Source organism: Stenotrophomonas sp. Steno-Z10-HUANG, assembly GCF_056393075.1.
Genome location: NZ_JBWJPA010000004.1, coordinates 1 through 56,911 on the forward strand (window position 1 = coordinate 1; position 56,911 = coordinate 56,911).

General features: G+C 70.6%; 47 protein-coding genes (1 of these 47 cut by a window edge). 18 read left to right on the forward strand and 29 right to left on the reverse strand.

What is annotated here, in order from left to right; translation table 11 throughout:
- The 6 genes from AC06E6_RS07000 to AC06E6_RS07025 all read right to left on the reverse strand — a co-directional run.
- On the reverse strand, positions 1 to 358 hold a 358-nt coding region (locus AC06E6_RS07000), incomplete at its 3' end, for a hypothetical protein (RefSeq protein ID WP_478060726.1).
- 302 nt (positions 359 to 660) lie between these two features.
- Positions 661 to 1,908, reverse strand: coding sequence for a ComEC/Rec2 family competence protein (locus AC06E6_RS07005; RefSeq protein ID WP_409476426.1), 1,248 nt, complete (start codon positions 1,906 to 1,908; stop codon positions 661 to 663).
- An 82-nt stretch (positions 1,909 to 1,990) separates the two neighbouring features.
- Positions 1,991 to 3,601, reverse strand: coding sequence for an alkaline phosphatase D family protein (locus AC06E6_RS07010; RefSeq protein ID WP_409476427.1), 1,611 nt, complete (start codon positions 3,599 to 3,601; stop codon positions 1,991 to 1,993).
- A gap of 69 nt (positions 3,602 to 3,670) precedes the next feature.
- On the reverse strand, positions 3,671 to 7,015 hold the full coding sequence (locus AC06E6_RS07015; protein ID WP_478060727.1) for a TonB-dependent receptor domain-containing protein: 3,345 nt from the start codon (positions 7,013 to 7,015) through the stop codon (positions 3,671 to 3,673).
- A gap of 125 nt (positions 7,016 to 7,140) precedes the next feature.
- Complete coding sequence (locus AC06E6_RS07020; RefSeq protein WP_313229160.1) at positions 7,141 to 8,133, reverse strand: FecR family protein; 993 nt, start codon at positions 8,131 to 8,133, stop codon at positions 7,141 to 7,143.
- Positions 8,108 to 8,737 (reverse strand): RNA polymerase sigma factor, encoded by a 630-nt coding sequence (locus AC06E6_RS07025; RefSeq protein ID WP_313229162.1) that lies wholly within the window; start codon positions 8,735 to 8,737, stop codon positions 8,108 to 8,110. Before AC06E6_RS07025 ends, AC06E6_RS07020 begins: the two co-directional genes overlap by 26 nt.
- 320 nt (positions 8,738 to 9,057) lie before the next feature.
- Here AC06E6_RS07025 and AC06E6_RS07030 point away from each other — a divergent pair, with 320 nt between their 5' ends.
- Both AC06E6_RS07030 and AC06E6_RS07035 read left to right on the forward strand, forming a co-directional pair.
- Entirely contained in the window at positions 9,058 to 10,116 is a 1,059-nt protein-coding gene (locus tag AC06E6_RS07030; protein WP_478060728.1) for an Lnb N-terminal periplasmic domain-containing protein, read from the forward strand.
- Entirely contained in the window at positions 10,113 to 12,068 is a 1,956-nt protein-coding gene (locus tag AC06E6_RS07035; protein WP_478060729.1) for an esterase/lipase family protein, read from the forward strand. Before AC06E6_RS07030 ends, AC06E6_RS07035 begins: the two co-directional genes overlap by 4 nt.
- Positions 12,069 to 12,163: 95 nt before the next feature.
- Here the strand turns inward: AC06E6_RS07035 and proC are convergent, their stop codons facing one another.
- Positions 12,164 to 13,003, reverse strand: a complete 840-nt coding sequence (gene proC, locus AC06E6_RS07040; protein ID WP_478060948.1) for a pyrroline-5-carboxylate reductase — start codon at positions 13,001 to 13,003, stop codon at positions 12,164 to 12,166.
- 268 nt (positions 13,004 to 13,271) lie between these two features.
- Here proC and AC06E6_RS07045 point away from each other — a divergent pair, with 268 nt between their 5' ends.
- From AC06E6_RS07045 to AC06E6_RS07065, 5 genes are all read left to right on the forward strand, one after another.
- On the forward strand, positions 13,272 to 14,309 hold the full coding sequence (locus AC06E6_RS07045) for a type IV pilus twitching motility protein PilT (protein ID WP_104938226.1): 1,038 nt from the start codon (positions 13,272 to 13,274) through the stop codon (positions 14,307 to 14,309).
- Positions 14,310 to 14,444: 135 nt separating this feature from the next.
- Positions 14,445 to 15,575 (forward strand): PilT/PilU family type 4a pilus ATPase, encoded by a 1,131-nt coding sequence (locus tag AC06E6_RS07050; RefSeq protein WP_104938227.1) that lies wholly within the window; start codon positions 14,445 to 14,447, stop codon positions 15,573 to 15,575.
- Between the two features lie 510 nt (positions 15,576 to 16,085).
- Positions 16,086 to 16,724 carry a DUF3617 domain-containing protein gene (locus AC06E6_RS07055; RefSeq protein ID WP_240211687.1) on the forward strand — a complete coding sequence of 213 codons (639 nt, stop codon included), beginning with the start codon at positions 16,086 to 16,088 and terminating at the stop codon, positions 16,722 to 16,724.
- Between the two features lie 108 nt (positions 16,725 to 16,832).
- A complete protein-coding gene (locus AC06E6_RS07060) occupies positions 16,833 to 23,819 on the forward strand; it encodes a DUF7507 domain-containing protein (protein WP_478060730.1) in 6,987 nt (2,328 codons plus the stop codon).
- 10 nt (positions 23,820 to 23,829) lie between these two features.
- The gene (locus AC06E6_RS07065; RefSeq protein ID WP_478060731.1) at positions 23,830 to 27,555 is read left to right on the forward strand and encodes a hypothetical protein; all 3,726 of its coding nucleotides are present in this window, start codon (positions 23,830 to 23,832) and stop codon (positions 27,553 to 27,555) included.
- A gap of 94 nt (positions 27,556 to 27,649) precedes the next feature.
- On the opposite strand, the gene AC06E6_RS07070 is transcribed toward AC06E6_RS07065, so the two are convergent.
- The gene (locus tag AC06E6_RS07070) at positions 27,650 to 28,195 is read right to left on the reverse strand and encodes a DNA-3-methyladenine glycosylase I (RefSeq protein ID WP_240211684.1); all 546 of its coding nucleotides are present in this window, start codon (positions 28,193 to 28,195) and stop codon (positions 27,650 to 27,652) included.
- 168 nt (positions 28,196 to 28,363) lie between these two features.
- Here AC06E6_RS07070 and AC06E6_RS07075 point away from each other — a divergent pair, with 168 nt between their 5' ends.
- Genes AC06E6_RS07075 through AC06E6_RS07085 form a run of 3 tightly spaced genes read left to right on the forward strand, consistent with a single transcriptional unit; the run spans position 28,364 to position 30,356 of the window.
- Positions 28,364 to 28,930, forward strand: a complete 567-nt coding sequence (locus tag AC06E6_RS07075) for a YqgE/AlgH family protein (protein ID WP_104938231.1) — start codon at positions 28,364 to 28,366, stop codon at positions 28,928 to 28,930.
- On the forward strand, positions 28,923 to 29,390 hold the full coding sequence (gene ruvX / locus AC06E6_RS07080; RefSeq protein WP_161614741.1) for a Holliday junction resolvase RuvX: 468 nt from the start codon (positions 28,923 to 28,925) through the stop codon (positions 29,388 to 29,390). Before AC06E6_RS07075 ends, ruvX begins: the two co-directional genes overlap by 8 nt.
- A gap of 15 nt (positions 29,391 to 29,405) precedes the next feature.
- Positions 29,406 to 30,356 carry an aspartate carbamoyltransferase catalytic subunit gene (locus AC06E6_RS07085; protein WP_104938233.1) on the forward strand — a complete coding sequence of 317 codons (951 nt, stop codon included), beginning with the start codon at positions 29,406 to 29,408 and terminating at the stop codon, positions 30,354 to 30,356.
- 42 nt (positions 30,357 to 30,398) lie between these two features.
- On the opposite strand, the gene AC06E6_RS07090 is transcribed toward AC06E6_RS07085, so the two are convergent.
- The 16 genes from AC06E6_RS07090 to AC06E6_RS07165 all read right to left on the reverse strand — a co-directional run bounded on the left by AC06E6_RS07090 (position 30,399) and on the right by AC06E6_RS07165 (position 43,164).
- On the reverse strand, positions 30,399 to 31,199 hold the full coding sequence (locus AC06E6_RS07090) for a carboxylesterase family protein (RefSeq protein ID WP_478060732.1): 801 nt from the start codon (positions 31,197 to 31,199) through the stop codon (positions 30,399 to 30,401).
- A gap of 67 nt (positions 31,200 to 31,266) precedes the next feature.
- Positions 31,267 to 31,533: a hypothetical protein gene (locus AC06E6_RS07095; protein WP_240211682.1), complete on the reverse strand. Its 267-nt coding sequence runs from the start codon at positions 31,531 to 31,533 to the stop codon at positions 31,267 to 31,269.
- A 43-nt stretch (positions 31,534 to 31,576) separates the two neighbouring features.
- The gene (gene mgtE / locus AC06E6_RS07100; protein WP_054663749.1) at positions 31,577 to 32,938 is read right to left on the reverse strand and encodes a magnesium transporter; all 1,362 of its coding nucleotides are present in this window, start codon (positions 32,936 to 32,938) and stop codon (positions 31,577 to 31,579) included.
- A gap of 128 nt (positions 32,939 to 33,066) precedes the next feature.
- Positions 33,067 to 34,791, reverse strand: coding sequence for a phosphoenolpyruvate--protein phosphotransferase (ptsP, locus tag AC06E6_RS07105; RefSeq protein WP_240211681.1), 1,725 nt, complete (start codon positions 34,789 to 34,791; stop codon positions 33,067 to 33,069).
- Positions 34,792 to 34,849: 58 nt separating this feature from the next.
- Positions 34,850 to 35,119 carry an HPr family phosphocarrier protein gene (locus AC06E6_RS07110; RefSeq protein WP_054663755.1) on the reverse strand — a complete coding sequence of 90 codons (270 nt, stop codon included), beginning with the start codon at positions 35,117 to 35,119 and terminating at the stop codon, positions 34,850 to 34,852.
- Positions 35,112 to 35,504 (reverse strand): PTS sugar transporter subunit IIA, encoded by a 393-nt coding sequence (locus AC06E6_RS07115; RefSeq protein ID WP_104938239.1) that lies wholly within the window; start codon positions 35,502 to 35,504, stop codon positions 35,112 to 35,114. Before AC06E6_RS07115 ends, AC06E6_RS07110 begins: the two co-directional genes overlap by 8 nt.
- A 65-nt stretch (positions 35,505 to 35,569) precedes the next feature.
- Positions 35,570 to 36,448, reverse strand: coding sequence for an RNase adapter RapZ (gene rapZ / locus AC06E6_RS07120; protein WP_161614736.1), 879 nt, complete (start codon positions 36,446 to 36,448; stop codon positions 35,570 to 35,572).
- Positions 36,445 to 37,395 carry an HPr(Ser) kinase/phosphatase gene (gene hprK, locus AC06E6_RS07125; RefSeq protein ID WP_161614735.1) on the reverse strand — a complete coding sequence of 317 codons (951 nt, stop codon included), beginning with the start codon at positions 37,393 to 37,395 and terminating at the stop codon, positions 36,445 to 36,447. Before hprK ends, rapZ begins: the two co-directional genes overlap by 4 nt.
- Complete coding sequence (locus AC06E6_RS07130) at positions 37,392 to 37,844, reverse strand: PTS sugar transporter subunit IIA (RefSeq protein WP_104938241.1); 453 nt, start codon at positions 37,842 to 37,844, stop codon at positions 37,392 to 37,394. The genes hprK and AC06E6_RS07130 overlap by 4 nt, the downstream gene beginning before the upstream one ends.
- A gap of 24 nt (positions 37,845 to 37,868) precedes the next feature.
- Entirely contained in the window at positions 37,869 to 38,183 is a 315-nt protein-coding gene (gene hpf, locus AC06E6_RS07135; RefSeq protein ID WP_054663771.1) for a ribosome hibernation-promoting factor, HPF/YfiA family, read from the reverse strand.
- A 58-nt stretch (positions 38,184 to 38,241) separates the two neighbouring features.
- Positions 38,242 to 39,708 carry an RNA polymerase factor sigma-54 gene (locus AC06E6_RS07140; protein ID WP_478060733.1) on the reverse strand — a complete coding sequence of 489 codons (1,467 nt, stop codon included), beginning with the start codon at positions 39,706 to 39,708 and terminating at the stop codon, positions 38,242 to 38,244.
- Positions 39,709 to 39,750: 42 nt separating this feature from the next.
- Positions 39,751 to 40,470: an LPS export ABC transporter ATP-binding protein gene (lptB, locus tag AC06E6_RS07145; RefSeq protein WP_104938243.1), complete on the reverse strand. Its 720-nt coding sequence runs from the start codon at positions 40,468 to 40,470 to the stop codon at positions 39,751 to 39,753.
- Positions 40,470 to 41,009: a lipopolysaccharide transport periplasmic protein LptA gene (lptA, locus tag AC06E6_RS07150; protein WP_202626436.1), complete on the reverse strand. Its 540-nt coding sequence runs from the start codon at positions 41,007 to 41,009 to the stop codon at positions 40,470 to 40,472. Before lptA ends, lptB begins: the two co-directional genes overlap by 1 nt.
- Positions 40,978 to 41,553, reverse strand: coding sequence for an LPS export ABC transporter periplasmic protein LptC (gene lptC / locus AC06E6_RS07155; protein ID WP_240211679.1), 576 nt, complete (start codon positions 41,551 to 41,553; stop codon positions 40,978 to 40,980). Before lptC ends, lptA begins: the two co-directional genes overlap by 32 nt.
- Complete coding sequence (locus AC06E6_RS07160; RefSeq protein ID WP_240211678.1) at positions 41,550 to 42,098, reverse strand: KdsC family phosphatase; 549 nt, start codon at positions 42,096 to 42,098, stop codon at positions 41,550 to 41,552. The genes lptC and AC06E6_RS07160 overlap by 4 nt, the downstream gene beginning before the upstream one ends.
- A 64-nt stretch (positions 42,099 to 42,162) precedes the next feature.
- Positions 42,163 to 43,164 carry a KpsF/GutQ family sugar-phosphate isomerase gene (locus AC06E6_RS07165; RefSeq protein ID WP_161614732.1) on the reverse strand — a complete coding sequence of 334 codons (1,002 nt, stop codon included), beginning with the start codon at positions 43,162 to 43,164 and terminating at the stop codon, positions 42,163 to 42,165.
- Between the two features lie 52 nt (positions 43,165 to 43,216).
- On the opposite strand from AC06E6_RS07165, the gene AC06E6_RS07170 reads away from it, so the two are divergent.
- Genes AC06E6_RS07170 through AC06E6_RS07180 form a run of 3 tightly spaced genes read left to right on the forward strand, consistent with a single transcriptional unit; the run spans position 43,217 to position 45,069 of the window.
- Complete coding sequence (locus AC06E6_RS07170; RefSeq protein ID WP_104938248.1) at positions 43,217 to 43,447, forward strand: BolA family protein; 231 nt, start codon at positions 43,217 to 43,219, stop codon at positions 43,445 to 43,447.
- A gap of 33 nt (positions 43,448 to 43,480) precedes the next feature.
- Positions 43,481 to 44,752 carry a UDP-N-acetylglucosamine 1-carboxyvinyltransferase gene (gene murA / locus AC06E6_RS07175; protein WP_104938249.1) on the forward strand — a complete coding sequence of 424 codons (1,272 nt, stop codon included), beginning with the start codon at positions 43,481 to 43,483 and terminating at the stop codon, positions 44,750 to 44,752.
- A complete protein-coding gene (locus AC06E6_RS07180) occupies positions 44,749 to 45,069 on the forward strand; it encodes an EF-hand domain-containing protein (protein WP_240211677.1) in 321 nt (106 codons plus the stop codon). Before murA ends, AC06E6_RS07180 begins: the two co-directional genes overlap by 4 nt.
- A 313-nt stretch (positions 45,070 to 45,382) precedes the next feature.
- Here AC06E6_RS07180 and AC06E6_RS07185 read toward each other — a convergent pair whose 3' ends face one another.
- The gene (locus tag AC06E6_RS07185; protein ID WP_104938251.1) at positions 45,383 to 46,267 is read right to left on the reverse strand and encodes an outer membrane protein assembly factor BamD; all 885 of its coding nucleotides are present in this window, start codon (positions 46,265 to 46,267) and stop codon (positions 45,383 to 45,385) included.
- A gap of 111 nt (positions 46,268 to 46,378) precedes the next feature.
- Between AC06E6_RS07185 and rluD the strand changes: the two genes are divergently transcribed.
- From rluD to AC06E6_RS07205, 4 genes are read left to right on the forward strand one after another with little or no spacing between them, the layout of a single operon-like run.
- On the forward strand, positions 46,379 to 47,362 hold the full coding sequence (gene rluD, locus AC06E6_RS07190; protein ID WP_240211676.1) for a 23S rRNA pseudouridine(1911/1915/1917) synthase RluD: 984 nt from the start codon (positions 46,379 to 46,381) through the stop codon (positions 47,360 to 47,362).
- A 3-nt stretch (positions 47,363 to 47,365) separates the two neighbouring features.
- A complete protein-coding gene (pgeF, locus tag AC06E6_RS07195; RefSeq protein WP_240211675.1) occupies positions 47,366 to 48,145 on the forward strand; it encodes a peptidoglycan editing factor PgeF in 780 nt (259 codons plus the stop codon).
- Positions 48,142 to 48,741: a DUF4166 domain-containing protein gene (locus tag AC06E6_RS07200; protein ID WP_240211674.1), complete on the forward strand. Its 600-nt coding sequence runs from the start codon at positions 48,142 to 48,144 to the stop codon at positions 48,739 to 48,741. Before pgeF ends, AC06E6_RS07200 begins: the two co-directional genes overlap by 4 nt.
- Positions 48,734 to 49,162 carry a thiol-disulfide oxidoreductase DCC family protein gene (locus AC06E6_RS07205; protein WP_240211673.1) on the forward strand — a complete coding sequence of 143 codons (429 nt, stop codon included), beginning with the start codon at positions 48,734 to 48,736 and terminating at the stop codon, positions 49,160 to 49,162. Before AC06E6_RS07200 ends, AC06E6_RS07205 begins: the two co-directional genes overlap by 8 nt.
- A gap of 661 nt (positions 49,163 to 49,823) precedes the next feature.
- On the opposite strand, the gene otsA is transcribed toward AC06E6_RS07205, so the two are convergent.
- From otsA to AC06E6_RS07225, 4 genes are all read right to left on the reverse strand, one after another.
- Positions 49,824 to 51,191 (reverse strand): alpha,alpha-trehalose-phosphate synthase (UDP-forming), encoded by a 1,368-nt coding sequence (otsA, locus tag AC06E6_RS07210; RefSeq protein WP_240211672.1) that lies wholly within the window; start codon positions 51,189 to 51,191, stop codon positions 49,824 to 49,826.
- Positions 51,188 to 52,969 (reverse strand): glycoside hydrolase family 15 protein, encoded by a 1,782-nt coding sequence (locus AC06E6_RS07215; RefSeq protein WP_240211671.1) that lies wholly within the window; start codon positions 52,967 to 52,969, stop codon positions 51,188 to 51,190. The genes otsA and AC06E6_RS07215 overlap by 4 nt, the downstream gene beginning before the upstream one ends.
- 85 nt (positions 52,970 to 53,054) lie before the next feature.
- A complete protein-coding gene (gene otsB, locus AC06E6_RS07220) occupies positions 53,055 to 53,798 on the reverse strand; it encodes a trehalose-phosphatase (RefSeq protein WP_240211670.1) in 744 nt (247 codons plus the stop codon).
- A gap of 107 nt (positions 53,799 to 53,905) precedes the next feature.
- Positions 53,906 to 56,341, reverse strand: coding sequence for a TonB-dependent receptor plug domain-containing protein (locus AC06E6_RS07225; protein WP_478060734.1), 2,436 nt, complete (start codon positions 56,339 to 56,341; stop codon positions 53,906 to 53,908).
- A gap of 196 nt (positions 56,342 to 56,537) precedes the next feature.
- Here AC06E6_RS07225 and AC06E6_RS07230 point away from each other — a divergent pair, with 196 nt between their 5' ends.
- On the forward strand, positions 56,538 to 56,911 hold the 5' portion of the coding sequence (locus AC06E6_RS07230; protein ID WP_240211668.1) for a DUF3574 domain-containing protein. Its footprint extends 100 nt past the window's final position; the window shows 374 of its 474 coding nt (coding positions 1–374); it begins with the start codon at positions 56,538 to 56,540; its stop codon lies beyond the right edge, outside the window.

Consider the following 56,911-nt stretch of genomic DNA (forward strand, 5'->3'; position numbering starts at 1 on the left):
TGATGCTCTTCTTGTCGGACTCGATCTGCGCCTGCAGCTTGCCCATTTGCAGCGCGCGCAGCTCCTCGATCTTCGCCAAGTCCTCCGCCCGGGCGCCGGACAACCCGAGCGCCTTGGCGTAGTCGTTGGCCGACTTCACCTGCTGCCGATACGTGCGCTCGATGTTCAACGCCTGCTGCTGGTAGCCCGACAGGTCCGCCGTCATCACCTGAGTGGCGATGTCCGCCATCAGGGTGCCGTAGGACTTCGCCGTGCCGGCCAGACGGGAGTAGGCCGCCACCAGCTGCTCGTCGGCCGCCTGCATGCGCTCCACGTAGTCGGTCAGGGCGGACAGCCCGATCCCGCTCCACAGGTCCAAGCCGCTCCGGGCATCCACTGCCGCGGTGACGAAGAAGTTGGCGCCCTCCTCCAGCAGCTCCGCCGACTTCCGTCAGTCCTCGGCGATCCGGCTGGCCTGCGACCGAAGCCCTTGCGGCACAAGGGCCTTTCTCGTCCTTCACACGGCAAGGGTCGCAGGTTCGAACCCTGCACCGCCCACCAAGACACTGTTGCAACGCATGAAGACCGGCCCCAGGCCGGTCTTTTGCGTTTTGCCTTCCGTGGTCTGGATCGCCCGCCGTCCGGGCTGCAGCGCGGGTTGCGCGATGCGCCCGGTTGCGCTTACTGCGCGGGGTAGGGGCCGAACACCGCCTTGACCCGCATCCGCTCGTCGCCGTCATCGAGCACGAACACGCGGTAGCTGTCGCCGCCGGGAGCGGTGCGGATCACCACGTGGCCCTGGGTGCTGCGCGCCTGCCGCTCGATGCCGTAGGTGGTGCGCGCGGTGGCCTCGGACACGTGGGTGACGAAGATGTCGCGCTCACCGGGCCACAGCGCCTTCGAGGTGAGCCGGTGCCAGGTGTTTACCGCCGGGTGGCCTTCGGCGCGCGCGGTCACCACGATCACCCGCGGGCGCAGCGCCGCCAGGAACGCGGCGCTGTTGGCGTCCCAGCTGCCGTGGTGGTTGGCCTTCATCGCATCGACCGGGCCGGCGGCTTCGGCCACAGGCCGTTCCACCTGTTGCCACGCACCGTCGCCATCGGGGAGGGCGACGCGCTCGTCGCTGAGGTCACCGCCGCTGAAATAATCGAACCTGCCATAGCGGATGACGAAGGCACTGCTGAGGATGTTCTCGATCGGCTGCTGGTCCTTGCCCAGGGTATGCAGCGGCGGGAACAGGTCGCGGGTGGCGTTGCCCTGGCCAGTCCAGACACGGCCGTTGCCATACAGGTTGCGGATCTCGAAGCCCGGGTAGTTGCCGGCCGCATGCAGCAGGGCGATCTGGTCGTTGCGGCCGGGTGCGAAGCGTTCAACTTTCAGGCCGCGGTGCCGGATCTGCCAGTCGAGGAACCGGCGGTAGTTGTCGAGCGTGGCGTTGCGGATCGGCGCCGGGAAGTCGTAGTGCGGCCAGCCGCGATCCAAGATCGTGGCGATCGGCACGGATTCGGCGACCTGGGTGATGCCGCTGAGCCGGTAGGCGCCGTTGGCGGCGAGCGGGGAGTCGGCGGTGATCGCGCCCATGTGGTCGCCATGGAAATGCGAGAGCAGCGCGTAGTCGATGCCGCCGTGGCCGGACGGCAGCATCCGCTGGACGTAGCGCGCGACCCATTCCCCCGGCGGGCGCGAGGCATCGGGCCGGCTCGGCAGCGAGAACGGCGGCGCTTCGACCGTCTTGCCGCTGGCGTCCTCCAGCAGGGTGGTGCCGTCGGGAAGGATGAAGAACAGGGCGTCGCCGCGCCCGGTGTTGATGTGGTGGATGTCCAGTTCGCCGTCGCGCCATGGCGGCAGCGGCTGGCCGATTTCCGGTGGCCGTGCGAAGGCGCTGGCGGCCAGCGCCGGCAAGGCAAGCAACAGGATGCGTGTGTTCATGGGCGTGTAGGCGGGAGCGCGGCCGACGGGCAGCCGCGGAAATGCCGATGCGGAAGTGGACGTGGAAGTACCGGCGCGGGTGTCATGCGCGGTGCAGCTTGGGCACGTGCGGTTCGACGATGAAGCTGGCGCGGGTGGAGATCCGCCCGCCCTTGCGCTGCACCTGGTCCATCACCCTGATATCGGTGCGCCATTGCGTGGCGCTGATCTCGTGGACGTGGTAACCGCGCAGGTTGTCGATCAGCTTCAGGAACGGGTTGTCGGCCTGGTCGAAGCGGCGCACGCTCGGCGAATCGACGGCGCCGTCGCCATTGGACGAGATCGAAGTGGCGAGGAACTCGGTCGCCACCGCGGGACCGTCGCGCTCGTCGTCGCGCAGCGGCACTTCGGCCACGGCATTCATGTGCGCATCGCCGGTGGCGATGACCACGTTGCCGAGCTTGCGGTCGTGGATGCCCTGGAGCAGGCGTCGCCGCGAATCCGGGAAGCCGTCCCATTTGTCCTCGTACGCGCCATGCAGGCGGCCGTCGGGGTCGCGTCCCTGCAGCGGCATCACCCATACCTGCTGGGCGATGAGGTTCCAGCGGCTGCCGCCGCCCAGGCCTGCATGAAGCCAGGCTTCCTGTTCCGCGCCGAGGATGCTCGAGTCCTGGCCCTGCTCGAAGCGGCATTTGGCCAGCGACCTGGGATTCGGGCAGATCTGGTTGCTGCGGTGGCTGCGCGTGTCCAGTACGTGCATGCGCAGCAGGTTGCCGTAGTCCAGCCGCCGGAAATACGCGGTGCCGCCATCGGCACGCGGCAGCTGCGCGCGGCGTACCGGCGAGTTCTCGTACCAGGCCTGCATCGCGTGCAGCCTGCGCAGCGCGAACAGTTCCGGCGGGGTGCGGTCCTGGTCCCAGGGGCCGTTCCAGTCGTTGTCCACTTCGTGGTCGTCGAACGAGCAGATGAAGGCGACGGCGGCATGCGCGGCCTGCAGGTCGGTATCGCTCTTGTACTGCGCGTAGCGGCGGCGGTAGTCGTCCAGGGTGTACAGCTCGTCGCCATGGTGCAGCCGCTCGACCGGGTTGCCGGCCGCGTCGCGGATCGCGTACCCGGCCTTGCGCGACGCCGCTTCGCTGCCTTCGTAGATGTAGTCGCCGTAGTGGAACAGGGCGTCGAGCTCGGGTTCCTCGCCGAGATGGCGGTAGGCATCGAACCAGCCATGGAAGTAGGCCTGGCAGCCGGCCACGGCGATGCGCAGGCGCTGCGGGATGGCGCCGGCGCGCGGCGCGGTGCGTGCGCTGCCGGTGGCGCTGGCGTCGCCGCCGTCGATCATGAAGCGGTACCAGTACGGACGTGCCGGCTGCAGCCCGGCCACTTCCACGTGCACGCTGTGGCCGAGTTCGGGCCGTGCCAGGTACTCGCCGCTCTGCACGACGCGCGCGAAGTGCGCGTCCTCGGCCACCTGCCACTTCACCGGCACCGCGACCATCGGCATGCCGCCGTGCTCGTGCAGCGGCCTGGGCGCGAGCCGGGTCCAGATCACGAAGCCGTCCGGCCAGGGGTCGCCGGCGGCGACGCCGAGGGTGAAGGGGTAGCCGTCGAGCGGCGGTGCGGCGCGTACGCCGCATGCCGGCGCCAGGCCGGCGAACAGGGCCAGCGAGCTGGCGCCGAGCAGGAACCTGCGGCGGCTGAGTTCGGGAAACGTGCGCATGGTCATCCTCGATGTGCAGGAGGCGGCGCACCGCGCGGTGCGCGCGCCGGAGGGATGTGGACGGCCCGCTCAGAAGCGGGCGCGGATGCCGATCGATGCCTTCTGCCCGCTGTAGATGTCGATCTGGCTGTGGTGGCCGCTGCTGCCGGGCCAGATCTCGTCGTTGGCGTACCAGGTGCCGCGATGGCGCCTGAGCAGGTTGTTCACCGAGAAGAACGCCTCCAGCCCCAGAACGTTGTCGCGGGTCTTGCGGATGAAGGTGTAGCTGCCCGACAGGTTGACCTCGGCGTAGGGAATGAACGGCTGCGACTGGGTGATGGTCCCGCCCGGGGTGGCGATGTTGCCGGTCTGGCCACGGTCCTTCTCGTTGGAATAGACGCTGTTGAGGCTCAGCCGCACGCGCCCGTACTTCCAGCCGACGCCGAACTGCGCCACCTGCGAGGCCACCCGCGGCAGCGGCTCGGACGGATTGGCGTACATGTACGCGCCGCGCACGGTCAGGCCACGCAGCACGCCGGGCAGGTAGTCCATGGCATGGTTGAACTCCAGCTGCCAGGCATCGACGCTGATGGCGCGGTCGGACTGGTTGGCCGACGTGCTGAAGGTGGCGTCGGCATACTGGTCGCCGCTGTAGCCGAACTCCTGCGCGGACAGGTTGCGGGCGACGATGCCGTTGCGGATGCGGTTGTGGTAGTAGTTCAGCGCGACCAGGCCCACCGGTTCCCAGTACTTCACCGCGCGCAGCGCGAAGTTGTCCGAGTACTCCGGCTTGAGGTTGACGTTGGGCGCGGTCACCACGGTGCCGTCCTCGGTCTCGGCCACCGACCACACCCCGGCGATCACGCCCACGTCCGGGCGCTGGATGGCGCGGTTGTAGCCGGCGATCAGGTCCAGGCCGTTGTCGAAGGAGTATTTCAGCGAGGCGCTGGGGAAGAAGTCGTCGTAGCGGCTGCGGCGCTCGATCCGGTCGCGGGTCAGGTACTGGTACTTCAGTCCCTCGATGGTGGTGGCGCGGCCGCTGCCGGCGTCCACGGCATGGCCGGCGGCCGCCACGTCCTGCGCGCTGAGCGGGTCGAACTCATGGGCGGTGTTGCGGGTCTGCTCCCAGCGCACGCCGAACTGGCCCTTGAGGTGGGCGCTGAAATCGGCCGTCGCCATGACGTAGGCCGAACCGATCTGCTCGTCCAGCCGGCGCGAGTTGGCGATATGGGCGTCGTACCAGTTCGCCGCGGTCAGCGTGTTGCTCCATTGTTCCGGGTTGGCCTGCATCATCTGGTACAGCCTGGTCAGGCTGGGCATGTACAGGCTGCCGCCGTTCAACGTGGTCACGGTCATGCCGCCGCGGCCGAAGGTGAACACGTTGTCGCTGCGGATGTGTTCGAGCAGTTCGGCCTTGCCCATCGGCCCGGTGTAGGTCCACTTGTGCGCGGCGGAGGTGTTCTCGTAGGCGTAGCGGGTGGTGGACAGCTTCAGCCCGGTCTTCCAGGTCACCGGCACGCTGCCGATGTCCTGGAAGATGCTCAGGTCCAGGCTGCCGCCGCTGTTGCGCGCCTCGGCGGTCTTGCCGCTGCGGGTGGTGACCGTCGCCGGGCCGCTGAAGGTGTAGCTCGAGGGCAGGCTCCAGTCCGGTCCGCTGGTCTGGACGATGTTCCAGTCCTGCGCGTACTGGCTGCTGCGCGAGGCGCTGAAGTTGCCGGTCGAGGTGACCGGGTTGAAGGTCTGCACCTGGCCCTTGCGGGTGGAGTCGTACTGGCTGTCGGAGTCGGAGTAGAACAGGTTGCCGGCCAGGCGGAACTTCTCGGTGCTCCACTCGAAGCTCGGGATCAGGTTGCGGCTGTGGCCGAACTTGTAGTTGTAGGTGCTGGCCGTGCTCAGGGTGGTGGCGGTGGCGGTGGAGCGGGTGGTGAAATCCAGCGCGGGGTCGCCCTGGACGCCCCGCGAGCGCGCATTGGTGGTGAACGTGGGCGCGGGCTGCGCCGCTTCGATGTCGCCGCGGCTGGCCGAGGCCATCAGCGACAGGATCAGCTGGTCGGTGGCCTTGAAATCCACGCCGAGCGAGGCGGCCCGGCGGTTGTACTCGCGTTCGTAGTTGGTGCCGACGATCGAGGTGACCGCATACGGCTCCGGGCTCGCCGCGGTGGGAATGTAGTTGCGGTTGGCGGTGGTCTGCACATGCTCGACCAGGCTGGTGCTGTTGCTGATGCCGGCGGCGACGCCCAGGCGCCCGTCGAGGAACACGTCGGCGTAGCTGGCCTTGAAACCGGGCAGGAACCTGCGGTCGTAGCCGCCCTCGCGCGGGCCGCTGCGGTACTTGTCCCACAGCGCGGCGTGGGTGGCGCCGCTGACATCGACGGTGATGCGCCGGCCCTTGCCGTCGAACGCCTTGCGGGTGCGGATGTCGATGGTGCCGGCCGGGGCGTTGGCGTCCATGTCGGCGCCGCTGGTGGTGTAGACGGTGATCGAATCGACGCCGGTCAGGGCCGATTGCTCGAAACTGAAGGTGCGCGAGGCGGCGGCGCCGTCGTTGGCATCCACGCCGGCCAGCTTGACGCCGTTGATGGTCACCCCGGTGTACTGCTGCGGCAGGCCGTGCAGCGAGATGTTGCGCGGCACGTCGTCGGCGGTGACGTCGAAGTCCACGCCCGGCATGTTCTTCAGGAACTCGCCCGGGTTGCCGTCGATGATCTCGCCGTAGCTGTCGGCCGAGAGCGTGTTGGTGATGTTCATCGACGCGCGCTGTTCCATGATCGCGCGGGCGTCGCCTTCGCGCGCGCCGACCACCTGCAGCGTGTCCAGGGTGGTGTCGGCGCCATCGCCGCGCCCGGCGAGCGTGCTGTAGAGCTCGATGTCCACCCGTTCGCGGCCGTCGTCGTCCAGTCGCACGGTCTTCTCGACGTCGCCGAAGCCGGCGTAGCTGACGCTGATGGTGACTTCGCCGGCCGGCACATCGGCCAGCGCGAACTCGCCACGCTCGCCCGAGTACACCGTGCGGGTGCCGGCGGCGCTGGTGATGCGCACCGCGGCATTGCGCAGGAAGCCACCGGTGGCCGGGTCGAACACACTGCCGGTGATGTAGCCGGTGCCCTGTGCGGGCGTGCCGCCGGCGGCCTGCTTCCTGCGCAGGGTGATGATGCCGCCGTCGTCCGAACGGATCTCCAGTCCGGTGCCCTGCAGCAGTCTGCGCAGCGCATCGCGGGCATCCATTTCGCCGCGGATGGCCGGCGTGTGGATGTCCTGCAGTGAGCCGGCGGGCGCCACGATCTGCACGCCGGCCTGGCTGGCGAACTCGGGGATCGCATGCGCCGCCGGCTGCGCCGGTACGTTGAAGTGGCGCTGCTGCGCCATCGCCTGGGGCGTGGACGCCAGTGCCAATACCACGGCGCTGGCCAGTAGGAGCTTCTTCGGTTGGATCATTTCGCTGCTCTTGGTGTGGGGGTGCCCGACGGGGTCCCTCCATAGAGCTGCGGCACCGGGTGCTTCCTCCATCTGTCACGAAAAATTCATGGGCGTGCCGGCGCGGCGGCAGGCGCCGGCATCGGTCACGGCCGCCGGCTGAGCACGACCACGCCGTCGCGTTGATGGGCCTGCGCCCCGAACACCGCGGCCGCGGCACGCGCGAAGCCGACCGGGTTGCTGGCGGCGAACAGGCCGGTAATGGGTTCACCCGCGAGGTCCGGGTCGGCGATGACGATGCGCACGTCGCTGTAGCGCGAGAAGCTGTGCGCCGCGTCCGCCAGCGACTCGCCGCGGAAGGCGATCTTGCCGTCGCGCCATGCCAGCTCCTGCTGCAGGTCGGTGGCCGACAGCGGCGTGGGCGCGGCCGCCGCGCGCCCGGCCGGGAGCGACAGCCGCATGTTGGCGCCGATGCCGGCGCGCACCGCGCCGTTGTCCACCGCATCGAGCCAGCCGGTCTGCACCACGATCTGCGCCGGCTGGCCGGCCAGCCGGCGCACGGCGAACGCCGCCGTGCCCGCGTCGAAGCGGCGGCCATCGACCTCCACCCGCAATGGCGTGGCATTGGCCGCGGCCTCGAAGAACACTTCGCCGCACTCGACCTCCACCCGCAGGCGGCCGTCGTCGTCGTGGATGCTGACCCGGCTCTGGGTGTTGAGGGTGAGCGTGGAGCCACCGGCCAGCGGTACCCGGCGCATCTCGCCCTTGGCGGTGGCATAGGCGGTGGGTACCGGGACGCTGACGAACAACAGCGCGGCCAGCACCAGCGAGGCGGCCACCGCGCCGGACCAGCGCAGCAGTGCACGGTAGCGGCCATCGCCGCGGCGGTGGCGGGCGGGCGCCGTGGCGGTGGCGCTGGTGGCGGCCTGCAGGTGCGCGCGGTGCAGCGTGTTGCCGGCAGCGTGGGCCTGCTGCCACAGCGCCTGCGCGCGTACCAGCGCGCCGCGGCGGCGGATATCGCCCGCCAGCCACAGCCGCAGCCGCTGCTGGTCGGCCGCGTCCAGCGGCGCCCGGTCCATGCGTGCCACCCAGGCCGCGGCGGCCCGTGCGATCTCAGCGCTGCTTTCGGGTCCGTCCATGGGGCGATCTCGTGTCCGCATGTTGCGTGGAAGGGGAAGGGGCATGGGCCAGGCCGGCGCTGATCCAGTCGCCGAGCCAGCGGATGCCACGTGAGATGTGTTTTTCCACCGTGCTTTCGGACAGCCGCATGCGCCGGGCGATTTCCCGCTGCGGCAGGTCGTGCACCCGACGCAGCACGAACGCTTCGCGGGTCTGGCCGGGCATCGCGGCGATGGCCTGCGCCAGCTGCCGCAGTTCGTCGCGGTCGATGGCGCGCTCTTCCGGGGTGGCGGCGGCGTCGGCGAATTCGACGTGGCCGAAGTCCTCCATCGCCTGGATCGACACGATCCGCGCGCGGCGCAGGTTGCGTATCACCAGCGACTGCGCGACCTGGAACAGATAGGCGCGTGGATTGAGGATGTCGTCCAGCCGCGTGCGCTCGGCCAGCAGCGCGTAGCTTTCCTGCACGATGTCGTCGACATCGAAGCCGGCGCCGTGGCGGCGCCCGAGCCAGGCCCGCAGCGCCGGCTCGTGCGGCAGGATGTGGCGCACGAACCAGCGTGTCCTTGCGCCGTCGTCGAGCAGGGCATCGACGGCCCCGGTCTCTTCAATTGAAAGCGACAAGCGTTGTTCCCCGGCCCCGGCACCGCGCATGCAAGGGCGGGATCATGCCGTCGCCGCGGTTGCAGTCTGGTTACAGCCACCGTGGCCGCAGCTGCCGCGACGGACCACGCGGCGCACCCGGGCCGCCGCCACCGGGCGTCGATTGCCGCCGGTGCCACGCGTGCGCCGCGGTGCCAGTCGCGTTGCCGTTGCGGGCACATGTTTCACTCGGCTTTGCGCGGCCCGCACGCTATCGTTGCGCCGCCGGAGGATGGAACAGGATGGAGCGATCGTGGCGGCGGACGAAGGGACGGCCCGGCGGTGCGCAAGGCGTTGCGGGCATGGGGGCGTGGGTGGTCACAGGTAGGGCGACGGCCGCGGGCCGGGCATCGCACGTGCTGGGAGCGGCCGGGCTGGCGCTCGCCTGCCTGGTGGCAGGCGCATGGGGCGCGCTGGCGCTGTGGTTCCAGTTCCCCGGCGGTGCGCTGGCACGGGGCGTGGCCGTCGCGGCCTGGTGCGTTCCCTGGGCCTGGGCGCTGCGTGCCAGCTTCGCCCCCGGGCGGCGTTGGCGGTCACTGGCGGTATTCGCCGCGGGGCTGGTGCTGCTGCTCGGCTGGTGGACGACGATCCAGCCGCGGCAGGACCGGGCGTGGGCCGACGACGTCGCGCAGCCGCTGCGTGCGCGGATCGAGGGCGGGCGCCTGCTGCTGGACAACGTGCGTGATTTCCACTGGCGCACAGAGGACGACTACGACATCCGTTGGGAGCGGCGCGAGTACGACCTGGCGCAGGTGCGTTCGGTCGACCTGATCCTGTCCTACTGGATGGGGCCGGCGATCGCGCACACGCTGGTCTCGTTCGGCTTCGCCGATGGCCGGCAACTGGTGTTCTCGCTGGAGATCCGCAAGGAGCGCGGCGAATCGTTCTCGGCACTGGGCGGCTTCTTCCGCCGCTTCGAGGCGGTGCTGGTGGCCGCCGACGAGCGCGATATCGTGCAGGTGCGTACCAGCGTGCGCGGCGAGGACGTCTATCTCTACCGCCTGCACGGCCTGGACCCGGACGCGATGCGCGCGCTGCTGCGCGATTACGTGGCGCTGGCGCAGGCGCTGCAACGGACCCCGGTGTTCTACAACTCGCTGACCAGCAACTGCACCACCATCGTGTACGAACTGATGCGGCGGGTGGTGCCGACGCTGCCACTGGACTATCGGCTGCTGCTCTCGGGTTACCTGGCCGAGTATGCCGCCGACGTGGGCGGGCTGACCCCGGGCGTGCCCTACGCGACGCTGCGCGCGCGCGGCCGCATCACCCTGCGCGCCCGCGAGGCGGGCGACGCGGCCGATTTTTCCCGTCGGATCCGCGAAGGCGTCCCCGGCATTGCCGAGGAACATGTTCCATGACGCACGGGCTGCAGGCGCGCATGCGCCGCTGGCTGTTCCCGCTGTTCGCCGCGGCGATGCTGCTGTGCAGTGGCTGCGCGATGGTGAAGGTCAAGCCGGTCACGCCGGCCGACTATACGATGCTCAAGCGCGACGACATCCTCAACAGCGGGCGGTTGAGCGCGCTGTCACAGGAAGCGCTGAGCGTGATCGGCCTGACCGCCGCGCAATGCGCCCGGGATCTGCCCGCCTGCCGGCAGACGGTGGCCACCACCGATGGGCTGCAGACCGAGCAGCGCCTGTCCACGCTCGCCGAGCTGTGGATGCAGCAGGCGCTGGCGCTGACGCCCAAGGCCAGGGCGGGCGAAGCGGCCACGCTGTCCGACGCCGCGCTCGACGCCTGGCTGGAAACCGCACGCTACGCCTATGCGTACCTGTTCTTCAGCGGGCGGACGCCGGCCGAGCGCGCGCTGGAGGACCGGCTCACCCAGGTGCGCGACTACTACAACTACGCCGCCGAACAGACCGCCGCGGTGGTGTTCCAGCAGACCCGCGCCCGTGCGCTGGAGGGCGCCGATTACCGCAGCCCGGTGCAGGTGGACCGCTGGACGATCCGCGCCGATTTCGACCGGCTGCGGCTCAATGGCGTCCCCCGGCAGCTGGTGCCGGCCGCGTCGCTGAGCTTCGCCGGCCTGCGCAGCACCTACCGCCGCGATGGCTTCGGCGCCGAGCTGGTGGTGGTGATGGAGGCGCCGCCACTGGCGGTTCCGGTGGACGGCGCCGGCCCGGTCGCGGCACCGGTGTTCAGCGAGATGCCGGCGATCAACGCCACCGCGCTGCTGCGGTTCGGCGGCGGCACCCTGGACGAGGTGCTGGCCACGCGCGAGATTCGCTTGGAGGCGTGGTCGCCGGACACCACCAGCAGCTTCCGCCTGGAGGGCCAGGAGGTTCCGCTGGCGGCCAATTTCACTGCTGCCTACGGGCTGTGGATGGCGCAGTCCGGGTTCGCCACCGAGTCGCTGCGCACCCTGTTCGGCCGGGGCGAAGGTATCCGCGAACCGCATATCTACCTGATGCAGCCGTACGATCCGGACCGCCGCATCATCTTCATGCTGCATGGCCTGGCCAGCAGCCCGGAGGCATGGGTGAATCTGGCCAACGAGATCATGGGCGATCCGGAAATGCGCCGGCACTACCAGATCTGGTCGGTCTACTACCCGACCAATGCGCCGATCGCGTTGAACCGCTACACCATCAGCAACGCGTTCAACCGCACGCTTGACCACTTCGACCCGGGGCGCACCGCCGCGGCCAGCCACGACATGGTGTTCATCGGCCACAGCATGGGGGGGGTGATCGCGCGGCTGATGCTCAGCGAATCGGGCGACACGCTGTGGAACGGTGCGGTGGAGCGCTTCAACCTGCGCGGCGAGCGCCTGCGCCGGGTGGAGGCCCGGCTGCGGCCGCTGGCGCGCTTCTCACCCCAACCCGATGTCGGGCGCGCGATCTTCATCGCCTCGCCGCACCGTGGCACCGATATCGCCGGCAACCGGCTGGGGCGGCTGATCGGCAAGCTGGTGCGGCTGCCACTGACCATCCTGGGCAAGTTCGAGGATGTGTTCCTGGCCATGCAGGATGGCGGGCCGTCCGCGGACACGTCCAAGCCGCCGCGCGTGGGCAACAGCATCGACAACCTCAAGGCGAGCGACCCGTTCATCAGCGCTTCGTCCGCGCTGCCGATGGCGCCGGGGCTGAAGTACCACTCGCTCATCGCCCGGCGCAAGGCGGACGTGCCGCTGGAGGCATCCGACGACGGGCTGGTGCCGTACTGGAGCGCGCACCTGGACGGGGCGTTGTCGGAAAAGGTGATCCTGTCCGGGCACAGCGTGCAGGAAACCCCGGAGGCGGTGCTCGAGGTGCGCCACATCCTGCGCCAGGACCTGCGCCTGCACGACGGCGGCACCGGCCGCTGAGCGGTTCCGCGCCGGTGGACGGCGGCCGTCGGCGCCAGCGGGCCGAGCGGTCCGCGGTGATGCGCCGCGGCCGTGCCGCCGGCGGGCGGCCGGCGTTAGCCGGCCCCGGCCAGCTCCCGGCCGCGCCGCGCCGCCGCGGCCACCGCGTCGCCCACCAGCGCGTGGAAGCCGCCGCCGGCCAGGGTTTCCAGCGCGGCCTGGGTGGTGCCGTTGGGCGAGGTGACGGCCTGGCGCAGGGATGCGGGGCTCTGCCCGCCCTCGGCGAGCATGCGCGCCGCGCCGAGGATGGTCTGCACCACCATCTGCCGCGCGGCGTCATCGGCCAGCCCCTGCGCGCGGGCCGCGTCCTCCATCGCTTCGGCGAGCGCGAACACATAGGCCGGGCCACTGCCGGACACGGCGGTGACCGCATCCATCAGCGCCTCGCGTTCGATCCAGCGGATCTGCCCGGCCCCGGCGAGGATGGCCTGGGCGAGCTGGCGTTCGGCATCGCCGACCTCGGCGCCGGCGTACAGCCCGGTCATGCCGGCGCCCAGCAGCGCCGGGGTGTTGGGCATGGCGCGCACCAGCACCGCGGCGTCCCCCAGCCACCCGCGCAGGGCGGCCAGGGGGATGCCGGCGGCGATCGACACCACCAGGGTGCCGGCGCGCAGCCGTGGCGCCAGTTCGGTGCAGACCGCGGCCATGACCTGCGGCTTGACCGCCAGCACCACCACCTGGCCGTCCAGCGCCGCCGAGGCGACGGCGGCAGCGGTGCGCACCCCATGCTCGCGCTGCAGCGCCTGGCGCAGGGCGTCCTGGGGTTCCACCACCTCGATCGCGGCGGCCGGCACGCCGGCCCGGGTCACGCCCGCGATCAGGCTGCGGGCCATGTTGCCGCCGCCGACGAAGCTGATGCCGGTGGGAAGGGGAGACGTCGGGTGGTTGCCGCGCATGCAGGCCTCGTAACGATCGGGGGCGGGACTCACCGGCCGCCGCCGCATGGCAGCGCCCGGGCGCACAGTGTAGCCAGCCACGCGGCGCGGGGTGCCCGGGCGACCGGCCGCACCCGGGCCGGGCGGCCCGGCGCCGGCGGTCGCGGCGGCGGTTGTGACGCGCTGCCTGCAATCGGCCGCCATGGATCGACCTCTTACGCCGGAGGGCTATACTGGACGGCAGGGGAAACACCTTCCAGCCATCCGCAACCTTGGGGAAACACAGCGCATGGACATCGCTGAACTTCTGGCGTTCTCGGTCAAGAACAAGGCCTCGGACCTGCACCTGTCCGCCGGCCTGCCACCGATGATCCGCGTCGACGGCGACGTGCGCCGCATCAACATCCCGGCACTGGACCACAAGCAGGTCCACGCGCTGGTGTACGACATCATGTCGGACAAGCAGCGCCGCGACTACGAGGAGTTCCTCGAGGTCGACTTCTCCTTCGAGATTCCCTCGCTGGCACGCTTCCGCGTCAACGCGTTCAACCAGAACCGCGGTGCCGGCGCGGTGTTCCGTACCATTCCCTCGGAAGTGCTGACCCTGGAAGACCTGGCGTGCCCGCCGGTGTTCCGGCAGCTGATCGAGCAGCCGCAGGGGCTGATCCTGGTCACCGGCCCGACCGGTTCGGGCAAGTCGACCACGCTGGCGGCGATGGTGGACCACATCAACAAGAACGAGTACGGCCACATCCTCACCGTCGAGGATCCGATCGAATTCGTGCACACCCCGCAGAAGTGCCTGATCAACCAGCGCGAAGTGCACCGCGACACCCACGGCTTCAACGAAGCGCTGCGTTCGGCGCTGCGCGAGGACCCGGACTACATCCTGGTGGGCGAACTGCGTGACCTGGAAACCATCCGCCTGGCGCTGACCGCCGCGGAGACCGGCCACCTGGTGTTCGGTACCCTGCATACCAGTTCGGCGGCCAAGACCATCGACCGCATCATCGACGTGTTCCCGGCCGGCGAGAAGCCGATGGTGCGCTCGATGCTGTCCGAATCGCTGCGCGCGGTGATCTCGCAGGCGCTGCTGAAGAAGGTCGGCGGCGGCCGCATCGCCTCGCACGAGATCATGGTGGCCACCCCGGCGATCCGCAACCTGATCCGCGAGGACAAGGTCGCGCAGATGTACTCGGCCATCCAGACCGGCCAGCAGGCGGGCATGCAGACCCTCGACCAGAACCTGCAGGACCTGGTCAAGCGCAGCCTGATCACCCGCAACCAGGCCCGTGAATACGCCAAGGACCGGCGCCTGTTCGAATAAGGCGCAAGGTGACGGCGCGGCACGCCGCGTCGCCGTTGCGCCGTGCAAGGCGTACAGTCGGTACCGGCAACGCCGTCGGCCCCGGGGGAGGGCGCCGGCGCCGGCCTGCAGATCAAGGTTCCACAGGAGCCCGTTATGAGCACCATTGATTTCACTTCGTTCCTCAAGCTGATGGCGCACCAGAAGGCGTCGGACCTGTTCATCACCGCCGGCATGCCGCCGTCGATGAAGGTGCACGGCCGGATCAGCCCGATCACGCAGACGCCGCTGACCCCGCAGCAGAGCCGCGACATGGTGCTCAACGTGATGACGCCGGCGCAGCGCGAGGAGTTCGAGAAGACCCACGAGTGCAACTTCGCCATCGGCCTGTCCGGCGTGGGCCGCTTCCGCGTCAGCTGTTTCTACCAGCGCAACCAGGTGGGCATGGTGCTGCGCCGGATCGAGACGCGGATCCCGACGGTGGAAGAGCTGAACCTGCCGCCGGTGATCAAGACGCTGGCGATGACCAAGCGCGGCATCATCCTGTTCGTCGGCGCCACCGGTACCGGCAAGTCGACCTCGCTGGCGGCGATGATCGGCTACCGCAACCAGAACTCGACCGGGCACATCATCACCATCGAGGACCCGATCGAGTTCGTGCACAAGCACGAGGGCTGCATCATCACCCAGCGCGAGGTCGGCATCGATACCGACAGCTGGGACGCGGCGCTGAAGAACACCCTGCGCCAGGCGCCGGACGTGATCATGATCGGCGAGGTCCGCACCCGCGAGGGCATGGACCATGCCATCGCCTTCGCCGAGACCGGCCACCTGGTGCTGGCGACGCTGCATGCCAACAACGCCAACCAGGCGATGGACCGCATCATCAACTTCTTCCCCGAGGACCGCCGCAGCCAGCTGCTGATGGACCTGTCGCTCAACCTCAAGGGCGTGGTCGCGCAGCAGCTGGTGCCGACGCCCGATGGCAAGGGGCGCCGGGTGGCGATGGAGATCCTGCTGGGCACGCCGCTGGTGCAGGACTACATCCGCGACGGCGAGATCCACAAGCTCAAGGAAGTGATGAAGGAATCGGTGCAGCTGGGCATGAAGACCTTCGACCAGAGCCTGTTCGAGCTGTACCAGGCCGGCGAGATCAGCTACGACGACGCGCTGCGCTACGCCGACTCGCAGAACGAAGTACGCCTGCGCATCAAGCTCTCGCAGGGCGGCGATGCCAAGACCCTGTCGCAGGGGCTCGATGGCGTGGAGATCGCGGGTACGCGCTGAGCGATCGCCCGCTTGACCGCCCTGCCCGCACGGGCAGGGCGCGGGCCCGCCGTGCAGGCGCGGCCGCTCCCTGGCTTTTTGCCACCCCGGCGCAATGCGCCGCATCCGTCCGCGTGGCGCCGCCCGCGGGCACCTGTCTGCAGTGACCTTCCCGGGACTGTCGCCCGCGCCCGTGCGTGCCCGTCCGCGGTGGACGCATGCGCGCTGCATGCCCTCGCTGCCCGGCCCGCGGCGCCGCCGGCAGCGGCCGCGGCGCCGTCTGCGGAGTGGGGGCCGGGTCCGTAAGCAGTTGTTGTAATTTTGTGAAGTAAACGTGAAAATGTGACCCGTGTGGGAATTGTTCTGCGGTCTGCGGCCCAATTCCAGATCAGGGGGCTTCTGTCTTACATGCAACGCGTTGCTGCTGAATGGCGGCGACGGTGGATGCGTGCGCGGGTAGGGATGTCATCCCCTCCCGGCGGCGGATGGGGCACAGGGCAGTGCTTTGCAGATGGGGGCTGGATGGTTCAAGTGCTTGAAGATGCTGCCCGGGCCGCGTTCGCGTGCCTGCCGGGCATGCCGTTGCCGCGCCTGGCGCGCCGCTGGCCCAGGGTGGCCAGTCTGCTGCTGCTCCTGCTGCCGTGCGTGGTGTCCGCCGCACCGGTTGCCGGGGGCGCTTCGCCCGCCGCCGGGGCGACCCTGCCGGCCCGCAAGCCGGGACTGTGGGAAGTGACCCTGGCCGCGCACGCGGCGCAGGGTCCGGGGAGCGCGATGCAGCCCGAGGTGACGGTGCGCCAATGCACCAGCGCCGCCGTCGAGCCGGTCATGCTGCTGGCACTGTTGCCGGCGCACGAGAACTGCAGCCGTACCCAGGTCACCCGGCGCAGCGGGCAGGGCGGCGGCCATGAGATCGCCACGACCTGCAGCACCCACCAGAGCCCTGTGCAGGGACGCATGGAACTGTGGGGCGACCTGCGGTCGGTCTATGCCGGCACCTTCAGCGTCCGCTTCCCGCAGGCACCGCAGAACAACGTCGGCCCGGTGCGGTTCCAGGGGCGCTGGCTCGGGCCCTGCGGTGCCGGGCAGCGCGCCGGCGACATGCGCCTGCCCAACGGCATCACGGTGAACGTGGCCGACGATGCCGCGCGCGTCCAGGGCCATGCCCACTGAATGACCCCGCCTGTTCCGGCCCCGCGTCCCGCGGGCACCGCGAGCCGCGGCCACCGGGTGGCCGCTCTTCCAAATCTACATGCCGCATTCGAATCACGGGTACCGCCCATGAAGGCTTCAGCTCACCCCTTCGACACCACCGCACCCACCCTGCGCGAGGCAGGCGGCCTGCAAAGCCGGCGCGCCGGTGTCCTGCACTGGCGGCCGCGCATCGGCGCGGCACTGGCGGCACTGGGCCTGTTCTCGCTGCTGGCGCTGGCGCCCGCGGTGCAGGCGCAGATCAGGAACGGCGGTTTCGAGACCGGCAGCTTTTCCGACTGGACGCTGCGCGATTACAACCGCCCGAATGTCCTGGCCACGGATGCGCCGACCACTTCCGCGCAACTGGGGCTGGTAGCCACCGGGGCCACGACCACCGGCGGCAATGGCAGCGGCTACCGCGCGCAGATCCTCACCTCGCCGGGTACCGCGGCCAATACCAACGGCATCCTGCGGTTCCCGTTCTCGGGAACCGCATCGGCCCTGGTCGGCGGCAACGACGGGCAGGCGAGGAAGGCCACCTCGATCGAGCAGCAGGCCACGATGACGCTGGCCGATGTCGACCCCGTGGACGGCAAGGTGCATATCCGCTTCGCGATGGCGCCCGTGCTCTACGACGCCGGGCATACCGCGGTGCAACAGCCGTTCTTCTTCGTGGAAGTGGTCAACAAGACCAAGGGCGACACCCAGCTTTTCCAGACGTTCAACTTTGCCGGACAGGCCGGCATCCCGTGGACCCGGGTCGGCAACTACCGCTCCACCAACTGGCAGGGCTTCGACATCGCCCCCGGCAACGGCCGCCTGGATCCGGGTGACGTGGTGGTGCTGAAGGTGTTCGTCTCCAACTGCCAGCCAGGCGCCGCCGATCACACCGCGCAGGTCTACATGGACGTGTTCGGCTCGAAGATGCCGGGCCTGAGCGTGGCCGCGTCGGGGCCGTCCACCACCAAGCCCGGCGAACAGGTCACCTATACCTACAACTACATCAACAACAGCGGCGTGTATGCGCTGGGCTCGATGGTGCGCCTGGCCGCGCCGGTCACCGCGGACGGCAAGTACCTGGCCTTCGTTCCCGGCAGCTACCCCAACACCTGCACCGGCATCCACGATGGCATCCCGCCGCGCGCGGACTACATCGATTGTCCGGTGGGCGACCTGGTGAACGGCGCCGGCGGCAGTTTCCCGGTCACCTTCACGGTACCGGCCGACGCCGCGACCTCGGGCAGCGGTGCGGTCATCAACAATGGCGACTACGACGTCCGCGCCAACACCGTCAGTCCGTTCATCGGACCGCTGGTGAAGACCCGCATCGCCGGCGGCGCGACGGCGCTGGTGGACCTGGGCATCGCGATCAGCAACGGCAACGTGCCGTCCTACCTGGTGGGTGACGCGGTCACCTACGAAGTGACGGTGACCAACCACGGCCCGGTCGACGTGGCCGGCGCGCTCATCCGCCAGACCACGCTGAGCGGCGTGGCCAACACCGCCGCGGCCGCCTGGACCTGCAGCGCGCCGGGTACGGCCAGCTGCGGCGCGGCCAGCGGCAGCGGGCCGCTGGATACCACCGGCAACCTGCCGGTGGGGCAGAGCCTGGTCTATACGATCACCCAGCTCAATGCCGTGGTGGCCGGTGCGCCGGTCGTCACCGTGGTTGCGGTGACGCCGCCGTCGGGCATGACCGACAGCGTCTCCGCCAACGACTCCGCCGGCCTGAGCACCCCGGTCAGCGCGGACCAGTACACCCTGACCGTGAATACCGCCGGCACGGGCTCGGGCCGGGTCGATGCCGTGCCGGCCGCGCTGGCCTGCCCGGTGGCGTCGGTGCCCGCGGCGGCCTGCAGCCAGCAGCGGCTGGGCCAGGACGAAGACGCCTACCTGACCGCCGTCGCCGGCGCCGGCAGCATCTTCAAGCAGTGGGATGCGGCCGGCGACTGCGTGGCGGTCAACGGCAGCGAGTGCCACGTGAACATGGGCTCGGCCGACCGCAGCGTCACCGCCGTCTTCGCGCGTGCCTGGGTGGTATCGCCCACCGTCATCGGCGGCACCTGGACCGGTGAACCTTCGGTGGAGGAAGGGACGACCGGCACCTTCACGGTCACGCCCAACGTGGCCGGCAGCGCGCCCACCGTCGTTTCCGATACCTGTGCGGTCACCCAGAGCGGCCCGGCCGGCGGCAAGTACACCTACACGACGGGGTCGGTAACGGCGGACTGCGCGTTCCGCGTCGAGTTCCCCAGCCCGGTGCTGGCGGTCAGCAAGAGCGCCTCGGTAGCCAGCGCGGCGGTGGGCGCGACGTTCGACTATGTCATCGAGGTGCGCAACACCGGCGCCGTGGCTACCACCGCCGCGGTCCAGGTGAGCGATTCGATCCCCAACGGGCTGACGGTCGTGCCCGCATCGCTGCCCGCCGGCTGCGCGCAGAACCTGCAGGTGGTGTCCTGCACCATTGCCTCGCTCGCGCCCGCCGACACGGTGACCCGCACCATCAGCGTCACCGCCACGGCGGCCGCCACCGGCAGCACCAGCAATACCGCGACCGTGAGTGGCGGCGGTGATACCGCGTGCCCGGTGGCGACCCCCTGCCGCAGCAACACGGTGGTCGTGACGGTCGGCAACCGCCCGGACCTGGCCATCAGCAAGAGCGCCTCGGTGGCGACGGCGGTGGTTGGCACGGCGTTCGACTACACCCTCACCGTGACCAATACCGGTACCGGGGCCACGACCGCCGCCGCGACGGTGACCGACGTGATCCCGACGGGCCTGGCGATCGGCAGCCTGCCGACCGGCTGCGTGCTCGACCCGGCCGGCAGCCAGACCGTGGCCTGCACGATCGCCGCCGGCCTGTCCAACGTGGCGCCCGGCAACACCGCGACCTACGTGATCCCGGTGACGCCGATGGCCGCGGCCGCAGGCAGCGTGAGCAACACGGCCAGCGTGAGCGGCGGCGGCGATCCCGACTGCACCGCCGGCTGCGCCAGCAACGCGGTGACGACCACCATCACCACGCCGGCGCTGGCCATTGCCAAGCGCGCCTCGGTGGCGACCGCGGTGGTCGGCGTGGCGTTCGACTACACCCTCACCGTCAGCAACACCGGCACGGCGGACACGACGGCCGTGGCCACGGTCGTGGATGACGTGCCGGCGGGGCTGACCATCAACGCCGCCCCGGGCTGCGGGATCGCCGGACAGACCGTGACCTGTACGGTCGCGGCGGGGCTGACGGCCGCCACCCCGGTGGACTTCACCATCAACGTCACCCCGACGGCGGCCGCGGCCAGCAGCGTCGGCAACACCGCGCGGGTCAGCGGCGGCGGCGATCCGCTCTGCACCGCGCTGGCGCCGTGCGACAGCAATACCACGACCACCACGATCACCGCGCCGGCACTGGCGATCACCAAGAGCGGCCCGGCGAGCGCGATCGTGGGCGTGCCGTTCGACTACGTCATCACCGTGAGCAACACCGGCACGGCCGATGCGACCGCGGACGCCACGGTCACCGACGAGGTGCCGGCGGGCCTGCTGATCAACAGCGCCACCGGCTGTACCGTCAGCGGCCAGACGGTGACCTGCACCGTGCCCCGCGCCAGTCTCGCGATCAACGCCACGGCGACGATCACGATCAACGTGTCGCCGATCCTCCATGGCAGCAATGCGGTGAACAGCGCCCGCGTGGCGGGTGCTGGCGACCCGGCATGCCCGGCGGGCACGCCCTGCGCCAGTGCCGCGGTCACCACCGCGCTGATCGCGCAGAACCCGGTGCTGGACCTGGTCAAGAGTGCGGGCGTGCCGAGCGGCTACGCCGCTGGCGAGATCCTTGCCTATACCTTCGTGCTGACCAACGCCGGCAACGTGGCGCTGAGCGGCATCACGTTGAACGATCCGCTGCTGGGCGGTGCGGTGCCCTGCCCGGGCAGCACGCTGGCCGTGGGCGCCTCGATGACCTGCGGCCCGCGCCTGTACCTGCTGACCCAGGCGGACGTGGATGCCGGCGTTGTGGTCAATACCGCCACTGCCCGTGGCCTGCCGCCTGCGCCCGCGCCCGGTGTGGCACCGACGGCGGCCACCGGCAGCAGCAGCACCCGCACGCCGATCACCCATGCGCTGGACCAGGAGCTGAGCAAGGCCGTGACCGCGGACAGCAGCGGCGGCGATGCGGCCGTGGGCGACGTGCTGACCTACACGGTGACGCTCACCAACCGGAGCAACGCGACGCTGGCCAACGTGGAGCTCAGCGATGCCCTGATCACGCCGCGCAGCATCGTCTGCGCCAGCGTGGCGCCGGGCGCGGTCTGCCAGCTGGTGGGCACCTACACCGTCACCCAGGCCGACGCCGACGCCGGCATGGTCCGCAACACCGCGCAGGCCGGCGGCCCGTTGTGCCCGGCCGGCACCGGCGACCCGCGCTGCACGACGACCCTCAGCACCCCGGTGGTGTCCATCCGCGCCAATGACGATGGCGCCACGACCAAGGCCGGCATGCCGGTGACCACTCCGGTGCTGGACAACGACACCCATGTCGGCGGCGCGATCGATCCGGCCAGCGTGACGCTGACGGCGACCTCGGCGGACGGCACCGTGAGCGTCGATCCGGCAACCGGCGCGATCACCTTCGTTCCCGCCCCCGGTTTCGCCGGCACCACCACCTATTCCTACCGGGTGTGCCTGGCCGCGCCCAACGCGACGGTGTGCGACACCGCCACGGTGACGGTGGTGGTGGCGTTGCGGGTGATCGTCGCGGTGGATGACCTGCCGCCGGCAACCGATGGCAGCACCGGCGCACCCTCGCTGGGCAATGCCTACGACAACGACACCCTCGACGGGGCACCGGTCGACCCGGCAAAGATCACCGGCCGCGTGACCGCGCCGGCCACCTCGCCCAAGGGCGGCCCGGTGCCGGTGCTGGATCCGGCCACCGGCGAGGTCAGCGTGCCGCCGGCAACGCCGGCGGGCACGTACACCATCGGTTACCGCATCTGCGAGGTGCTGCATCCGGGCAACTGCGCCGATGCAGGCGTGACGGTGACGGTCACCGCGCCGGCGATCGAGCCGGTGGGCGACAGCGGCGAACCGCTGTCCGGCGATGGCGGCGGCACCACCCCGAGCGTGCTGGAAAAGCACACGCTCGGCGGGCGCCCGATCCGTCCCGGCGAGGTCACCGTGGTCCCCGGCGTGCCGTCGCACCCGGGCCTGAAGATGAACCCGGACGGCACCATCCGCATCGGTACCGCGATCCCGACCGGCACGTACACCTACCCGTACACGATCTGCGAGGTGCTGAACCCGGGCAACTGCGTCACCGCCACCGTGACCGTGGTCGTCGCCGGCCAGGTGCAGCTGCGGGTGAGCAAGGTTGCCGGCATGCGCGAGGTGCGCCTGGGCGACCTGGTGCGCTACACGCTGACCGTCGAGAACAGCGGCAATGTCGGCCTGGTGGCGGGCAGCGTCATCGACACCCCGCCGGCGGGCTTCAGCTACGTGGAAGGTTCGCTGCGGGTCGAGGATGGCGACAATGCCGCCACTGTGGCCGGCCAGCACCCGCTGCGCTTCGACGGGCTGGACGTGCGCGCCGGCGGCAAGGCGCGGCTGGTGTACCTGATGCGGGTGGGTGCGGGCGTACGCGCCGGGACCCTGGTCAACCAGGCGCAGGCGCGCTCGCTGGAGGGCGAACCGCTGTCCAACGTGGCCACCGCCGAGGTGACCCTGGCGGGCGATCCGCTGCTGGACGACAGCCTGGTGTTCGGCACGGTGTTCAACGACCGCGATGGCGATGGCTGGCAGGACAGTGCCGCGCTGACCGGCGTCACCGTGCAGGGCGGGTTCGCGCCGGATGCGTACGTGGCCCATTCCACCACGCTGGATCGTGGCGACGGCATGCAGCCGCAGGCCGATGCCAGCGCACCGCTGCTGCATGGCATCGTCGTGGGCGCGATCGGCGGACGCCAATCCGAAGCCGATCCCGCCGATGCGCGCCAGGTGGTGGTGCGCCAGCGCCTGCGGGCACTGGATTTCAGCGACGACTTCGTGCTGACCAGCGACCAGGGCGTGAGCGTGCGCATGGACCGCGCGGGCGTGACCACGGTCCATCGCGACGGCGAGGCGGCCAAGGGCATGAACGCGGCGGCACCGACCGTGGAGCGGCGCATCGCCCGCGGTGCGGACGACTACGTGGTCGACTACGTGATCGGCAATGCCGGCATCGACGAGCGCGGCATTCCCGGCGTGCGCATCGCCTCGGTGGAAGGGCTGCTGGTCGAAACCGACCAGTACGGCCGCTACCACCTGGCCGGCATTCCCGGTGGCGCGTGGGAGCGCGGTCGCAACTTCATCCTGAAGGTCGATCCGTCCACCCTGCCGACCGGTGCGGCGTTCACCACCGACAATCCGCTGCTGCGCCGGGTCACCCCCGGCATGCCGGTCCGCTTCGACTGGGGCGTGAAGCTGCCGGAACGCGCGGTCGAGGGCGGCGCGCGCCAGGTCGAGATGGAAATGGGCGAAGTGTTCTTCGCGCCCGGCAGCGCCCAGGTACAGCCGCGCTACCAGCCGGCGGTGGAGGCCATGGCCGCGAAGGTGCGCGAGCACCCGGGCATGGAGGTGGTGATCCAGGCCGAGGCCAGCAACGAAGCGCTGGCATTCGAACGCGCGGCGGCGGTCAAGGCCGCCCTGCTGGCGCAGCTCGACGAGGCCACGGCCAGGACCTTGCGCGTGGTCGCGCGGGCCAAGGTGGGCGACACCGCGCCGCTGGTGGCCGGCATCGATGGCCAGGGCGTGCTGCTGGGCACGCTGCTGTTCGATACCGGCAAATCGGCCATCCGGCCGGGCTTCGACGCGTTGCTGGACACGGTGGCCGCCGCGCTGGAACGGCTGGGCAGCGGCCGCGTCTCCATCGTCGGCCACGCCGATGTGCGCGGTTCCGACGCCTACAACACGGCGCTGGGCCTGGCGCGCGCCAGGGCGGTGTCCGATGCATTGGGCAAACGCCTGGGCGCCGAAGCGCGAAGCAGGCTGCGGGTGGACATCGCGGACGTGCCGGCGGTGCCGGCTGGCGTGCGCAAGTAAGGGGCCGGTCATGGACAAGCGTATGAAGATGAAGGTGCTGGACTACACCCTGCTGTGCCTGCTGGCCGGCGCGACCACCCCGCTGGCCACGGCCGCGGCGACGCCGGACGGCGTCGCATCCGCCGAGCCGGCCGAACCCCGCGCGGGCGCGCCGGAACCGGCGCCTGCGGCGCTGGGCTGCGGCGCGGACGCCTGCACCGGCGACGACGGCCTGCTGTTCCAGCTGCGCACGCGCAGCCATGCCGCGCCGGTGACCCGGGGCACCCATGCCGGTTCGTCGTCCGACGCCCTGCAGCCCGATCGCCGGGTCGAGGTGTCGGTCGAACCGCAGGGCCGGGCGGTGGCGATGGGCAAGTACTCCATCGACCTGCCCGGTGGCGGGGTGGTGTGGGCGACCGAGGATCCGACCCTGGGGTCACCGGAGCTGTCGGTATCGGCGCCGTCGATGGTGGCCTTCGACGGCGAGCGCCTGCTCAAGCCGGTGCAGTTCTATGCGCGTGGCAACTATCCGGCCTTCATCGAACGCATGGAGGTGCGCCTGTACCGCGCCAGCGACGCCGACCTGATCGAACCGCTGGCGAGCGTGCCGCTGGACGTGGCGGCGGTCAGCCATGGCGAGTGGGACGGCGCGTTGCCGGGCAAGTACCGCTTCCGCAAGGGCGATGAGCTGGTCTACGTGTTGCGCGCCACCGGCGCCAACGGCCAGTTCGACGAGACCTCGCCGCGCGTGCTGCAGCTGGTGTCGCCGGAAGATGCCGAGCGCGGCGCCAATGCGCTGCGCAACAGCACAGAGAAGCGGCTGGGCAATGCCCTGAGCGCCGAGCAGGCGCAGACCCAGAGCCTGATCGACGATGTCTTCGCGGGCAGCGGCCTGCGCCAGCAGAACATCCCGCTGTACGGTTCGCGCATCCGCATCCAGGGCCGCAACATCCCCGCGGGCATGGCGCTGAGCATCAACGGCGAAAGCTATCCGGTGGACCTGGAGCGCAAGTTCGTCGCCGAGTACCTGATGCCGGTCGGCACGCACCGCTTCGACATCGGCGTGGGCGGCGAGGGCGGTCCTGCCCGCCACCTGGACGTGGACGTCACCGGTCGCTACTTCTTCGGCGTCGCGCTGGCCGACGTGACCATCGCGCAGAACAAGGTCAGCGGTTCCAACGAGCCGTTCCGCGGCGACGCCAACTACCGGGACGATGTCATCAGCGACGGCCGCCTGGCGTTCTACGGCAAGGCCAAGCTGCGCGGCCGCTACCTGGTGACCGCGCAGGCCGATACCACCGAGCGCGACCTGGACCGGCTGTTCAACGGTTTCGGCAAGGCCGACCCGCAGGACATCTTCCGCCGGCTCGATCCGGACCTGTACTACCCGGTCTACGGCGACGATTCCAACACCCGTCGCGACGTGGACACGATGGGCCGGTTCTACCTGCGCATGGACTGGGACAAGAACCAGGCGCTGTGGGGCAACTACGCCACCGGCCTGACCGGGACCGAGTTCGGCCAGTACCAGCGCGCGCTGTATGGCGCGGCGCTCAACTGGCGCTCGAACGCCAGCAACCGCTGGGGCGATGCCGGCAGCGAACTGCGCGTGTTCGGTTCGCAGGCCGAAACCGCGCCGGGCCACAATGAATTCATCGGCACCGGCGGCAGCCTGTACTACCTGCGGCATACCGACCTGCTGCCGGGTTCGGACGTGGTGACCCTGGAGATCCGCGACCGCAGCAGCGGCCGTACCGAGAACCGGGTGGTGCTGCAGCGCGGGGCCGACTACGAGATCGACGAACTGCAGGGCCGCCTCCTGCTGACCCGCCCGTTGGCGCAGATCACCCGCGACAACAGCCCGACCCTGACCCGCGATGCGCCGCTGGACGGCTTCGAACAGCGCCTGCTGGTGGACTACGAGTGGGTGCCGGCCGGCTTCGATGCGGACGACGTGACCGTGGGCTTCCGCGGCAAGCACTGGATCGGCGACCACGTCGGCCTCGGCGCGACCTGGGTCGACGAGAACCGGGCCGGCGAGGACTACACGCTCAAGGGCGCCGACCTCACCCTGCAGGCCGGCAAGGGCACCTACCTGAAGGCCGAGTACGCGCATACCGAATCCTTCGGCGTGCCGGCGTTCTTCTCCGACAACGGCGGCCTGAGCTTCATCCAGCAGAACGACACCGCGTTGAACCGCAAGGGCGATGCCCGCTCGCTGGAAGCCCGCGCCAATTTCAGGGAGCTGGGCTGGACCGAACAGGACTGGGCCGCCGGAGCATGGTGGCGCCAGACCGACGCCGGCTATTCGGTGTCCCGCTACGACACGGGCCTGCCGGTGACCGAGTACGGTGCCGAGCTGCTGGGCCAGTTCACCCCGGACCTGGGCCTGTACACCCGCTACACCCGCGCCGAGCGCGGTGCCGACACCCTGGCCCAGGCCCAGGCCACGCTGCAGTGGCAGGCCAGCGAGGCGGGGACCCTCAGCGCCGAACTGCGCCGGGTCGACCAGCAGGGCAGCTACCTCGATGCCATCGGCACGCTGGCGGCGGTCAAGTACCTGCAACGCTTCGGCGCCACGATGGAGCTGTACGGCGTGGCCCAGCTGACCGTGGACGATGACGGTGGCAGGTATGCCGACAACGATGCCCTGACCCTCGGTGCCAAGCACCTGTTCGGCAACAACTCGTCGGTGGGCGCGGAAGTGACCGACGGCGACCGTGGCAACGCCGCCACCGTCAATGCCGAGTACCGCATCAGCCCGGAACACGCCTTCTACGGTGGCTACACCTATTCGGCCGACACCACCGAACGCGACCCGCTGTTCAATCCGGGCGGGCAGAACGGCTGGACCCTGGGGCAGCGCTGGCGGGTGTCCAGCCAGGTCAACGTGTTCAACGAAAGCCAGTTCCTCAAGGAGCGTGGCGAGGCCGGGCTGGCGCATACCTTCGGCATGGACTTTTACCCGGCGCAGGGCTGGAACACCGGTTTCACCCTGTCCAACGGCGAACTGGAAAGCACCGGTGGCGGCGTGGTCGAGCGGCGCGCGGCCAGCATTTCCGGCGGCCGCACCTCGCCCGATACCGATTGGCAGAGCAAGCTGGAATGGCGCCGCGACAGCGGTGCCGAGCGCCGCGAGCAGTGGGTCAGCACCACCCGCATGACCCACCGCATCAACGACAGTTGGCGCATCGCCGCGCGCTTCAACTACGCCGATACCGACGACCGGCTGGATCCTGCCGAGGGCGCCCGTTTCGTCGAAGGCAACTTCGGCTTCGCCTACCGCCCGTGGAACAGCACCCGCTGGGGCCTGTTCGGCCGCTACACCTACCTCTACGACCTGGCGTCGATGGGCCAGCTGGGCGGCGCGCAGTACGACCAGCGTTCGCAGATCGTTTCGTTCGAGGGCGTCTACCGCCACGACCAGCACTGGGAATTCGCCGGCAAGCTGGCCCGCCGCGAAGGCGAAGTGCGCATGGGCCGCGGCGGCGGTACGTGGCTGGATTCGGCCACCACCTTCGGTGCCCTCCAGGCGCGCTACGAACTGCGCGCGCAATGGCATGCGCTGGGCGAATACCGCCAGCTGCAGGTCAAGGACGGGGGCACCCGGCAGGGCTTCCTGGTGGGCGTGGACCGCGACCTGAGCGGGAACTTCCGCATCGGCGCCGGTTACAACTTCACCGAGTTCAGCGACGACCTGACCGACTTCGACTACGACCACAAGGGCTGGTTCGTGAACCTGAGCGGTCGCTACTGACCCCGTCGCGGCGCCAGCGCCGCAGGTTGGCGCCAGGCACCCGCAGCGGGGCCTGGCGCGCCGCTGCAGCGGCGCCGGCCGGTGCCGCGCGCGATCAGCCGCCGACGCCGCCCAGCCACGGTGGCGCCGCCGCGCGGATGTCGGCCATCACCGGGCAATCATCGCGGTGCGCGCCGGGCAGGTAGCCCAGGCTCATCAGGAACTCGCCGGTGATCTCGCCGCCGGTGAAGCGGAACGTCTTCTTGAACAGCTTCACCCAGTCGGCTTTGGGCCGCGGGTGGTGCGCGTCGAGCCACTGCGCGAAGCCGCCGTGCGAATCGCGCAGGCCGCGGATCACCCCGGCGTTGTGGATGGCGGCCAGGACCTTGAGCCGGTTGCGGATGATGCCGGCGTCACCCAGCAGGCGGGCGATGTCGGCCTCGCCGTAGGCGGCCACGGCATCCACGTCGAAGCCGTGGTAGGCGCGGCGGAAGCCCTCGCGCTTGCGCAGGATGGTTTCCCAGCTCAGCCCGGCCTGGTTGATCTCCAGCAGCAGGCGCTCGAACAGGTCCTGCTCCGCACGCTGCGGGAATCCGTATTCGCGGGCGTGGTAATGGGCGTGGACCGGATGACCGGGCGCGATATCGCAATAGGCGCTCATGGACGGTGATGGACCCAGGGCTGGCCAGTATAGGCGCGCTGCCGGTGCGGCCGCGGCCGCGCATGGAGGCGCGCGCCGCGCCGCGGCTTCGACGCGGTGGGCCGGTACCGGGCATGGGCGGTGCGTGCGCGCCGGGCGCGGCTGCGTGGCTGGCGGTAGAATGCGGCCATGTCCACGCATTTCGACAATCTGGCCAATCACCTGCTGGTCGCCTTGCCCTCGCTGACCGATTCGGGATTCGCGCGCAGCGTCGCGCTGATCTGCCAGCACGACGACAACGGCGCCATGGGCGTGGTGGTCAACCAGCCTTCGGAATACACCCTGGGCGAAGTGCTCTCGCAGATGGAGATCGACACCGGCGACGAGCGCCTGCGCGCGCTGCCGGTGCTCAATGGCGGCCCGGTGCATACCGGGCGCGGCTTCGTCATCCACGACGATGCACGCGACTGGGATTCCAGCCTGGCCGTGGGCCAGGGCCTGTACCTGACCACCTCTCGCGACATCCTCGAAGCCATGGCCCGGGGCGACGGCCCGCGCAACGCGCTGGTCACCCTGGGCTGCGCCGGCTGGGGCGCCGGCCAGCTGGAGCAGGAACTGGCCGAGGACAGCTGGCTGACCGTGCCGGCCGACCCGGTGGTGCTGTTCGAGGCGCCGCTGGACGAGCGCTGGCAGCTGGCCGCCTCGCGCATCGGCGTGGACCTGTTCCGCCTGGCCGGGTACAGCGGCCATGCCTGATCCGGCGGCGCTTTCGCCCGACAGCACGGTGTTGGGGTTCGACGTCGGCTCGCGCCGCATCGGCGTGGCCATCGGCAGTGCCTTCAGCGTCGGCGCGCGCGCGCTGGCGGTGGTCGAGGTGCGCGGCGACGGCCCCGACTGGGCCGCGCTCGACCGGCTGCAGCGCGAGTGGCGCCCGCACGGCCTGATCGTCGGCGACCCGCTGACCCTGGACGGCGACGACCAGCCCAACCGCAAGCGCGCGCAGGCCTTCGCCCGGCAACTGCTGCAGCGCTACCAGGTCCCCGTGCTGCTGGTGGACGAACGTTCCAGCTCGGTGGAAGCGGCGCGGCGTTTCGCCGTCGACCGCGCCGAGGGCCGCAAGCGCCGTCGCGACGCCGCCAACCTGGACGCGGTCGCCGCCGCGGTCATCATCGAACGCTGGCTGTCCGCCCCCGGCGACGCCACCCCCGTTTCCTGACCCCCAAGACCTGCCATGACCGCCTCCCAACTCGATGCCGACGGACGCCTGCGCCACCTGCTGACCCTGGAGGGCCTGCCGCGCGAACACCTGCTGCAGCTGCTGGACCGCGCCGGGCAGATCCGCGACGCGGCGGTGGGCCGTGTCGGCAACAAGCGCGGGGTGCTGGCCGGCACCGCGGTGTGCACGCTGTTCTTCGAACCGTCCACCCGCACCCGCAGTTCGTTCCAGCTGGCCGCGCAGCGGCTGGGCGCGGACGTGCTGAATTTCGACGCGTCCACCTCGTCCACGCGCAAGGGCGAGACCGCCTGCGACACGCTGCGCAACCTGGAAGCGATGGGCGTGCGCGGCTTCGTGGTACGCCACCCCGACGACGGCGCGGTGGCCGAGCTGGCTGCCGCCGCGGGCGAGGGCACCGCGCTGATCAACGCCGGTGACGGCCGCAGCGCGCACCCGACCCAGGGCCTGCTGGACATGCTGACCCTGCGCCAGGCCAAGGGCCCGGACTTCTCGAAACTGAAGGTGCTGATCGTCGGCGACGTGAAGCACTCGCGCGTGGCGCGCACCGACCTGCATGCGCTGCGCACGCTGGGCGTTGGTGAAATCCGCGTCTGCGGCCCGCAGTCGCTGTTGCCGGACGCAGACACGCTGCGCGGCTGCGTGGTCGGGCAGGATTTCGACGCCATGCTCGAAGGCGCCGACGCGCTGATGATGCTGCGCCTGCAGCGCGAGCGCATGGAAGAAGGCCTGGTGCCGTCGCTGGAGCAGTACCACGCCGAATACGGTCTCACCGCCGCGCGCCTGCGGCGTGCCGCCAGCGACGCGGCGGTGCTGCATCCGGGCCCGATCAACCGCGGCGTGGAAGTCACCGACGAGGTGGCCGACGGCCCGCAGTCGTGGGTATTGCGCCAGGTCGCCAACGGCGTGGCCGTGCGCATGGCGGTGCTGGAAACGCTGCTGGGCTGAGCCCGACCGTGGCGCCGGCGCCGTGCCGGTGCACTGGCGGCGTCAGCGTTCCTGCGCGAACAGCCAGCGCCACATCGCCGGGTCGGCGTAGGTGGCGTCCCAGGCGTTGTGGTTGCCCTGCGGGTATTCGGTGTAACGCGCGTCGCGGGCAGCCACCGCCTGGAAGGCGGCATGCAGCCGGCGGTCGTCGTCCGGGCGCACCACGTCGTCGCGCGCGCCGTGGAAGATCCAGACCGGCGTGTCCTTCAGGCGCAGGGCCATGGCCTGGTAGGGGTCGGATTCCGCGGCGACGGCCTCCACCCGCAGGCCCGGCCGTTCGGCGCGCGGAGGGCGTACCGCGCCGCACACCGGCACCAGCGCGGCGAAGCGCCCCGGGTCGGCCAGGGCGATGTTCCAGCTGCCGTAGCCGCCCATCGACATGCCGGTCAGGTACTGGCGCCGCGGATCGGCGTCGAACTCGCGCATCGCCGCATCCAGCGCGGCGACCGCCAGGCGCGCGTTGCGCCCGCTCCATTCCCCGCCCCTGGCCACCTGCGGCAGCACCACCAGCGCCGGGAAGTCCGCCGCATGGGCGCGCAGGTAGGGTCCCAGCCCGGCCTCGGTCTGGCGCCTGCCGTCGTCGCCGCGCTCGCCCGAGCCGTGCAGGAACAGCACCACCGGCAGCGCGCCGGCGGCGCGCGCGGACGTCGCGGGCACGAACACCTGGTAGGGCATGCGCACGCCATCGAACTCGATGCTGCGGGCGACGAACCGCCCTTCGTCGCTCGCGGGGAGCGAGGCACAGCCGCCGAGCACGGCCATCAGCACGAGCAGGGGCAGGTGATGCAGACGGGGCCAGGCCATGGGACGCTCCGCGCCGGGGGTGTGGCCATCGTAGCGGCGCTGGCGGCCTGCTGCCCGGTGCGGCGCATCATCGGTGGCGTGGCACGCTGGCGAGGATGGCCAGCTGTTCGCCGGCCTCGGCATTGCCGGCCGCGGCGGCGGCCTGGACCTGCGCCAGGTCCGGGTGCAGCACCACCAGCAGCGGGAACTCGCATTGCGGACAGGCGTACTCGCTCTGCTCGTCGTGCAGTTCCAGCTCCATCTGCCGGGAACCGCCCTGCCATCCGCAGGCCGGGCAGGTATGCGGCTGGTCGCGCCAGCCGGGCTGGTAGTAGTCGGTAATGGTGGTGGTCATGGGGCGGTCGGGCGTGAGGGGCGCGAGGGCGTGGCCGCGCCGCTCAGCGCAGCAGTACCAGGGTCGCCAGTCCGAGGAAGGTGAAGAAACCCATCGAGTCGGTGATGGCGGTCAGGAAGATGCCGCTGGCCAGCGCCGGGTCGAACCCCAGCCGCTTGAGCGTCATCGGGATCAGCACGCCGGCCGACGCCGCCAGCAGCAGATTGCAGGTCAGGGCGATGAAGATCACCAGCGACAGCCCGGGGTTGTGGAACCAGACCAGCACGATCAACCCCAGCACCGCGCCCATCAGCAGGCCGTTGAGCAGGGCCACGCGCAGTTCCTTCCACAGCAGCGCCTTCACGTTGGAGGCGCCCACCTGGCCCAGCGCCAGGCCGCGCACCATCAGCGCCAGCACCTGGGTGCCGGCGTTGCCGCCGAGGCCGGCGACCATCGGCATCAGCACGGCCAGCGCCACCAGCTTGTCGATGGTGCCTTCGAACTGGCCGACCACGTTGGCGGCGACGAATGCGGTGCACAGGTTGACGAACAGCCACACCAGGCGCCGCCGCATGGCGCGCCAGACCGGGCTGAACAGGTCCTCGTCCTCGTCCAGGCCGGCGGCGCCCAGCGCCTGGTGCTCGGCCTGGGCGCGGATGATGTCCACCACGTCGTCGATGGTGATGCGCCCGATCAGGATGTTGTTGTCGTCCACCACCGGCGCCGACACCCAGTCGTGGTCGGAGAATTGCCGCGCGACCTCGTCGGCGCTCTCGCCCACGTCGATCGCCGGCTGCTCGTCGTCGACCAGGCGGTTGATCGGGGTGCTGTCCTCGTGGGTGACCAGCGAGGCCAGCGACACCCGGCCCAGGTACTGGTGGCGGCGGCTGACCACGTACAGGTAGTCGGTGTGGTCGGGCAGTTCGCCGCGCAGGCGCAGGTAGCGCAGCACCACGTCGATGTTGACGTCGGCGCGCACGGTGACCACGTCCGGGTTCATCAGGCGCCCGGCGGTGTCCTCCGGATAGGACAGCACCTGCTCCAGCCGCTCGCGGTTCTCCCGGTCCATCGACTTGAGCACTTCGTCGATGACCGTGTCGGGCAGGTCCTCGACCAGGTCGGCCAGGTCGTCGATGTCCAGGTCTTCGACCGCGGCGATGATCTCGTCCGGGTCCATGTCGGCCAGCAGGCTTTCGCGCACTTCCTCGCCGACGTGGACCAGTACCTCGCCGTCGTCCTCCTGGTCGACCAGGCCCCACACCACCTCGCGCTTGCCCGGCGGCAGCGATTCGAGCAGGTTGCCGATCTCCGCCGGCGCCAGCGTGTTGACCAGCCGCCGCACCGGCCCCAGCCGGCCACTGTCCAGCGCGTCGGAAAGCATGCGCAGCTGGCGCGCGGTCTTGTCGTGGCGTACGGCTTCGGCCATCGGGACTCCGGGAACGGGAGGGCCGCGATGCAGGATGCGGCAGGGAAGGTGTCGGGCGCGTCATTATCACGCGCCGGTGTTTCGGTGCACACCCTCCGCGCCGGTGCGTGGTGCCCGGGCGCCGGCGCTCAGGGCGGGCAGCTGCCGGCGAGCCAGCGCTCGATGCCGCGGCGGTCGCGCGCCTGCAGCAGCTTGCCGGCGCGTGCGCGCAGTTCGCCATGGTTGCAGTCGCGGATCGCCCGGCGTACTTCCAGCAGCGTCGCCGGGTGCAGGCTGAACTCGGTCAGGCCCAGGGCCAGCAGCAGCGGCGTCATGCGCGGGTCGCCGGCGATCTCGCCGCACACCGCCAGCGGCGTGCCGTGCGCGCGCGCGGTGCCGATCACCTGTGCCAGCAGCTGCAGCACCGCCGGATGCAGCGGCGAATACAGCTCGCCCACCGCTTCGTTGTTGCGGTCGGCCGCCAACAGGTACTGCACCAGGTCGTTGGTGCCGACGGACAGGAAATCGATCTGGTCGATGAAGGTCGGCAGGGCGATGGCCGCGGCCGGCACCTCGATCATCGCGCCGACCGGCACGTGCTCGGCCAGCACGTGGCCTTCCTCGCGCAGCGCCGCCGCCTGCCGGGTCATGCGCCGCTTGAGCGCGAGGATTTCCTCGCGGGTGCTGACCATCGGTACCAGCACGCGCACCGGCCCGTAGCCGGAGGCGCGCAGCAGCGCGCGCAGCTGGGTGTCGGCGACCCTGGGATTCGCCAGCAGCAGGCGGATGCCGCGCAGGCCCAGCGCCGGGTTGTCCTCGCGGCCCAGCACCAGCCCGCTGCGATCGGCCTTGTCCGCGCCCAGGTCGAGGATGCGGATGGTCACCGGCCGCCCGCTCATGCCGAGTACGGCGTCGCGGTAGTGATGGAACTGTTCTTCCTCGTCGGGCAGGCCGTTGCGCTGCAGGAACAGGAATTCGGTGCGGTACAGGCCCAGCCCATGCGCGCCCAGGGCGTGCGCGTGGGCCACGTCCTCGCGCGATTCGGCGTTGGCCAGCAGGGTGATGTCCACCCCGTCCACGGTGCGGCTGGGCTTGGAGCGCAGGTGGCCGAGCTCGCGCTGTTCGCGCGCCAGTTCGCGCAGGCGCTGGCGGTACTGGCGCAGGTCGTCGGCGGCCGGCTCCAGCACCACCTCGCCGCTGCCGCCGTCCAGGATCAGCACGTCGCCGTCGTTGATCCGGTTCAGCACGCCGCTGGCGCCGACCACCAGCGGCAGGTGCAGGCTGCGGGCGAGGATGGCGCTGTGCGACAGCGGACTGCCGGCACTGGTGACGATGCCGACCACGCCCTGCGACTGCAGTTGCGCCAGCTCCGAGGGGGCGACGTTCTCGCACACCAGGATTTCGCCCGCCAGGCCCTTCATGCCGGCCGGGCGCTTGTGCAGGAAGGCGTTGATGCGGCCGATGACGTGGTCCAGGTCATCCAGGCGGGCGCGCAGGTAGTCGTCCTCCATGCCCTCGAACACCTGCGCCAGGGTGTCGCGCTGCAGGCGCAGCGCATAGGCCGCGCTGTAGCGCTGGCTGCGGATGCGTTCGTCCAGCGCCAGCAGCAGCTCCGGGTCGTCCAGCAGCATGGCGTGCAGATCGAGGAACTCGCCGACCTCGGCCGGCAGCGCGCCCTGCAGGCGCTGGCGCAGTTCGCGCATCTCGGCGCGGGCCGACTCGATGGCCTGGTGCAGGCGCTGCAGTTCGGCGTCGACCGCGCTGGCGGGGATGCGCTTTTCGGTGACGTCCTGCGCATGCGGCAGGCGCACGCGGGCGCGGCCAAGCGCGCTGCCGCGCGATGCGCCATGGCCATGCAGGCGCAGCGCGGTCATGCCGCCACGCCTCCCGGCGTGGTGCGGGCAGGAACCGCCGCCGCGTCCGCCGCCGCCATCAGCTGTCCTCGTCGAAACGGCGCTCGAACAGATCCACGACCGCCGCCATGGCGTCGGCCTCGTCCTCGCCCTGTACCCGCACCGTGACCGGCGTGCCCTGGCCGGCGGCCAGCAGCATCACGCCCATGATGCTCTTGGCGTTGACCTCGCGGCCCTTGGCCACCAGCGTGGCATTGGCGCGGAAGCCGGACAGCAGCTGCACCAGCTTGGCGGTCGCGCGGGCATGCAGGCCCAGGCGGTTGGATACGGTGAGTTCGCGTTCAAGCATCGTCGATGATGGCTCCATTTCGGGCGCCCGCCGCGGCGGTGGCGGGCAGTTGGTCCAGTCCCTGTTCCGGATAGTTCATCACCCGCAGCAGCATCGGCAGGCTCAGTGCCGATACCCGCCGCACCGGCGTGCCCAGCCGCGCCAGCCGCGCCGCCAGGTTGCTGGGGCTGGCCCCGTACAGGTCGGTCAGCACCAGCACGCCGTCCTCGCCTTCCACCCGGCGCATGGCCGCCGAGGCCAGTGGCAGCTGCGCGTCCAGGTCCGCGTCGAACGGAACCTCGAAGGCCTCGGCATTGAGTGGCAGCTGGCGCAGCAGGCGGGTGGCCACTTCCAGCAGGGAAGAGCCGACGCCGGGATGGGTCACGAGAAGGATGCCGCAGGTCATTACTGAACGTTAACAGGTCGGATGCAGTCCGCGATAGCGCCTGGATCGCGCTTTGCGCGCACCATTCAGTCCTGTTCGCGGTGGAAGGTGGCCACGTCCGGCCAGCCCTGCGCGCGCGCATGCCGGGCCAGGCGCTCGGCCAGGTACACCGAGCGGTGCTTGCCGCCGGTACAACCGAAGGCCACGGTCACGTAACTGCGGGTGTCGTTGCCCAGCCTGGGCAGCCAGGTGTCGAGCAGGTCCTCGAGCTGGGCCGCGTAGCGCACGACTTCCGGCTGCGCGTCCAGGTACTCGCGGACCTCACGGTCGCGGCCGCTCAGCGAGCGCAGTTCCGGGTCCCAGTGCGGGTTGGGCAGCACCCGCGCGTCGAACACGAAATCGGCCTCGGCCGGCACCCCGCGCTTGTAGGCGAAGGACTCGAACAGCAGCGACAGGCCGCTGCCGTGGCCGAGCGCGTATTCGGTGATCAGCTTGCGCCGCAGCTGGTGCACGTTGAGCCGGCTGGTGTCGATCACCGCGTTGGCCTCGCGGCGCAGCGGCGCGGTCAGTTCGCGCTCGCGCACGATCGCCTCGGGCAGGGACAGGCCGAGCTGGCTCAGCGGATGCCGCCGCCGGGTATCGGCGAAGCGCGCCAGCAGGGTGTCGTCGTCGGCCTCGAAGAACAGCAGGGTGGCATCGATGTCGTGGTCGCGCGCCCGCTGCCGCCAGCTGGCGAGCTGGCTCAGGTCGCTGCGGCCGCGCACGTCGATGCCCAGCGCCAGGCGCCGCGGCCGGTCGTCGGTGCGTTCGCCGAGCACGCCACGCACGAACTCCGGCAGCAGGTTGACCGGGATGTTGTCCGAACAGTAGTAGTCCAGGTCCTCGAAGGTCTTCAGCGCCACCGACTTGCCCGAACCGGACAGGCCGCTGACGATGACCAGCACCGGGGCCGGCGTGGCGTTCATGGGATGCGTTGCTCCAGCAGGTTGCTGTGGCGGGCGATGAACATCGCCGCCGGGTCGATGCCCTTGGTGCGCAGGATGTGCAGGCGCGTGGCCGCCTCGGTCAGCACCGCCAGGTTGCGCCCGGGCATCACCGGCAGGGTGATCAGCGGCACGTCCAGGTCGAGCACGTGGCGCTTGCCGGAGTCGCCGGTCAGGCGTTCGTAGCCGTAGCTGCCGGGTTCGGTCATCGGTTTGGTCAGGTGCACGATCAGCCGAAGGTACTTGTTCTTCTTTACAGATGTGTCACCGAACATCTGGCGCACGTTGAGCACGCCCAGGCCGCGCACCTCCAGCAGGTCCTGCAGCAGCTCGGGGCAGGTGCCGTCGAGCACGTCCGGGGCGATCTGGGTGAACTCGGGGGCATCGTCGGCCACCAGCCGGTGGCCGCGGCTGAGCAGTTCCAGCGCCAGCTCGCTCTTGCCCGAGCCGGCCTCGCCGGTGATCAGCACGCCGATGGAGTAGATCTCCATGAATACGCCATGCAGGATGATCCGCGGCGCCAGCGTGCGCGCCAGGTGGTAGGACAGGTGGTTGAGCAGTTCGTGGCCGCGCCGCGGCGACACCCACAGCGGGGTCTGCGATTCGTCGGCGGCCGCGCGCAGGTCCTCCGGGCAGCCGTGGCTCTTGGTGATGACCAGCGCCAGCGGCCGCGCCTGGATGATGCGCTCGATCACTTCCCAGCGCTGGCGCGAATCCAGCGAGTCCAGCCAGGCCAGCTCCTCGGTGCCGAGGATCTGCACCTTGTTCGGGTAGATGGTGTTGAGGTAGCCGGCCAGCGACGGGCGCCGCGCGACGGTGTCGCCGGCATCCAGCTCGCGGTTGCCGCCGGCCTGGCCCGCGGCCCAGCGCAGGTCCAGTTTCTCGCGCTGCTGGTCGAACAGTTCGCGGGCGGTGATGCGGGTGTTCATGAGGGACGGATCCGCTGCGGATGGTCGAGGATCTGCTTCAGCGCGCTGCCGTCGTTGGCCGCGCGCAGGGCGTCGCGGACGTGGGCGTCGGAGAAGATCTCCGCCAGCTCGGACAGCAGCATCAGGTGCTGGTGGGTGTAGTGCTCGGGCACCGCCATGGCGAACACCAGGTCGACCGGTTCGGCGCCGCCGAAATCGATGGGTTGCAGCAGCCGCAGGAAGGCGCCGCGCGGGTGTTGCAGGGTGGGGGAGCGGCCATGCGGGATGGCGATGCCGTGGCCGATGGCGGTACTGCCGACGTTCTCGCGGTCGCACAGGCTGCGGAAGATGCTCTCGGCGCCGGCTTCGCGGCAGGCGAGCAGGCCGGCGGCGGCGCGCAGGGCGCTGTCGCGGTCGGCGGCCGCGAGTACCCGGGTACTCACGGCCGCCATCAGGTCATTCAGGGGCATGACTGCAACGGACGGTGACGGATGTCAGCCATTGTCGCGCAGTGCATGGGAGGCGTGGGGCAGATGCTTTTCCTTGTGCTTGATCACCAGCCGGTCGAGCTTGTCGGCCAGCACGTCGATCGCCGCGTACATGGTCTGTCCGCCGGCCTCGGCGTGCAGGGTCTGGCCGGGGAGATTGGCGCTGGCATCGACATGGTGCTCGTTCTTCTGCAGCGACAGGGTCACCCTGACTTCACAGTGCTGGTCGAAGTGCTTGCCCAGCCGTTGCAGCTTGGTCTCCACGTACTCCTTCAGGGCGGGGGTGACTTCCACGTCTTTGCCAAACGTTTCGATACGCATCGGATGCCTCCTGTGGTTCTTCGGTTGCCAATGAACCCTGCCGCCGGCCGCGAACGTTTCAGACAAGGCGTACGCGTTCGTGGGAGGCGGAGATGTTCATGGCTTCACGATACTTCGCCACGGTGCGGCGCGCCACCGGTATTCCGCTGCCCTTGAGCATGTCGGCCAGCTTGGCGTCAGAAAGCGGCTTGCGCGGGTTTTCGGCCTCGATCAGGCGCCGGATCATCGACTGGATGGCGGTGCTGGAGGCCTCGCCGCCGCCGTCGGTGTCGATGCCCGAGGCGAAGAACGCGCGCAGCGGCAGGGTGCCGCGCGGCGTGCGCACGTGCTTGCCGGCGATGGCGCGGGAGATGGTGGATTCGTGCAGCTCCAGCTCCGCGGCGATCTCGCGCAGGGTCAGTGGCCGCAGCGCCTGCGCGCCGAACTCCAGGAACCCGGCCTGGTGGCGCAGCAGGCTGTTGACCACGCGCAGCAGGGTCTCGCCGCGCGCCTCCAGGCCCTTGAGCAGCCAGCGCGCTTCCTGCAGCTGGCCGCGCAGGTAACTGGCGTCGGCGTCGCCGCAGCGGCGGATCAGCTGCTCGTAGCCACGGTGGATCACCACCCGCGGGCCGGCATGGCCGGCGAGGGCGGCCTTCCACACGCCGCGCTGGCGCCAGACCACGCAGTCGGGCACCACATAGGCGTCCGCGGACACGTCGCCCAGCTGCCGGCCCGGGCGCGGGTCCAGCGTGCGCAGCAGCTGCACGGCCTGCTCGACGGCCTCGGCCGGTTGCCGCAGTTCGGCGGCGATACCGGGAATGCCGGCCCGCGGCAGGCGTTCCAGCGGCCCCGCGGCGATCTGCCGGGCCAGGTCCAGGCCCGGGGTGGCGGCGGGCAGGGCGTCGAGCTGCAGCCCCAGGCATTCGCCCAGGGTACGGGCGCCGACGCCGGGCGGGTCGAAGCGCTGGATCCGGTGCAGCATGGTGAGGATCTCGTCCTCGCCGGCGGCGATGTCCGGGCGCAGCGTCTGGGCGATGGACAGAAGCGGTTCGCGCAGGTAACCGTCCTCGTCCAGCGCATCGACCAGGGCGACGCCGATGGCGCGGTCGCGTGCGCTCAGGTGGGACAGATGCAGCTGCCACAGCAGGTGGTCGGCGAGGGTGTCGGCCCCGGCGACACAGTCGCGGGCATCGCTGTCGTCGTCATCGAACGAGCCGCCCTGGCCGCCGCTCCACTGCTCGCCCTCGCCGGGCCAGTCCATGCCCGCGTCGGCGTGGCCGTCGCCGGCATCGGCCGCGGCGCTGGCGTCCCCCGGGTCGGGGCCCGGTTCGGGGCCCGGTTCGGGGCCCGGTTCGGGGCCCGGTTCGGGGCCCGGCTCGCCGGGCGCGGCTTCGTCGGCCCATTCCAGCAGCGGGTTGCTCTCCACCGCCCCGGCCAGTTCCAGCTCCAGCTCGGTGCTGGACATCTGCAGCAGGCGGATGGCCTGGCGCAGCTGCGGCGTCATGACCAGCTGCTGTCCCAGCGATGTCTGCAGCCGTGCTTTCATCCCGGTTCCAGGCAGAAGGGGGAACGGCCTGCCGCGGCTGGATCAGAGCGTGAAGCTGTCTCCAAGGTAGACACGGCGGACGTCGGGGTTGGACAGCAGCGCTTCCGGTGCGCCCTGCGCCAGCACGCTGCCCTCGTTGAGGATATACGCGCGGTCGCAGATTCCCAAGGTCTCGCGGACGTTGTGGTCGGTGATCAGCACGCCGATGCCGCGCTGCTTGAGGTGGGTGACGATGCGCTGGATCTCGCCGACCGAGATCGGGTCGACGCCGGCGAACGGTTCGTCGAGCAGGATCAGGCGCGGCTTGGCGGCCAGCGCGCGGGCGATCTCGCAGCGGCGGCGTTCGCCGCCGGACAGGCTGGCGCCGGCCTGGTCGGCGACGTGGCTGATCTGCAGTTCGTCCAGCAGCGCCGACAGTTCGCGTTCGCGGCCGTCGGCGTCCAGGTCCTCGCGCAGTTCCAGCACCAGGCGGATGTTGTCGGCCACGCTGAGCTTGCGGAACACCGACGGCTCCTGCGGCAGGTAGCCGACCCCCAGCCTGGCGCGCGCGTACATCGGCTCGCCGGTGATGTCGCGGCCGTCCAGCACGATGCGGCCGGCGTCGCTCTCGACCAGGCCAACGATCATGTAGAAGCAGGTGGTCTTGCCGGCGCCGTTGGGACCGAGCAGGCCGACCACCTCGCCGGCATCCAGCGACAGGCCGAACTCGCGCACGACCTCGCGGTTTTTGTAGCGCTTGCGCAGGCCTTCGGCGACGAGCATTACTTCTTCTCTCCCGCCGCGGCCGGCGCCTTGTTCCTGGGCTGGATCACGGTGCGCACGCGGGTGCCGTCGCCGCCGCTCTGCATGTCGCCGCTGCGGGTGTTGTAGACCATGCGCTGGCCGGCGTTGGAGCCCCGCTCGGAGTCGACCTTGTAATTGCCGGTCAGCACGATCACCTCGCTGTTGACGTTGTAGTCCATGTTGTCGGCGCGGGCGTTCATCCAGGTGCCGTCGTCCATCTGCTGCTTGAGCGTGGCCTGCTTGCCGGTAAGCACGACGCGTTCGGTCTCGCCGTTCTTCTGGATCACGTCGGCGGTGTCGGCATGGATCTCCAGCGTGCCCTGGACGATGACCACGTTGCCGCTGAAACGGTACTTGCCGTTGCCGCCGGCCAGGTTGCCGCCGCTGTTGTCGGCGACGATGTCCATGGGCTGGTTGCGGTCCGATTCCCTGGCCGTGGCCACGCCGGGAACGAGCGTGGCGGCGAGCAGGACGGCCGGCGCGAGCTTAGCGAGCCTGGCGGGCAGCATTGGGTTCATAACGGGTCTTGACCTGGGAAAGAAGGGAATACTGCCGGGATTTCAGGTCGGCCTCGAAGCCGACGCCGCTCTGCCGCAGGCCCGGGCGGGCCATGGTGACGGGCTCGGCGGTACGGGCCAGGCTGCGTTCGGGGAACACGTCCAGCGCGGTGGTGCGGAAGGTCGTCGGCGGGGTGCCGCCCTGCTCGGGGCTGTCGCCGGCGACGTTGCCGCGCAGGCGCAGTTCGTCGCCCTTGGCGCTGACCCAGCCGGTGTCGGCGCGCAGCTGCCAGTGCCGGCCCTCGGCGTCGGGCAGCAGGAACAGCGGCCGCGCGATGACCGAGGTCTGGTCGGACGCATTGCGCTCCATGGACGGCGCGCGCAGCGTGGCTGCCTCCTTGCCGTCCTTGTCCAGGGTGACGATCTCGAAATCGCCCAGCACGTAATCGGCACGGACCTGCGAGGCGCCGGCCGGCGCCAGGGTCGCGCGGTGCCGCCAGGCCGACCAGCCGCTGGCCAGTGCCGCCAGCAGCAGGCCGGTGCCGATGAGCATGCGCCAGTTCATCGCGCGTACTCCGCCACGACCGCGTCCAGCCGGCCCTGCAGCGCCAGCAGCACGTCGCACAGCTCGCGCGCGGCGCCGCGGCCGCCCTCGGCGCGGGTCTGCCAGTGCACGCGCCCGGCGATCAGCGGGTGCGCGTTGGCCGGCGCCACCGCCAGCCCGACCGCGCACAGCGGGGCCAGGTCCGGCAGGTCGTCGCCCATGAACGCCACTTGCGCCAGGCCGATGCCGAAGCGCTCGCACAGCGCGCGCACGCTGGCCAGCTTGTCGCCGACCGCGATCTGGGTGTCGATGCCCAGGTCGGCGCCGCGGCGCTGCGCCGACAGGCTGTTGCGCGCGGTGATCAGCACCGGGTGGATGCCGTGCTTCTGCAGCAGTTTCAGGCCCAGCCCGTCCTGCACGAAGAACGCCTTGCTCTCGTTGCCGGCGTGGTCGTAGTACAGGCGCCCGTCGGTCAGGGTCCCGTCCACGTCGAAGCACGCCAGCCGGATGGTGGCGGCGACGGCATGCAGCTCGGCGGGAAAGTGGGCCAGGGGAGACCAGGACATGGTGCGGGCGATCCGTTGCGGCGGGGGCGGGCCATCGGGCCCGGAAGCGTGATTGTGCGGGCTTTTAAACCACTTTTGCCCGCAACAGGTCATGAATGTTCAGGGCGCCGACGGCGCGGCCTTCGCCGTCGACGACGATCAGGCCGTTGATCTGGTACTGCTCCAGCATGCGCGCTGCCTCCACCGCCAGCTGGTCGGCGCCGATGGTGCGCGGCGCGCGGGTCATCACCTGGGCGATGCCGGCGGTGCGCACGTCCAGGTCGGTGTCCAGCGCGCGGCGCAGGTCGCCGTCGGTGAACAGCCCGACCAGGCGGCCATGCGCGTCGACCACGGCGGTCATGCCCAGGCGCTTGCGGCTCATCTCCACCAGCGCTTCGCTGAGGCTGGCGTCCTCGCGCACGCTGGGCAGGTCGGCACCGCCGTGCATCACGTCGGTGATGTGCAGCAGCAGGCGCCGGCCGAGGCTGCCGGCCGGGTGCGAGCGGGCGAAGTCGTCGGCGGTGAAGCCGCGCGCGTCCAGCAGGGCCACGGCCAGGGCGTCGCCCATGGCCAGCGAGGTGGTGGTGCTGGAGGTCGGCGCCAGCGCCAGCGGGCAGGCCTCGTGGTCCACGTTCACGTCCAGGTGGATGTCGGCGGCGCTGGCCAGGCTGGACTGCGGGCGGCCGGTCATGGCGATCAGCGGGTTGCCCTGGCGCTTGAGCACCGGCAGCAGCATCAGCACCTCGTCCGATTCGCCGGAGTAGGACAGCGCCAGCACCACGTCGTCGGCGGTGATCATGCCCAGGTCGCCATGTCCGGCCTCGCCCGGGTGCACGTAGAACGCGGGGGTGCCGGTGGAGGCCAGGGTGGCGGCGATCTTGCGCGCGATGTGCCCGGATTTGCCCATGCCGGTGGCCACCACGCGGCCGCGCGAGCCCAGGATCAGCCGGCAGGCGGCGGCGAACGCGTCGCCGATGCGGCCGCCGACCCGTTCCAGTTCGGCGCGTTCGATCTCGAACACGCGGCGGCCGCTGGCGATCAGGTCGGCGTCGTGCAGCGAGTCCGGCGAAAGGGGGGAAGCAGCCATGCGGGCGCCACTCGGGGAGTAGAATGGGCGTTCATTTTATTAGGAAAGCGACTTGGACGCCGAGACCATCCAGAACCTGATCGAAGCCGGCCTGCCGGGCGCCCGCGCCCAGGTGAGTGGCGAGGACGGCGTGCACTTCGAGGCCACCGTGGTCTGCGAGGCCTTCGCCGGCAAGCTGCCGCTGGCCCGCCACCGCATGGTCTATGCGACGCTGGGCGAGCTGATGGGCGGCGCGATCCACGCGCTGGCCCTGAAAACCGTCACCCCCGGCGAAGCCGGCTGAGCCGGCCCCCTCCAACCTACTGGCCTCACACACATGGCGAAAATCGTGGTCACCGGCGGCAATGCGCTGAACGGTGAAGTCAATGTCTCCGGCGCCAAGAACGCCGTCCTGCCGATCCTCTGCGCGACCCTGCTGGCCGATGCGCCGGTGGAGATCACCAACGTGCCGCACCTGCACGACGTGATCACCACGGTGAAGCTGCTCGGCGAACTGGGCGCCAAGGTCACCATCGACCAGGGCACCCTGTCGCGCGGCAGCGCGATCGTGGTCGACCCGCGCAGCGTCAACCAGCACGTGGCGCCGTACGAGCTGGTCAAGACCATGCGCGCCTCGATCCTGGTGCTCGGCCCGCTGCTGGCCAAGTACGGCGCGGCGGAAGTGTCGTTGCCCGGCGGCTGCGCGATCGGCTCGCGCCCGGTGGACCAGCACATCAAGGGCCTGCAGGCGCTGGGCGCGGAAATCACCGTGGAGAACGGCTTCATCAAGGCGCGCGCGGAGCGCCTGAAGGGCGGTCGCTTCACCTTCGACATGGTCAGCGTCACCGGCACCGAGAACGTGCTGATGGCCGCGGTGCTGGCCGAAGGCACCACCGTGCTGGAAAACGCGGCGATGGAGCCGGAAGTCACCGACCTGGCGCACTGCCTGATCGCGCTGGGCGCGAAGATCGAGGGGCTGGGCACCGCGCGGCTGGTGATCGAGGGCGTCGAGCGCCTGGCCGGCGGCCGCCACGCGGTGCTGCCGGACCGCATCGAGACCGGCACCTTCCTGGTCGCCGCGGCAATGACCGGCGGCCGCGTGGTGATGCGCAACGCCCGCCCGGACACGCTCGACGCGGTGCTGGCCAAGCTGGCCGAGGCCGGCGCGACGATCGAGACCACGCAGGACACCATCACCCTGGACATGCACGGCCGACGGCCGAAGGCGGTCAACCTGACCACCGCGCCGTACCCGGCGTTCCCGACCGACATGCAGGCGCAGTTCATGGCGCTCAACTGCATCGCCGACGGCGTGGGCGTGGTCAACGAGACGATCTTCGAAAACCGTTTCATGCACGTCAACGAGCTGCTGCGCCTGGGCGCGGACATCCAGGTCGAGGGCCATACCGCCATCTGCCGCGGTGTCGAACGGCTCAGCGGGGCGCCGGTGATGGCCACCGACCTGCGCGCGTCGGCCAGCCTGATCCTGGCCGGGCTGGTGGCCGATGGCGATACCACCATCGACCGCATCTACCACCTGGACCGCGGCTACGAGAACATCGAGGAAAAGCTCGGTGCGCTCGGTGCCCGCATCCGGCGCGTGTCATGATCCTGCGCGGCCGATTCACTCCGCGCCGCCGCGCGCTGCTGGTACTGGTGCTGCTGGCGCTGGGCTGGCTGGGCTGGGCCTGGTACGCCGGCATCGCCATCACCCGTGGCGTGGAGAAGGAGCAGATGGACTGGAACGGCGACGGCCAGGTCAGCCGCGACGAGTTCTTCCAGGCGTTCTACGCGGTGAAGGTGGCCGATACCCAGGAGGGTAACCGCCACTGCCGCAGCTTCGCCTGGCGCCGCACCGGCGAGGAATTCCGCCGCGACTGCCGGACCGTGTTCAAGGCCGACGACGCGGCCGCCGCCAAGCCGTAACCGCCCGGTCGCGGCGCACTGCGCCGCGACGCGGCGTGCCCGCCCAGGCCTGGCGCCGCCCCGCGAACGCTGCGCGGGGCACCCGCCGCAGCCCGTGCCGGCCGCGCCCGGGCACCCGTGGCGCAGATGCCGGGGCTGTCCCGGCCGCTTCCCCGACCCTGCAACCGGGCACCGCGCCGGTGTCCGGCGTGCCCCTGACTGCCTGTGCGCCCGGGACTGTCGTGGCCGCCGGGGCGGGGCTTTGCCCTTCCCATGAACGCAAAACGCCCCTTGCGGGGCGTCGTACGTGCGACCCGGCCGTGGCCGGCGCGGATTACTTGCGGTTCATCCGCGCGTTGCGCTGGCCGGTGGCGGCGGATTTCTCGCCGGCGAACGGGTTGAGCTTGCGCGCGATCCACGGGTACTTCGGCCATTCGCCCTGCAGCCACGGGTGGCTGGGCTCGTTGAGCTCGAGCACGCGCCGGGCGTCGTCGGCCAGGGTCTTGTTACCCAGGTGGACGTAGGACTCGCCGAGCAGCGCCACCGCGTCGTTCTGGAAGGCGCTCTGCGGGTAGGTTTCCAGCAGGTAGGTGGCGCGGCCGGCGGCCGAGACCCAGGCGCCGCGGCGGGCGTAGTACAGGGCGTTGTCCATCTCGTGCTGGGCGAACACGTCGCGCAGCTCGATCATGCGCTGGCGCGCGTCGGCGGCGTAGCGGCTGTTGGGGTAGCGCTCGGTGACGATGTTGAAGTCGGCGTAGGCCTGGCGCGGCGTGGACAGGTCGCGGCGGCTGGAGTCCAGAGACCACACCCGGCGCAGGAACACGGTGTCGCTGTTGCCGTTGGCCAGCCCGCGCAGGTAGTACAGGTAGGCGATGTTGCGGTGGGTCGGGTAGGTGCGGATGAAGCGGTCGATGCTGGACACCGCGTCATCGTTCTTGCCGGCCTTGTACTGGGCGTAGGCGCTTTCGATCATCGCCTGCTCGGTGTACGGGCCATACGGGTACTGGGCGATCAGCCGCCGGAAGCTGGCCTCGGCACCGGACCAGTTGCCGCCTTCCATCAGCTTGTGGCTCTTCTCGTAGAGCCTCTCGACCGGCATGCCCTCGTCGGCGTTCTTGCCCTTGGCGCCGCGGTGGCAGCCGGTGGCGGCGAAGACCAGGACCAGCAGCAGGGCGGTGATGCGGACGGGAGCGGACAGCAGCGGGGAGCGTCGGATCATGGGTCGGGGCGGGACGCGGCAGGAATACGAAGGGGCGATGATAGCCTAGTGGCCTGTCCTGCGACTGACTCCTGTCGCCGGGACCCCCCGAATTCCGCCGATACCCCTGCCATGTCCGACAACGCTTCCCTTCCTTCCCGCCAGGCGCGGGTGCCCGACGCCGCCGCCGGCCGCCGTTTCGACGCCGTGCTGGCCGAGCTGTTCCCCGAATTCTCCCGTTCCCGCCTGAGCGAATGGATCAAGTCCGGGGCAGTGCTGCTGGACGGCGTCCCGGCGCGCCCGCGCGATCCGGTGCGGGGCGGCGAGCTGGCCACCCTGAATGCGACGCTGGACACCGAGACCAACGCCCTGCCCGAGGACATCCCGCTGTCGGTGCTGTACGAGGACGAGCACGTCTTCGTGATCGACAAGCCGGCCGGGCTGGTGGTCCACCCGGGAGCCGGCAACCCCACCGGCACCCTGGTCAACGCGCTGCTGTTCCGCGACCCGGCGCTGGCGTCGGTGCCGCGCGCCGGCGTGGTCCACCGGCTGGACAAGGACACCAGCGGGGTGATGGTCGTGGCCCGCACCCTGCAGGCGCAGACCGCGCTGGTGGAGCAGTTGTCCGCGCGCGAAGTGCACCGCCAGTACCTGGCCGTGGTGAGCGGCGCGCTGGTGTCCGGCGGCACCGCCGACGCGCCGATCGACCGCCACCCGCGCGACCGCCTGCGCATGGCCGTGCGCGAGGATGGCCGCGACGCCGTCACCCATTACCGCCTGCGCGAACGCTTCCGCGCCCACACCGCGCTGGAATGCCGCCTGGAAACCGGCCGCACCCACCAGATCCGCGTGCACATGGCGCACCTGAAGCACCCGATCATCGGCGACCCGCTGTACGGCGGCGCGCTGAAGCTGCCCAAGGGCGCCACCGACGAACTGGTCGCGCAGCTGCGCGGCTTCAGGCGCCAGGCGCTGCACGCCGAGACGCTGGAGTTCATGCATCCGATCACCGGCGAGGCGATCCGCAACAGCGCGCCGGTGCCGGCCGACATGCTGGCGCTGATGAAGGCGCTGCGCGAGGACAGCGTCCTGTTCGCCGAACGCGAGCGGCGCTGAACCATGGCCGCCGCGTTGCCACTGCTGGCGGCGGACTGGCCCGCGCCCCCCGGGGTGCGGGCGTTCACCACGCTGCGTCATGGCGCGGGCGGCTCGCTGCCGCCATTCGACCGTTTCAACCTGGGCAACCGTAGCTCGGCCGAAGGCGACGACCCACAGCAGGTGCAGCGCAACCGCGATGAACTGCAGCGGCTGGCGGGCCTGCCTTCGGCGCCGCACTGGCTGCGCCAGGTGCACGGCACCGGCGTGCTGCGCTTCGACGCACCGCCGGTGGCGCAGGGCGTGGACGCCGAACCCGTCGCCGATGCCGCGGTGACCGCGGTGCCGGGGGTGGTGCTGGCGATCCTCACCGCCGACTGCCTGCCGGTGCTGTTCGCCGCCCGCGACGGCGGCGAGGTGGCCGCCGCGCACGCCGGGTGGCGCGGACTCGCCGACGGCATGCTGGAGGCAACGCTCGCGGCCATGCGGGCGCCGGCGTCGGAGGTCATCGCCTGGCTCGGCCCCGCTGCCGGGCCGGCGCACTACGAGATCGGCGCCGACGTGCGCGACGCCTTCCTGGCACATGCGGCCGCTGCCGAAGCGGCCTTCAGCGGCACCCGGCCCGGGCACTGGCGGGTGGATCTGTACGCGCTGGCACGGCAACGGCTGCAGGCCGCTGGCATGGACCCGGCGGCGATCCATGGTGGCGACCAGTGCACCATCGCCGATCCCGCGCGCTGGTTCTCGCACCGCCGCGATCGTCGCAGCGGACGCATGGCCACGCTGGTGTGGATGGCGCGGTGACCGCGCCGCTGTTCGCGCGGGTGCTCGGCGCCGCCGCGTTCGCCCGGCTGCCGCCGACCCTGCAGGCATTGCATTCGGTGCAGGGCCGGCAGCGCTGGCGCGGCCAGGCCTGCGTGCGCCGCGGCGACCATTGGCTGGTCGCGCCCTGCGCGTGGCTGGCACGGCTGCCCGCGGCGGCGGACGCGGTGCCGGTGACGGTCGAGTTCGTGGCCGAGGGCGCCGGCGAGCGCTGGGACCGCCGTTTCGGCGACGCGCGCATGGCCTCGCGGCTGTGGTCGCGCCAGGGCCGCCTGTTCGAGCGCCTGGGCGCGGTACGCTTCCGTTTCGCGCTGGCGGCCGTGGATGGCGAAATCCACTGGCGGGTCGAGCGGGCCTGGGCGTTTGGCAGCGTACCGTTGCCGGCCGCCTGGTTCGCCCAGGTGCGTTGCCGCGAACGCGTCGATGGCGACCGCTACACGTTCCTGGTGGACGTGGCGATGCCGCTGCTCGGGCCGCTGATCCGCTACGAGGGCTGGCTGTTGCCGATCGGGAACCGGGAGGCAGAACCGGACGTCCCCGTCAGCGGCCGCATCGGCGGAGGCCGCGGCGATGGGTAAAGGGACGTTCGACTCCGCCTCCGGCCCTGCGCCGGTGATCGTGTTCGATGGCGTCTGCGCGCTTTGCAGTCGCTGGGTGCGCTTCCTGCTGCGTTTCGACCGCCACGCCCGCTATCGGTTCGCGGCGATGCAGGGCGCGCACGGGCGCCGGTTGATGCGCGCCCATGGCCTGGATCCGGATGACCCGCTGTCGTTCCTGCTGGTCGAGCAGGGCCGCGCGTATACCGATACCGACGCCATCGTGCGCGTGCTGGCTGGCCTGGGCGGCATCTGGCAGCTGGCCCGGCTGGCGCGCCTGCTGCCCCGTCCGCTGCGCGACCGCGGTTACCGCTGGCTGGCGCGCAACCGCTACCGCTGGTTCGGCCGCCACGACGCCTGCTACCTGCCGACCCCGGCGCAGGCGGCGCGTTTCCTGGATTGAGGAGCCTGTGCGGGCGTAGATGCGGGGCTTGCCCCGCATGGGGTTGTTCCGGTGAAGCTCTGTGCGGGGCGAGCCCCGCACCTACGGGAATCGTGCATTTACAGGCAGGTCCGGATGGCGTGTTTCCGGGTTCGGTCGGGACAACGCCGCAGGCGCGTGGTTCATCAGGGACAACGCAGCGCGGACGTAGATGCGGGGCTTGCCCCGCATGGGGTTTTCCCGGTGAGGCTCTGTGCGGGGCGAGCCCCGCACCTACGGGGATCGTGCATTGGCGGGCAGGTCCGGATGGCGCGTTCCCGGGTTCAACCGGGACAACGCCGCAGGCGCGTGGTTCATCCGGGACAACGCAGCGCAGGCATAGATGCGGGGCTTGCCCCGCATGGGGCTGTTCCGGTGAAGCCTGTGCGGGGCGAGCCCCGCACCTACGGGAATCGTGCGTTTGCAGGCAGGTCCGGATGGTGTGCTCCCGGGTTCGGCCGGGACACCGCCGCAGGCGCGTGGTTCATCCGGGACGACGCAGCACGGACGTAGATGCGGGGCTTGCCCCGCATGGGGCTTTCCCGGTGAGGGTCGGTGCGGGGCGAGCCCCGCACCTACGGGATCGTGCATTTGCGGGCAGGTCGGGGTGGCGCGCTCCCGGGTTTGGCTGGCACCGTGCCGCTCAGTCGCCTTCCAGCGCCTGCAGGTAGTCGCGCCGCCAGCGGTTGATGTCGTGCTCGCGCAGGTGCTGCATCATTGCCTGCCAGCGCTCGATGCGTTCGCCGCGCGGCATGTTGGCTGCGGTGGCGATGGCGTCGGCGACGCCGTCCAGGTCGTGCGGATTGACCAGCAGCGCCTGCTTCAGTTCGTCGGCGGCGCCGGCCAGCAGCGACAGCACCAGCACGCCGGGATCGTCCGGGTCCTGTGACGCCACGTACTCCTTGGCCACCAGGTTCATGCCGTCGCGCAGCGGCGTCACCAATCCCACCGCGGCCTCGCGGTAGAACCCGGTCAGGGTGCTGTGGGCGTAGTTCTGGTTGACGTAGCGCAACGGGGTCCAGTCGGCCTCGGCGTGGCCACCGTTGATGTGCCCGGCCAGCCGCTCCAGTTCGCTGCGCAGCGAACGGTACTCGGCCACGCTGCCGCGCGAGACCGGCGCGATCTGCAGGAAGGTCATGCTGCCCTTCTGCTGCGGGTAGCGGGTCAGGTAGCGCTCGAAGCCATGGAAGCGTTCGGGCAGCCCCTTGGAGTAGTCCAGCCGGTCCACGCCGATGGCCAGCTTGCGTTCCTGCAGGCTGTGCCGCAGCGCGCGCACCGCGCTGTTGCCGGTAGCCACCCGTGCCTGCCGGGCGATGTGCTCGGTATCGATGCCGATCGGGAACGCGGCGATGCGCACGCGGCGCCCGTCGGGCGACTGGATGTGCCCGCTGTCGATGGCGCTGCCACCGCCGAACAGGCGCGCCCAGGAGCGGAAGCGGTCCACGTCGCGCCGGGTCTGGAAGCCGAGCAGGTCGCAGGCGTACAGCGCCGAGAACAGCGAACGATGCTCGGGCAGCGCCTGCACCAGGTCGGCCGACGGCACCGGCACGTGCAGGAAGAAGCCGATGCGGCAACCGATGCCGCGTTCGCGCAGCAGCGCCGCCAGCGGGATCAGGTGGTAGTCGTGGATCCACACCGTGTCGTCGTCGCGCAGCAGTGGCGCGAGCCGGTCGGCGAACAGCGTGTTGACCCGCCAGTAGCCTTCACGCTTGCTGCGGTCGTAGTCCACCAGATCCAGGCGGAAGTGCAGCAGTGGCCACAGCGCGCGGTTGGAGAAGCCGTTGTAGTAGCTGTCCAGGTCGGCCCTGGACAGGTCCAGGGTGGCATAGCGGATGGCGCCGTCGCTGTGTTCGTGCAGTTCCCCGCTGGGGCCGGACACGCTGCGCCCGCTCCAGCCGAACCAAAGCCCGCCGCGTTCCTTCAAGGCCGCCAGCAGCCCCACGGCGAGCCCGCCGGCGCGGCTTTCGCCGGGCACCGCGACCCGGTTGGAGACCACCACCAGGCGGCTCACGAGGCCTCCTGCCAGCTGCGCGACAGCCGCATCGCCGCGGTGATCAGGCCCACGTGCGAATAGGTCTGCGGGAAGTTGCCCCACTGCTCGCCATCGCTGAACGCCAGGTCCTCGGACAGCAGCCCGAGGTGGTTGCGCCGTGCCAGCACGCTTTCGAACAGGGCGCGGGCCTCGTCCATGCGGCCGATCGCGGCCAGCGCATCGATGTACCAGAACGTGCAGATGGTGAAGCTGGTCTCGGGCGCGCCGAAGTCATCCGGGGCGATGTAGCGGAACAGCGCGTCGCCGCGACGCAGGCCGTGGCCGATGGCTTCCACCGTGGCGACGTAGCGCGGGTCGCCCGCCTCCATGAAGCCGATGTCGGCCAGCAGCAGCAACGACGCGTCCAGGTGGTTGCCATCAAAGGTGTCGGTGAAGTGGCCCAGCCGTGGGTTCCAGCCGCGCTCCAGCACCCGCTGGTGGATGTGGTCGGCGCGCTCGCGCCACAGCGCGGCACGCTCGCCGAGCGCCAGGCGCGTGGCGATCTTGGCCAGGCGGTCGCAGGCCGCCCAGCACATCGCGGCGGTATAGGTATGCACCGCGGTGCGCCCGCGGAACTCCCACAGCCCGGCGTCGGGCACGTCGTGCAGGGCATAGGCGCGTTCGCCCAGCGGTTCGAGCCGGGCGAACGTGTGCGCGTCGCCCGGGTCCTTCAGACGCTGGTCGAAGAACAGCTGGGTCGAAGCCAGCACCACGGAGCCATAGACATCGTGCTGCCGCTGCAGCCAGGCCAGGTTGCCGCGCCGCACTGGGCCCATGCCACGGTACCCCGCCAGTGACGGCACTTCATGCTCGTCGAGCCGTTCCTCCAGGCCGATGCCGTACAGCGGCTGCAGGCTGCCGTCGGTGGTGGCCAGGTTGAAGATGTAGCGCAGGAAATCCTCCATCGACCGGGTGGCGCCCAGCCGGTTGAGCGCGCGCACCACGAACGCGGCGTCGCGCAGCCAGCAGTAGCGGTAATCCCAGTTGCGGGCGCTGCCCGGGGCCTCCGGGATGGAGGTGGTCATCGCCGCGATGATCGCGCCGCTGTCCTCGTACTGGCACAGCTTCAGGGTGATGGCACTGCGGATCACCGCGTCCTGCCATTCCAGCGGAATGGACAGGTAGCGGGTCCATTCGCGCCAATAGTCCTCGGTGCGCTGCTGCGCGTCCTGCGCGTAGCTGGCAAGCGCGCGGTCCAGCGGTTCGTCCACGCCCAGCACCAGCTCCATGGGGTGGGCGAGCACGAACGGCAGCGCGTCGCGGATGAAACGCACCGGTACGTCGGTGGTCAGGCGCAGGGTGAAGCCGGGCAGCAGCCAGCGCAGGTGGTTGCTGCCCCAGGTGCAGTCGGGCACGCGCGCGCCCCAGTCGGCCAGCGGCCGCGCCACTACCCGGATGCGCGGGTTGCCCGACAGCGGGCGGATGCGGCGTACCAGGCTCGGCGGCCGGTAGAAGCGGTCGTGGCGGCGCCAGCGCGGCGCGAAGTCGATCACCTCCACCTGGCCACCGTGGCTGTCGCGCAGCACCGTGCGCAGGATCGCGGTGTTGGTGATGTAGTGCTGCTCGCTGCCGGCATAATCCTCCAGCTCGATGGCGAAGTCGCCGCCGTCATGTTCGCGCGGCGACAGCAGCGCGCAGAACGCCGGGTCGCCATCGAACGCGGGCAGGCAACTCCACACCACGCGCGCATGGCGGTCGATCAGGGCACCGAAACTGCCATTGCCGATGACGCCCATCTCGAGATTGGCTTGAAGCATCGCTTCCTCCTTGCTGGTGGGGCGGCCGTGCCGTCCCCGGGGTGCGACCGCGTCCGGATCGATGGCCCGGCGCCGCGGTGTGGCATCAGGCCGCGCCCGCGCGCAGCCACGCGTGCATCGCGGCCACATCCGGCAGGGCATGGCGCGCCTGGCTGGGCGAGCGGTCGCCGACCAGGATTCCGTAGCCGCCGAGCCGTGTCGCCGCGGCGAAGCCGTACTCGTCGGTGAGGTCGTCGCCGACGAACACCGGGCGGCGCCCGGCGAAGGGCGGCGCGCGCATCAGCGTGCTCACCGCCGTGCCCTTGTCGTGGCCGGCGGACACCAGTTCGACCACGTGGTTGCCCGGTTGCAGGCGGACGCCGGGCAGCCGCGGCAACTGCGCGCGCGCGAAGGCTTCGACCGCGGCTGCGGCCTCCGGTGCATTGCGCCAATGCAGCGCCAGGGCCTGGCCCTTGGCTTCCACGCGCACGCCGGGGTGCGCGTGCGCCAGGCGCATCGCCTGCACATGCAGGTCATGCAGCCAGTGGGCGGGGTCGGCGTCTGCCGGCGCGTCGTCGTCGGTGCGGCGCAATTGCGCGCCATGCAGGCCCGCGGCGGGCAAGCGCAGTGGCGCGAACAACTGGTCAAGCTGTGCCAGCGGGCGTCCGCTGACCAGCGCCAGGGCGCCACCGAGGCGTTCGCCGATGCGGGCTATCCAGTCGCGCACCTGTGGTGGCAGGCGGACATCTTCGGGTTGTGCCGCGAACCCGACCAGCGTGCCGTCCACGTCAAGGAACAGGGCACAAGCGGGATCCAGCGCGGGGGGCGGGCTGATGGACGCTTTGACCATTTCCCTACCATGCCACGCGGCACGTGAGAGGAAAGTTATCGTTCCGCCGCGGGCGCATGAAGGCGGATGCTGGAAGCCGGGCACTGGCCCGGCTTCCAGCCGCCGGGTCAGAACGCGTAGCGCACGCGCCCGTACCAGTACGCGCCGTTGCTGCCGATCGGCGACAACACGTCGTAGGGCAGGTTGCCGAAGTAGTGGATGTCGTCGTTGGAGCGGTCCGGGTAGTTGTCGGTCAGGTTCTGTCCACCGACGGCCACGCTCCACTTCGCGGTGACGCGGTACTCCACTTCCGCATCGAGCTGCCATTCCGCGCCATAGGTCTGGGTCGGCACATAGCCGCCACCGAAATCGAACACGCGTCGCGCGCTGCCATGGCGGCTCAGGCGGCTGCCCAGCGACCAGCGCGCGTCGGCCCAGCTCGCCGCCAGCTGCGCGCGGGTGCGCGGCGCCGCGTCGGTGAGCGTATTGCTTTCCTCCACGCCGAACAGCACGTAGTCCGGATCCAGCGCCAGCAGCTGCGGCGGCGTGGCCAGCACGTTCTTCAGCTCGGTCCTGGCGTAACTCCAGGTGCCGGTGAGCAGCAGGTCGCCGCCGCCCAGCGTCTGCCGCCAGTTGGCGACGAACTCGGCGCCGCGGGTGCGTGTATCGGCGGCATTGACGAAGTAGTGCGCGCTCTGCAGCCCGCTCACGCCGAAGCGCTGCTGCACGAAATCGGTGAGCGCGTCGCCGGTGATGCTCTCCGACAGCGCGATGCGGTCGTCGATGTCGATCTGGAACAGGTCCAGCGACAGGTCCAGGTGGCTGCCGATCTGGCTGGTGAAACCGAGGCTGTAGTTGATCGACTTCTCCGGCTTCAGGTCGCGGGCGCCCAGTGCGCGCGCGATCGGGTTGTTCACCGACAGCAGCCGGCCCTGCACCAGCTGGCCGCCGGCGGTGTAGCCGGTGGAGGTGGATTCGAAGCCGGTCTGGCTCAGCGACGGCGCGTGGAAGTTGTTGGAGATGGCGCCGCGCAGCGCGAACGCCGGTGCGAACGCGTAACGTGCGCCGAGCTTGCCGGTGAGCTCGCCGCCGAAGTCCTGGTAATGCTCGTAGCGCGCGGCGAGGTCGGTGGAGAACTTCTCGCCGAAGGTCGAGGACAGGCTGCCATAAGCGCTGAACACGTCGCGGGTGAGGTGGGCCTCGTCCTGCGGGGTCAGGCCGCCGCCGGCCTGCGAGCCGGTGGGGCGATCGGTGTACGCGCCGGCCGCATAGCTGGCCGGGTCGCCGGCGCCGGTCTCGTAGCGTTCGTGGCGCGCTTCCACGCCGAAGCCGAGGCTGTGGCTGTCGTCGGCGCGCACGAAGATGCGACCGACATCGAGGTTGGCCACGGTCTGCTCGAACGCGTAGTCGCCCGTCTTGAAGCGGGTGGGGCTGGCCGGGCCGAGCGAGGCGTTGAGCGAATCGCGCAGGCGGTAGGTGAATTCGTTGCGGCCGTGGTCGAGGCTGGCGTCGTAGTTCCAGTCGCCCCACTGGCCGCGCGCGCCGCCGACCAGCTGCAGGTCCAGGTTCTCGCCTTCGGAAACCGGGCGGTAGCCGTTGGGATACAGCTGCTTCCAGTTGGCTTCGCCGTCCGGATAGCGGAAGTAATTGGCGCCTTCGGTATCGCGCTGGTTGTAGGTACCGAACGCATAGGCCTTGGAGGTGGCGCCGAACGGGATCTCGGTGTTGAACCAGGCGTTGAGATCCTTGCTGGCACCGTCGCCCAGGGCGTAGTTGCGCTTGCCGGCCAGGGCCAGGTTGTCCGGGGTCTGCGCCTCCCACGGCGGGATCTGGTCGAAGCCGGCGCGGTTGGTGGCCTCGCGGTTTTTCAGCTCCAGGCCCACGCGCAGGAAGCCGCCCTGGTTGCTCAGCACGGTGCCGACCTTGGCGCTGAAATAGCTCGTCTGGCCATCGGTGAGGGTGCGGCCGATCGGCTTGAGGTCGGTGTGGTGCGCACCGAAGCTGGCCTCGATGGCGCCGCCCTGCGGGGCATCGTCGAGGATCACGTTGATCACCCCGGCCACCGCATCGGAGCCATACAGCGCGCCGGCGCCGTCGCGCAGGACTTCGATGCGCTTGATCGCGCTGACCGGGATGGCATTGAAGTCCACCGGCGTGGTGCCCTTGCCGATCTTGCTGTCGGTGTTGACCAGCGCCGAGTTGTGGCGGCGCTTGCCGTTGACCAGCACCAGCACCTGGTCCGGCGACAGCCCGCGCAGCTGCGCCGCGCGGACGTGGTCGGCACCGCCGGAGTTGGACTGCCGCGGGAAATTGAACGACGGCAGCAGCGCCTGCAGCGCGCTGCCGAGTTCGCCGTTGACCACGCCGGCCTTGCGGATGTCCTCGGCGGTGAGCACGTCCACCGGCGAGGTGGATTCCAGGACGGTGCGGTCGCTGGCGCGGGTACCGGTGACGATCACCGTGTCGAGCGTGGTCGCCGGGGCGGATGCGTCCTGGGCGTAGGCGGGCGAGGACAGCGCCAGCACGACGGCCAGGCCGAGCGGTGCCGGGGAAATACGGGCCATGGGGGAAACTCCGGGATGACGTGGGGAAGGGGTTTCCGGATGCTTTGTTACATTCATCCGGATGGAGCGATATGTTATCTTCGCGTGATGCCGGTGCCCGGTGCAAGCCCCGCGTGGCATCAGCTCATCCGTAAACGTGATATGCCGCTGCAGCGACGGCCACGCCATCCTTGCAGGCTCCTTCCAGAGGTCATCCATGAAGTCGTCCGCTTTGCTGTTCCCGTTGTTGCTGTGCCTGGGCGGGGTTGCCACCGCCGCCGCTCCCGCCGACCCGCCGGCGGCCACCGCCGCGCTGCACGGCGACGCCGCGCGCCCGGCCGAGGGCGCGCACTGGGTGCGCAGCGAGCTGTATTTCGGCGTCGGCCGCGAGGACGGCGACTCCCGCCGCGAACAGACCGATGCCATCAGCGACGCGCAGTGGCGGGCGTTCCTCGACCGCGAGGTGACCCCGCGCTTCCCCGACGGCCTGACCGTGTTCGACGCCTACGGCCAGTGGCTGTTCCGTGGCGCCGCCGGGCCCGAGCGCCTGCGCACCAAGGTGCTGGTGGTGCTGCACGAGGACACGCCGCA

Bases quoted from the DNA above. Each gene is read 5' to 3' on its own strand.
- AC06E6_RS07005 (WP_409476426.1), bottom strand. From the start codon at position 1,908: ATGAACACACGCATCCTGTTGCTTGCCTTGCCGGCGCTGGCCGCCAGC.
- AC06E6_RS07010 (WP_409476427.1), bottom strand. From the start codon at position 3,601: ATGCGCACGTTTCCCGAACTCAGCCGCCGCAGGTTCCTGCTCGGCGCC.
- AC06E6_RS07015 (WP_478060727.1), bottom strand. From the start codon at position 7,015: ATGATCCAACCGAAGAAGCTCCTACTGGCCAGCGCCGTGGTATTGGCA.
- AC06E6_RS07020 (WP_313229160.1), bottom strand. From the start codon at position 8,133: ATGGACGGACCCGAAAGCAGCGCTGAGATCGCACGGGCCGCCGCGGCC.
- AC06E6_RS07030 (WP_478060728.1), top strand. From the start codon at position 9,058: ATGGGGGCGTGGGTGGTCACAGGTAGGGCGACGGCCGCGGGCCGGGCA.
- AC06E6_RS07035 (WP_478060729.1), top strand. From the start codon at position 10,113: ATGACGCACGGGCTGCAGGCGCGCATGCGCCGCTGGCTGTTCCCGCTG.
- proC (WP_478060948.1), bottom strand. From the start codon at position 13,003: ATGCGCGGCAACCACCCGACGTCTCCCCTTCCCACCGGCATCAGCTTC.
- AC06E6_RS07045 (WP_104938226.1), top strand. From the start codon at position 13,272: ATGGACATCGCTGAACTTCTGGCGTTCTCGGTCAAGAACAAGGCCTCG.
- AC06E6_RS07050 (WP_104938227.1), top strand. From the start codon at position 14,445: ATGAGCACCATTGATTTCACTTCGTTCCTCAAGCTGATGGCGCACCAG.
- AC06E6_RS07060 (WP_478060730.1), top strand. From the start codon at position 16,833: ATGAAGGCTTCAGCTCACCCCTTCGACACCACCGCACCCACCCTGCGC.
- AC06E6_RS07065 (WP_478060731.1), top strand. From the start codon at position 23,830: ATGGACAAGCGTATGAAGATGAAGGTGCTGGACTACACCCTGCTGTGC.
- AC06E6_RS07070 (WP_240211684.1), bottom strand. From the start codon at position 28,195: ATGAGCGCCTATTGCGATATCGCGCCCGGTCATCCGGTCCACGCCCAT.
- AC06E6_RS07075 (WP_104938231.1), top strand. From the start codon at position 28,364: ATGTCCACGCATTTCGACAATCTGGCCAATCACCTGCTGGTCGCCTTG.
- ruvX (WP_161614741.1), top strand. From the start codon at position 28,923: ATGCCTGATCCGGCGGCGCTTTCGCCCGACAGCACGGTGTTGGGGTTC.
- AC06E6_RS07085 (WP_104938233.1), top strand. From the start codon at position 29,406: ATGACCGCCTCCCAACTCGATGCCGACGGACGCCTGCGCCACCTGCTG.
- AC06E6_RS07090 (WP_478060732.1), bottom strand. From the start codon at position 31,199: ATGGCCTGGCCCCGTCTGCATCACCTGCCCCTGCTCGTGCTGATGGCC.
- AC06E6_RS07095 (WP_240211682.1), bottom strand. From the start codon at position 31,533: ATGACCACCACCATTACCGACTACTACCAGCCCGGCTGGCGCGACCAG.
- mgtE (WP_054663749.1), bottom strand. From the start codon at position 32,938: ATGGCCGAAGCCGTACGCCACGACAAGACCGCGCGCCAGCTGCGCATG.
- ptsP (WP_240211681.1), bottom strand. From the start codon at position 34,791: ATGACCGCGCTGCGCCTGCATGGCCATGGCGCATCGCGCGGCAGCGCG.
- AC06E6_RS07110 (WP_054663755.1), bottom strand. From the start codon at position 35,119: ATGCTTGAACGCGAACTCACCGTATCCAACCGCCTGGGCCTGCATGCC.
- AC06E6_RS07115 (WP_104938239.1), bottom strand. From the start codon at position 35,504: ATGACCTGCGGCATCCTTCTCGTGACCCATCCCGGCGTCGGCTCTTCC.
- rapZ (WP_161614736.1), bottom strand. From the start codon at position 36,448: ATGAACGCCACGCCGGCCCCGGTGCTGGTCATCGTCAGCGGCCTGTCC.
- hprK (WP_161614735.1), bottom strand. From the start codon at position 37,395: ATGAACACCCGCATCACCGCCCGCGAACTGTTCGACCAGCAGCGCGAG.
- AC06E6_RS07130 (WP_104938241.1), bottom strand. From the start codon at position 37,844: ATGCCCCTGAATGACCTGATGGCGGCCGTGAGTACCCGGGTACTCGCG.
- hpf (WP_054663771.1), bottom strand. From the start codon at position 38,183: ATGCGTATCGAAACGTTTGGCAAAGACGTGGAAGTCACCCCCGCCCTG.
- AC06E6_RS07140 (WP_478060733.1), bottom strand. From the start codon at position 39,708: ATGAAAGCACGGCTGCAGACATCGCTGGGACAGCAGCTGGTCATGACG.
- lptB (WP_104938243.1), bottom strand. From the start codon at position 40,470: ATGCTCGTCGCCGAAGGCCTGCGCAAGCGCTACAAAAACCGCGAGGTC.
- lptA (WP_202626436.1), bottom strand. From the start codon at position 41,009: ATGAACCCAATGCTGCCCGCCAGGCTCGCTAAGCTCGCGCCGGCCGTC.
- lptC (WP_240211679.1), bottom strand. From the start codon at position 41,553: ATGAACTGGCGCATGCTCATCGGCACCGGCCTGCTGCTGGCGGCACTG.
- AC06E6_RS07160 (WP_240211678.1), bottom strand. From the start codon at position 42,098: ATGTCCTGGTCTCCCCTGGCCCACTTTCCCGCCGAGCTGCATGCCGTC.
- AC06E6_RS07165 (WP_161614732.1), bottom strand. From the start codon at position 43,164: ATGGCTGCTTCCCCCCTTTCGCCGGACTCGCTGCACGACGCCGACCTG.
- murA (WP_104938249.1), top strand. From the start codon at position 43,481: ATGGCGAAAATCGTGGTCACCGGCGGCAATGCGCTGAACGGTGAAGTC.
- AC06E6_RS07180 (WP_240211677.1), top strand. From the start codon at position 44,749: ATGATCCTGCGCGGCCGATTCACTCCGCGCCGCCGCGCGCTGCTGGTA.
- AC06E6_RS07185 (WP_104938251.1), bottom strand. From the start codon at position 46,267: ATGATCCGACGCTCCCCGCTGCTGTCCGCTCCCGTCCGCATCACCGCC.
- rluD (WP_240211676.1), top strand. From the start codon at position 46,379: ATGTCCGACAACGCTTCCCTTCCTTCCCGCCAGGCGCGGGTGCCCGAC.
- pgeF (WP_240211675.1), top strand. From the start codon at position 47,366: ATGGCCGCCGCGTTGCCACTGCTGGCGGCGGACTGGCCCGCGCCCCCC.
- AC06E6_RS07205 (WP_240211673.1), top strand. From the start codon at position 48,734: ATGGGTAAAGGGACGTTCGACTCCGCCTCCGGCCCTGCGCCGGTGATC.
- AC06E6_RS07215 (WP_240211671.1), bottom strand. From the start codon at position 52,969: ATGCTTCAAGCCAATCTCGAGATGGGCGTCATCGGCAATGGCAGTTTC.
- otsB (WP_240211670.1), bottom strand. From the start codon at position 53,798: ATGGTCAAAGCGTCCATCAGCCCGCCCCCCGCGCTGGATCCCGCTTGT.
- AC06E6_RS07225 (WP_478060734.1), bottom strand. From the start codon at position 56,341: ATGGCCCGTATTTCCCCGGCACCGCTCGGCCTGGCCGTCGTGCTGGCG.